52 protein-coding genes and 1 pseudogene (2 of these 53 running past the window's edge) are annotated in these 57,671 nt (G+C 48.7%); 3 read left to right on the top strand and 50 right to left on the bottom strand.

The genetic code is table 11. The features are described 5' to 3' along the window. The 33 genes from AVZ68_RS00805 to rpsU all read right to left on the bottom strand — a co-directional run. Positions 1-837 carry the 5' portion of an ABC transporter permease gene (locus tag AVZ68_RS00805; RefSeq protein ID WP_059102638.1) on the bottom strand. 93 nt of this gene lie to the left of the window's left edge, so the window shows 837 of its 930 coding nt (coding positions 1-837); its start codon is at positions 835-837; its stop codon lies off the left edge, out of view. Positions 838-945: 108 nt separating this feature from the next. Further along, entirely contained in the window at positions 946-2,463 is a 1,518-nt protein-coding gene (locus tag AVZ68_RS00810; protein ID WP_059102639.1) for a response regulator transcription factor, read from the bottom strand. Then, the gene (locus AVZ68_RS00815; protein ID WP_059102640.1) at positions 2,444-4,222 is read right to left on the bottom strand and encodes a sensor histidine kinase; all 1,779 of its coding nucleotides are present in this window, start codon (positions 4,220-4,222) and stop codon (positions 2,444-2,446) included. Before AVZ68_RS00815 ends, AVZ68_RS00810 begins: the two co-directional genes overlap by 20 nt. 99 nt (positions 4,223-4,321) lie before the next feature. Continuing rightward, the gene (locus AVZ68_RS00820; RefSeq protein WP_059102641.1) at positions 4,322-4,936 is read right to left on the bottom strand and encodes a YesL family protein; all 615 of its coding nucleotides are present in this window, start codon (positions 4,934-4,936) and stop codon (positions 4,322-4,324) included. 6 nt (positions 4,937-4,942) lie between these two features. Beyond that, on the bottom strand, positions 4,943-6,256 hold the full coding sequence (locus AVZ68_RS00825; protein WP_059102642.1) for a glycoside hydrolase family 125 protein: 1,314 nt from the start codon (positions 6,254-6,256) through the stop codon (positions 4,943-4,945). Next, positions 6,253-6,756, bottom strand: coding sequence for a glycosyl hydrolase-related protein (locus tag AVZ68_RS00830; protein WP_180316649.1), 504 nt, complete (start codon positions 6,754-6,756; stop codon positions 6,253-6,255). Before AVZ68_RS00830 ends, AVZ68_RS00825 begins: the two co-directional genes overlap by 4 nt. Next, positions 6,710-6,865, bottom strand: coding sequence for a hypothetical protein (locus tag AVZ68_RS20440; RefSeq protein WP_180316650.1), 156 nt, complete (start codon positions 6,863-6,865; stop codon positions 6,710-6,712). Before AVZ68_RS20440 ends, AVZ68_RS00830 begins: the two co-directional genes overlap by 47 nt. A 274-nt stretch (positions 6,866-7,139) precedes the next feature. After that, a complete protein-coding gene (locus AVZ68_RS00835; protein WP_059102644.1) occupies positions 7,140-10,247 on the bottom strand; it encodes an alpha-mannosidase in 3,108 nt (1,035 codons plus the stop codon). A gap of 262 nt (positions 10,248-10,509) precedes the next feature. Further along, on the bottom strand, positions 10,510-11,631 hold the full coding sequence (locus AVZ68_RS00840; RefSeq protein WP_059102645.1) for a Nif3-like dinuclear metal center hexameric protein: 1,122 nt from the start codon (positions 11,629-11,631) through the stop codon (positions 10,510-10,512). After that, a complete protein-coding gene (locus AVZ68_RS00845) occupies positions 11,628-12,338 on the bottom strand; it encodes a tRNA (adenine(22)-N(1))-methyltransferase (protein WP_059102646.1) in 711 nt (236 codons plus the stop codon). Before AVZ68_RS00845 ends, AVZ68_RS00840 begins: the two co-directional genes overlap by 4 nt. Positions 12,339-12,400: 62 nt before the next feature. Continuing rightward, complete coding sequence (gene cccA / locus AVZ68_RS00850; RefSeq protein ID WP_059102647.1) at positions 12,401-12,775, bottom strand: cytochrome c550; 375 nt, start codon at positions 12,773-12,775, stop codon at positions 12,401-12,403. 280 nt (positions 12,776-13,055) lie between these two features. After that, entirely contained in the window at positions 13,056-14,174 is a 1,119-nt protein-coding gene (rpoD, locus tag AVZ68_RS00855) for an RNA polymerase sigma factor RpoD (protein WP_059102648.1), read from the bottom strand. A 39-nt stretch (positions 14,175-14,213) separates the two neighbouring features. Beyond that, positions 14,214-16,010: a DNA primase gene (dnaG, locus tag AVZ68_RS00860; RefSeq protein WP_059102649.1), complete on the bottom strand. Its 1,797-nt coding sequence runs from the start codon at positions 16,008-16,010 to the stop codon at positions 14,214-14,216. Continuing rightward, complete coding sequence (locus AVZ68_RS00865) at positions 16,007-16,498, bottom strand: YaiI/YqxD family protein (protein WP_059102650.1); 492 nt, start codon at positions 16,496-16,498, stop codon at positions 16,007-16,009. Before AVZ68_RS00865 ends, dnaG begins: the two co-directional genes overlap by 4 nt. A gap of 298 nt (positions 16,499-16,796) precedes the next feature. Then, positions 16,797-17,612, bottom strand: a complete 816-nt coding sequence (locus AVZ68_RS00870; RefSeq protein WP_059102651.1) for a pyruvate, water dikinase regulatory protein — start codon at positions 17,610-17,612, stop codon at positions 16,797-16,799. A 25-nt stretch (positions 17,613-17,637) separates the two neighbouring features. Then, complete coding sequence (gene ccpN / locus AVZ68_RS00875; RefSeq protein ID WP_082676227.1) at positions 17,638-18,285, bottom strand: transcriptional regulator CcpN; 648 nt, start codon at positions 18,283-18,285, stop codon at positions 17,638-17,640. Positions 18,286-18,338: 53 nt separating this feature from the next. Further along, on the bottom strand, positions 18,339-20,420 hold the full coding sequence (glyS, locus tag AVZ68_RS00880; RefSeq protein ID WP_059102652.1) for a glycine--tRNA ligase subunit beta: 2,082 nt from the start codon (positions 20,418-20,420) through the stop codon (positions 18,339-18,341). Next, the gene (gene glyQ / locus AVZ68_RS00885) at positions 20,410-21,300 is read right to left on the bottom strand and encodes a glycine--tRNA ligase subunit alpha (protein ID WP_059102653.1); all 891 of its coding nucleotides are present in this window, start codon (positions 21,298-21,300) and stop codon (positions 20,410-20,412) included. The genes glyS and glyQ overlap by 11 nt, the downstream gene beginning before the upstream one ends. Positions 21,301-21,605: 305 nt before the next feature. Next, the gene (gene recO, locus AVZ68_RS00890) at positions 21,606-22,376 is read right to left on the bottom strand and encodes a DNA repair protein RecO (protein ID WP_059102654.1); all 771 of its coding nucleotides are present in this window, start codon (positions 22,374-22,376) and stop codon (positions 21,606-21,608) included. A 25-nt stretch (positions 22,377-22,401) separates the two neighbouring features. Next, positions 22,402-22,545, bottom strand: a complete 144-nt coding sequence (locus tag AVZ68_RS19540) for a YqzL family protein (RefSeq protein ID WP_082676228.1) — start codon at positions 22,543-22,545, stop codon at positions 22,402-22,404. A 325-nt stretch (positions 22,546-22,870) separates the two neighbouring features. Then, the gene (gene era / locus AVZ68_RS00895) at positions 22,871-23,782 is read right to left on the bottom strand and encodes a GTPase Era (RefSeq protein WP_059102655.1); all 912 of its coding nucleotides are present in this window, start codon (positions 23,780-23,782) and stop codon (positions 22,871-22,873) included. After that, on the bottom strand, positions 23,772-24,173 hold the full coding sequence (locus tag AVZ68_RS00900) for a cytidine deaminase (protein ID WP_059102656.1): 402 nt from the start codon (positions 24,171-24,173) through the stop codon (positions 23,772-23,774). Before AVZ68_RS00900 ends, era begins: the two co-directional genes overlap by 11 nt. A gap of 24 nt (positions 24,174-24,197) precedes the next feature. Further along, positions 24,198-24,584, bottom strand: coding sequence for a diacylglycerol kinase family protein (locus tag AVZ68_RS00905; protein WP_059102657.1), 387 nt, complete (start codon positions 24,582-24,584; stop codon positions 24,198-24,200). Further along, positions 24,559-25,038 (bottom strand): rRNA maturation RNase YbeY, encoded by a 480-nt coding sequence (gene ybeY / locus AVZ68_RS00910; protein ID WP_059102658.1) that lies wholly within the window; start codon positions 25,036-25,038, stop codon positions 24,559-24,561. Before ybeY ends, AVZ68_RS00905 begins: the two co-directional genes overlap by 26 nt. Next, positions 25,038-27,191: an HD family phosphohydrolase gene (locus tag AVZ68_RS00915; RefSeq protein WP_059102659.1), complete on the bottom strand. Its 2,154-nt coding sequence runs from the start codon at positions 27,189-27,191 to the stop codon at positions 25,038-25,040. Before AVZ68_RS00915 ends, ybeY begins: the two co-directional genes overlap by 1 nt. A gap of 300 nt (positions 27,192-27,491) precedes the next feature. Beyond that, on the bottom strand, positions 27,492-28,454 hold the full coding sequence (locus AVZ68_RS00920; protein ID WP_059102660.1) for a PhoH family protein: 963 nt from the start codon (positions 28,452-28,454) through the stop codon (positions 27,492-27,494). Between the two features lie 5 nt (positions 28,455-28,459). Beyond that, entirely contained in the window at positions 28,460-29,647 is a 1,188-nt protein-coding gene (gene yqfD, locus AVZ68_RS00925) for a sporulation protein YqfD (RefSeq protein ID WP_059102661.1), read from the bottom strand. Between the two features lie 16 nt (positions 29,648-29,663). Continuing rightward, positions 29,664-29,960, bottom strand: coding sequence for a sporulation protein YqfC (yqfC, locus tag AVZ68_RS00930; protein ID WP_059102662.1), 297 nt, complete (start codon positions 29,958-29,960; stop codon positions 29,664-29,666). Positions 29,961-30,484: 524 nt separating this feature from the next. After that, the gene (locus tag AVZ68_RS00935) at positions 30,485-31,018 is read right to left on the bottom strand and encodes a YqfB family membrane protein (RefSeq protein ID WP_059102663.1); all 534 of its coding nucleotides are present in this window, start codon (positions 31,016-31,018) and stop codon (positions 30,485-30,487) included. Positions 31,019-31,046: 28 nt separating this feature from the next. Then, complete coding sequence (gene floA, locus AVZ68_RS00940; RefSeq protein WP_059102664.1) at positions 31,047-32,075, bottom strand: flotillin-like protein FloA; 1,029 nt, start codon at positions 32,073-32,075, stop codon at positions 31,047-31,049. Between the two features lie 126 nt (positions 32,076-32,201). Beyond that, a complete protein-coding gene (locus tag AVZ68_RS00945; protein WP_245628031.1) occupies positions 32,202-33,584 on the bottom strand; it encodes an NfeD family protein in 1,383 nt (460 codons plus the stop codon). A gap of 434 nt (positions 33,585-34,018) precedes the next feature. Continuing rightward, the gene (locus AVZ68_RS00950; RefSeq protein WP_059102665.1) at positions 34,019-34,465 is read right to left on the bottom strand and encodes a GatB/YqeY domain-containing protein; all 447 of its coding nucleotides are present in this window, start codon (positions 34,463-34,465) and stop codon (positions 34,019-34,021) included. Positions 34,466-34,486: 21 nt separating this feature from the next. Then, entirely contained in the window at positions 34,487-34,660 is a 174-nt protein-coding gene (gene rpsU, locus AVZ68_RS00955; RefSeq protein WP_059102666.1) for a 30S ribosomal protein S21, read from the bottom strand. A gap of 252 nt (positions 34,661-34,912) precedes the next feature. Between rpsU and AVZ68_RS00960 the strand changes: the two genes are divergently transcribed. Then, entirely contained in the window at positions 34,913-35,842 is a 930-nt protein-coding gene (locus tag AVZ68_RS00960; protein WP_059102667.1) for a Na/Pi symporter, read from the top strand. A gap of 84 nt (positions 35,843-35,926) precedes the next feature. On the opposite strand, the gene deoC is transcribed toward AVZ68_RS00960, so the two are convergent. The 14 genes and pseudogenes from deoC to gpr all read right to left on the bottom strand — a co-directional run bounded on the left by deoC (position 35,927) and on the right by gpr (position 52,316). Then, positions 35,927-36,601 carry a deoxyribose-phosphate aldolase gene (deoC, locus tag AVZ68_RS00965; protein WP_059102668.1) on the bottom strand — a complete coding sequence of 225 codons (675 nt, stop codon included), beginning with the start codon at positions 36,599-36,601 and terminating at the stop codon, positions 35,927-35,929. 77 nt (positions 36,602-36,678) lie between these two features. Beyond that, a pseudogene (locus AVZ68_RS00970) lies at positions 36,679-37,637 on the bottom strand (DMT family transporter). Positions 37,638-37,851: 214 nt separating this feature from the next. Continuing rightward, positions 37,852-39,189: a tRNA (N(6)-L-threonylcarbamoyladenosine(37)-C(2))-methylthiotransferase MtaB gene (gene mtaB / locus AVZ68_RS00975; protein ID WP_059102669.1), complete on the bottom strand. Its 1,338-nt coding sequence runs from the start codon at positions 39,187-39,189 to the stop codon at positions 37,852-37,854. A 15-nt stretch (positions 39,190-39,204) separates the two neighbouring features. Beyond that, complete coding sequence (locus AVZ68_RS00980) at positions 39,205-39,948, bottom strand: 16S rRNA (uracil(1498)-N(3))-methyltransferase (protein WP_059102670.1); 744 nt, start codon at positions 39,946-39,948, stop codon at positions 39,205-39,207. Positions 39,949-39,952: 4 nt separating this feature from the next. Further along, positions 39,953-40,897, bottom strand: coding sequence for a 50S ribosomal protein L11 methyltransferase (gene prmA / locus AVZ68_RS00985; RefSeq protein ID WP_059102910.1), 945 nt, complete (start codon positions 40,895-40,897; stop codon positions 39,953-39,955). Positions 40,898-40,926: 29 nt separating this feature from the next. After that, the gene (gene dnaJ, locus AVZ68_RS00990) at positions 40,927-42,045 is read right to left on the bottom strand and encodes a molecular chaperone DnaJ (RefSeq protein ID WP_059102671.1); all 1,119 of its coding nucleotides are present in this window, start codon (positions 42,043-42,045) and stop codon (positions 40,927-40,929) included. A 162-nt stretch (positions 42,046-42,207) separates the two neighbouring features. Next, positions 42,208-44,040 carry a molecular chaperone DnaK gene (dnaK, locus tag AVZ68_RS00995; protein ID WP_059102672.1) on the bottom strand — a complete coding sequence of 611 codons (1,833 nt, stop codon included), beginning with the start codon at positions 44,038-44,040 and terminating at the stop codon, positions 42,208-42,210. A gap of 29 nt (positions 44,041-44,069) precedes the next feature. Then, positions 44,070-44,642: a nucleotide exchange factor GrpE gene (grpE, locus tag AVZ68_RS01000; RefSeq protein ID WP_059102673.1), complete on the bottom strand. Its 573-nt coding sequence runs from the start codon at positions 44,640-44,642 to the stop codon at positions 44,070-44,072. Positions 44,643-44,816: 174 nt separating this feature from the next. Continuing rightward, positions 44,817-45,848, bottom strand: coding sequence for a heat-inducible transcriptional repressor HrcA (gene hrcA / locus AVZ68_RS01005; protein WP_059102674.1), 1,032 nt, complete (start codon positions 45,846-45,848; stop codon positions 44,817-44,819). A 414-nt stretch (positions 45,849-46,262) separates the two neighbouring features. Beyond that, positions 46,263-47,432, bottom strand: a complete 1,170-nt coding sequence (gene hemW / locus AVZ68_RS01010) for a radical SAM family heme chaperone HemW (protein ID WP_180316651.1) — start codon at positions 47,430-47,432, stop codon at positions 46,263-46,265. 71 nt (positions 47,433-47,503) lie between these two features. Further along, positions 47,504-49,327, bottom strand: a complete 1,824-nt coding sequence (gene lepA / locus AVZ68_RS01015; RefSeq protein WP_059102675.1) for a translation elongation factor 4 — start codon at positions 49,325-49,327, stop codon at positions 47,504-47,506. A gap of 120 nt (positions 49,328-49,447) precedes the next feature. Next, the gene (locus tag AVZ68_RS01020) at positions 49,448-49,807 is read right to left on the bottom strand and encodes a hypothetical protein (protein WP_059102676.1); all 360 of its coding nucleotides are present in this window, start codon (positions 49,805-49,807) and stop codon (positions 49,448-49,450) included. Beyond that, positions 49,808-50,947, bottom strand: a complete 1,140-nt coding sequence (locus tag AVZ68_RS01025) for a stage II sporulation protein P (protein ID WP_059102677.1) — start codon at positions 50,945-50,947, stop codon at positions 49,808-49,810. Between the two features lie 247 nt (positions 50,948-51,194). Continuing rightward, positions 51,195-52,316, bottom strand: a complete 1,122-nt coding sequence (gene gpr / locus AVZ68_RS01030) for a GPR endopeptidase (RefSeq protein WP_059102678.1) — start codon at positions 52,314-52,316, stop codon at positions 51,195-51,197. Between the two features lie 176 nt (positions 52,317-52,492). On the opposite strand from gpr, the gene rpsT reads away from it, so the two are divergent. Beyond that, the gene (gene rpsT / locus AVZ68_RS01035) at positions 52,493-52,765 is read left to right on the top strand and encodes a 30S ribosomal protein S20 (RefSeq protein WP_059102679.1); all 273 of its coding nucleotides are present in this window, start codon (positions 52,493-52,495) and stop codon (positions 52,763-52,765) included. Positions 52,766-53,167: 402 nt separating this feature from the next. Here the strand turns inward: rpsT and holA are convergent, their stop codons facing one another. Further along, the gene (holA, locus tag AVZ68_RS01040; RefSeq protein WP_059102680.1) at positions 53,168-54,193 is read right to left on the bottom strand and encodes a DNA polymerase III subunit delta; all 1,026 of its coding nucleotides are present in this window, start codon (positions 54,191-54,193) and stop codon (positions 53,168-53,170) included. A 781-nt stretch (positions 54,194-54,974) separates the two neighbouring features. Between holA and AVZ68_RS19545 the strand changes: the two genes are divergently transcribed. Next, positions 54,975-55,112: a YqzM family protein gene (locus AVZ68_RS19545; protein ID WP_082676229.1), complete on the top strand. Its 138-nt coding sequence runs from the start codon at positions 54,975-54,977 to the stop codon at positions 55,110-55,112. On the opposite strand, the gene AVZ68_RS01045 is transcribed toward AVZ68_RS19545, so the two are convergent. Then, a complete protein-coding gene (locus tag AVZ68_RS01045) occupies positions 55,109-57,466 on the bottom strand; it encodes a DNA internalization-related competence protein ComEC/Rec2 (RefSeq protein ID WP_059102681.1) in 2,358 nt (785 codons plus the stop codon). The two genes, AVZ68_RS19545 and AVZ68_RS01045, sit on opposite strands and share 4 nt — an antisense overlap. Before the next feature lie 15 nt (positions 57,467-57,481). Continuing rightward, positions 57,482-57,671, bottom strand: the 3' portion of a protein-coding gene (locus AVZ68_RS01050; RefSeq protein WP_059102682.1) for a ComE operon protein 2. The gene runs 389 nt beyond the window's last position; only the last 190 of its 579 coding nucleotides appear in the window; its start codon lies beyond the right edge, outside the window — the gene reads right to left on this strand; its stop codon occupies positions 57,482-57,484.

Genomic DNA, 57,671 nt, shown 5'->3' on the forward strand with positions numbered 1-57,671 from the left:
AGCTGTCGTCATGCTGATATCCCCTAGTTGCATTAACCCTCTGTACACGTACGTATCAATAACGTTGGTTACAGAGTAGAGTGTACCCGAATCCCTGGGAACCTGATAGAACAGTCCAAAATCTGCGTTAAAAATATTCCCGATGTCCAGAATCGTTAGAATCACAATCAACGGCATGAGTGCTGGCAGGGTAACGTGACGAATCTGTTGCCATTTGCTCGCCCCATCAATCATGGCTGCCTCGTAGTAATCACGGTTAATTCCGGCGATCGCCGCTATATAGACGATGCTCGCAAAGCCGACACCTTTCCAGAAATTGGTGAATGTCAAGATGAAGGGCCAGTATTTTGGCTCGTTGTACCAAGAGATCGCCTCGACGCCAAACCAGTCAAGGACATTGTTCGCTAACCCTCTGTCTACACTTAAAAAAGTAAAAACAAAGTAGCTTACGACCACCCATGATAGAAAGTGAGGAAACAGCATACCGGTTTGATAAATCTTTGCAAGTTTTCGATTGACAAGTTGGCTAATCAAGATCGCCAGTGTGACAGCTAGGACTAGTCCACCGACAATGAAAATGAGATTGTAAAGAATCGTGTTACGTGTGATCACCCAGGCATCGTTGGTCGAAAATAGAAAGCGAAAATTTTCGAAACCCACCCAATCACTGTTCACAACACTTGCAATAAATCCACCTGGATCAAAGCGATAATCTTTAAAGGCGAGAATGTTTCCTGCCATCGGCAAGTAGGCAAGCACAAGAAACCATATGGTTCCTGGCAAGACCATGATCAGCCATGTTCGATTCTGATAGAGATTTGATAAAAACGTCTTCATTTAGGATGTAATCCCCCTCCCCTTTCACAACGTTGAAAACCCTTACATAAAGTGTACCAATAAAGGCTGAGGCGATAAACTTGACAATCTTTAGATTCGTTGAACTAACTAATGGTCTTTGGCATTTGACAGTTTCGTAATCGTACGGTATTCATTTGGTGTGATGCCCATCTGCTTTTTAAATTGCTTGTAGAAGTACGTCGCGTCGGAGTACCCAACCTTCTTGCCAATCGCCCCTGCCTTTTCATTGGTCGTAAGAAGAAGGCGCTTTGCTTGATCTAGGCGCAGTCGGTTTACATAATCAGAAAATGACACCCCTACTTCTTTTTGAAACAGCTGCCCTAAGTAAATCGCATTCATATAGAACGTCTGCCCTAGAACTTTGAGCGATAAGTCATTCATATACTCTCGCTCAATATAGGCAAGAACGTCATTAATGAGGGTGTTTTTTACCTCTTGCTTGCTTGAAAGCTGAAGAATCGTATTTTCAATAAGAAGCTCGAGCTCTGTCCATAGATCCTCAACGGTTGGAGCAGCAAGTAAATCATCCATAATGATCGGGTAATGAGGGTCTTGCTCTCTTGATGTCATTTTCGTTAGAGCAATCGCCGCCTCCATCGCCATGCTTTTGAAAGCTGTCTCATCTTTCGCTCTAGTGACGATGGCTCCCTTTAACCAGAGAATAGCTTCCTCCCTCTTCCCCTCATGGACAATCTTTAGAAACGGCTCCAATTTGAGAAGCAGCGACTTTCCACTTTCCCGTTGCTTCTTTTCTGCTTCCTTCTTATCAATCACATGCGTTTCATTGAAAAAAAGATACTGATCTCGGTACGCCGTGGCAACCTTCAAATCGTATTGCAGATCCTCTTTAGAAAGGCAGTCGCTACTGATAAACAATACATAAGACTGCTTGATTCGCTCCGCAATCAATGATTGAATGTTCGAGAGGAACGCCTTCTCTTCTTCCCCCGGCTTGTACAAGAGCAGAAGGTCTTGTTCTGGGGTGATGATGCAGTGAAGCTTCCGCCCCAGCCCCTCCTGCTCAAGCTGCTGCTGCAGCTCGAGCAGAACACCGTTTGGGAGACTGTTCGCATTTACGAATGACAGCAGCGCCAGGCACTCCCTTCCTTCGGGTACTAACGCCTCAGACAGTGCCATTCGGTCGAGAAATTCTGTTTTTTCAATACGATCATGGAGCCAACGCCAGATCGTATTGTCTCTTAAGATGTATTGATTTGCCTGCTGTTGATGAATGGCTTGTACTTTTTCTCTCACTTGCTCGATGCTTTCAATAAGCTCCTGTTCATTCACCGGTTTTAATAAGTAGTTTTCAATCCCGAGTACAAGCCCTTGCCTAACATAGGAGAAGTCCTGATAGCCGGAAAGGACGAGAAATCGCGTCCGCGGCTGTACCTCCTGCCACCCCTCAATCAGTGCAAGCCCTCCTTTCTGGGGCATGCGAATATCCGTAATGATGAGATCGCACGGGTCGTCGCTGTATCGCCTTAAAGCTTCGTCGCCGTTACTGGCCGTCCCGATCAGTTCACACCCAAGCGCCTTCCAATCAATAATTGCTTGCAGCCCTTGCAAAATAATCGGTTCATCGTCAACTAGCAGTACTCGCATTCCCAAACCCTCCCTGTTCTAACGGTATCGTCATATAAACCGTTGTTCCTTCACCCTCTATACTTTCAATCGTCAAGCCATACGCCTCCTGATAATGTAGCTGGAGCCGTTTATGAATATTGGATAGCCCGATGGAATCGTACATGTCTTGCGGAACATCCTTTTGCAGCATGAAATGAATCTCTTTTAAGCGCTCTTTGCTCATTCCGCCTCCGTTGTCGGAAATGGAAATCTGCATATCTTTTTCACTCCTCTGTGCTATACGGATCTGCAAGCGATTGTCCCTCTGATCAGACCTCAATCCATGCATGATGTAATTTTCCGCAAGCGGCTGTAAAATGAAGCGCAGAACCGGCTGTGAGAGCAGCGCTTCATCGACCACGTACTCGACTGTCAGCTTGTCAGCATACCGATATTCCATCAGTGTCATGTACTGCTTCAGATGTTCGAGCTCTTCCCTAAGGTGAGTGACTTCATTTTTCGAAAGCGCGTACCTGAGCAATGTCGCTAAATGGTATGTCATTGCAGCCGACTCTTTTGAGCCTTCGATCAACGCTTTCATCCGAATCGTTTCAAGTGTATTGTAAAGAAAATGAGGATTAATCTGAGATTGTAGCGCCCTCATCTCTGCCTGATGATTCTTTCTTTCAAGATCGTAGGACCTTTCGATGTTCGTTGTTAAGTCTTCCAGCATTTGATTAAAGCTTCTGGCGATTAAGGCAAGCTCATCCTTCTCTTTGCGTACAGCAATTCTCGGACGCAAGTCTCCCTTCTGCACTTGCAGCATGCTTTGCTTGATTTGGCTGATTCGACTCGCGTATCTTCGCATCACCAGGTAGCCAATCACAACCGTCGCACACACAACGAGCAGCAAAAGCCCGCAAAATAATCCATGCATAGAGGAAATGCCGCTGATTTCAGACCTTGCCACGACGCCCCTATAAACGAGGCCCAGCTCCGTATCGGTGTACTGGGTAAGGTAAAACGTTTCCCCATTCTGCCTGATCGTTTGCGGTTCAGCGCTCGTCCCCTCCCTCGGCTCCGGGTAGTCCACTTCCTCTTTTGAGGAGCTAAAAAGCAGTTCCTTCTCCTGTGTATACACTTGAATGCCGCCGACTTGATTTTCTTTCTGCAACCCAAATTCCTGGTTCAATTTTTCAAGATTATAGTAGGCGGTTAACGTGCCAATTTTCGTCGTTGTAATCACATCATTAATTGGCTTTTGCAGCGCGACGCCACCTTTGATTGCCTGCTGCCCCGCTACTCCCTCAGCGATACGGTCGTCCTGAGCCATTTCATTCCAGTTGTAATGATGAAAGATATAGTTGTAAGAGGAACCTGCTTCATGCCCGGTTAGTTCAATAGCATCTAGGGCATTATCGGCAAAATAAAACGTTCGTAAAAACGTATCGACGTTCGTTGGCACAAACGACTGTTGGTTGGCGTATTCCTCCAGCCTAAAGGCCCAGTATTCACCAGGTTCATTGGCCAGGGCATGGGAGATCGAAGCGACAAGCTCAGGGTTGTAATACAGCTCGCGAAGGTTGGACTGCACTATTCGATCTCGTTCTGTAAAATACTCTTCGATTTGACTGACGGTTTCTTCATTGGAAGCAAGGGCCCGTTCCACCACACTCCGAGAGAAGTGTTGGAAAAGCACAACAAGCAGCAGCGAAACAACGATCAAGATCGTCAACGAATACAGCACAAGAATCCGGCTGAATACCTGGTTTCTTATACGTCTAACAAGCTTCAGCACTTTCCTTTCCCCTCCTCACGCAGAAAAACTTGACCCGCACGTATCCTCCAACAATTGGATAACCAGGCTCAAGTTTTCCTTTCTATGACTATGTGTAAACTAAGCAGTGGGCATTTGCATGGCTTCAATTTTGGTAAAGCGTTTTCTACAAACAATACTACTCCAATAAGCAGGAAGAACGCCAGAGAAAAATGGGAGAAGTCCCGGCATTTGCACGATCAGCCAGGCAATCAAGCCAAATCCGAGACTGAGCATAAGAATAGTCCTCGGACTTCCCACTGTAAAAGCAATCGACTGTTTGACATATTGTGTCCACGAATACTTGTAGTGGGCAAAAAGGTTAAAAAACATCACTACACTAAGACACAAAAGGAAAATCACAAATAAGATAAAGTAGTGCGCCATCATCATCAGCGTGCCCGGAATGATGACGGAGAGACGCAGGTTCACAAGGAGCACCACAAGCATGCCTGCAAAAAGGAGTCCGACCAAATTCGCCTGCCTAAAGCTTGCTTTGTATGTCTTTACAAAGGTCTTGTAAATGGAGACTTCCATATTATTACGCGCCCATTCTCTCGTTACCGCATGCATCGCATTGGTTGCAGGCATCAATCCAAAAACCACAAGCCCGGCGAGGATTCCACCTAGCCACAGAATATTTACCCATACCAGACGACAAATCCAGTCCGATACTTTCAAAAAAAGGTTTAGCATCTACACTCACCCCTTCTCCGTCTGCGAAAGGGGACTGCTCGTGATCTGCTCCCCGCATAGACTCAGTACAAATTCGCTGAACAGCGAGTTCGACCACGCAAACCATTCCCGCGTGTACTCACTCGGATCCGAAGCATTAAATCCTTCGTGCAAGTAGTTCTCGCCTCCGTCTGTCGCTTTAATCGTTTCCAAAACCCTTAGCTTCTCCTCTTCAGATGTGGCTGTCAGTCCCTGCATGCTCAGGGCAATATGCCAGATATAATGATCGGGGGTGTGCGGACTGCCAATGCCTCCGGCCACCGACCCTTCATAATAGAATGGGTTTTCTCTTGTAAACAGAAGCTTTCTCGTATTGAGATAGGTCGGATCGTTTGCTTCGCAGAACCCTAGATAAGGAGCTGCCAGTAGACTTGGAACATTGGCGTCATCCATAAAAAGCTGACGGCCAAATCCATCCGTTTCATAGCAGTAGACCTCTCCGTGATAAGGATGGTTCATAGTAGCATGCGCTTGAATGCCTTCTTTCATCTCCTTAGCAAGCTCCAAACTTTCCGCCTCTAACTCAGCATCATGCCAGAGCCATTCACACATCTCTGCCACGTAACGCAGGACGACCACCGCAAACATATTGGCTGGCACATGATACCCGTACAGGCAGGCATCATCGCTTGGCCTGAATCCGCTCCACGTCATCCCTGTATACGTGACTTCTGTTCCCTTGCCATTGCGATTCAATGTGTCCGACTGACGTACATTGTGGCGTTCAAACGTATATGGAGACTGTTCCTCATGGTGCTGTTCCGTGCGCCAGAGGGCAAGGATCTCTTCTACCGCTTCGCGAAACGTTGCGTCTAGGTGATCGGCGCTCCCGGTCTGCTTCCAGAGCAAATACCCGAGCTGAATGGGGTAGCAAAGCGAATCCACCTCATACTTGCGCTCCCAAATCTGCGGCCCCATTTCCGTTGCATCGTCCTGGTGCCCATGTCCGTTCGCTTCTTTGTTAAATGCATTTGCGTAGGGGTCGAGGCGAATAAACTCGATTTGCTTGCGCACTACGCCTGCGATCAGCCTTGCAATCTCTGGGTCATCAGCAGCGAGGAGATACGGACGAATCTGCGCTGCCGAGTCCCTCAACCACATCGCCGGAATGTCTCCGGTGATCACAAACGTTGTCCCGTCTTCATTTGGCTGCAATGTCGTCGTGTACGTATTCAAGAACGTATTTTCAAACAGCCGATGTAACTTACGATCCTCCGGAAACTTGGTTTTCACTTTATCTATCAGCCGCCTTAATGATGCCGGTATTTCTGTCGTGGTCACAGTCGCCCCTCCCTTTCAAAACGATAATTTACAATTTTATATGGAGCCACTTTCTCTGTCTCCGTCACTTCATAGAGTTTCTCAGTTTCCAGCAGTGTCGTTGCGTAGGTACGTATGTCTTTCGGCGCATCAAGCTTGAGCCTTCCCTCTTCTATCCCTGTTTGAAAGAGACGCACAATAACTGCATCTTCTTCCTCGGCAAGTTTAATAGAGCTTGGTTCTAAATTCCTACGCTCTAGCTCCAGAAAACTTTTTTCTGGAGGGAACGGCCCTTGTTGAACCTGGAGTTGTACGGCAAAAACATCTCCCTGTGCTTCGTACGCCAGAGCCAGCCTTCCTGATGAGCGTAGATCTCCCTGATGTGGGATCACTTCCCACTCTGCTTCCTGTATGCCTTGGCACTGCGCCTCGTTCGTTGGAAAATTCATCGCAAGCAGCGGCTCGACGCCTTTCTCAAGAACATACTGCGCCTCTTGGTTCATTTGCTTTAAACAAGTCAAACAAATCATTCATCAATTGAATAAAATCATAGCGATGCTCCTCAAACGACTGATACCATTCCCGGTCCCAGTGAGAGTGTGCAAGCACATGTGCTGTTTTCTTCTCCATTCCCTAACAACCTCCAAGTAAGCGCCTTCATTATTCAGATTAGCAGTTTTGTCTGCTTGGCACAACTTACGGTTTGAAAATGATATGATCCGTTCATTTTTTCTAAGAATTGTTAAGCAAGCGGCGTCGCTTGAACATTCCCATTGGAAGGCCTTCCTAAAATCACTAGCTAGTTTTCAAGTGATGTTCTTCCACCTGTAGGGGATCTTTTCATCTTCACAGCTCTCCAATCAGACTAGAAAAGACTGCTCCCCGCAAGAAGCAGCCTCCTGATTTATTCCGTGAACTCTACATACACCGTCTTGATTTCACATGGAGAAACCTCAAGCTCGATCGTCTCTTTTTCCTGCCTCTCTCCCACGGCATTCTCCATTAAGTCAACTTCAACCCAAGAAGAAATCGCATAGTCCGAGACAACCCTTACTGCTCCGCGGCGACCTTCAAACTCATGAAAGCGCACAATCACACCTTCATGGTTCTCCGCTTTTTTGATCGCATCAATTTGAATATGCTCAGCTTCCGTGGCAATGAGTGATTTAGAGGCCTTTCCTCTTCTTGCTTCAAGTGGATGGTTAAGCGCCCATGCCTCCCGCTGCGTGCGCCCTTCGCGCCAGTCTCCTTCATGAGGGAACAGGGCATAAGTAAACTGATGCTCGCCTTGATCAGCTTCCGTATCTGGGTGAATCGAAGACGTTAAAAGCGAAAGCCGCATGGTATGGTCCTTAATATCATAGCCATACTTACAATCATTCAGCAAACTCACGCCGTACCCTGTCTCTGAGAGGTCAGCCCATTGGTGACCGACTGTCTCAAATTTCGCCATCTCCCAAGACGTATTCCAGTGCGTGGGACGCTTGACATTGCCGTACTGAATATCAAATGTCGCCTCAGTTGAGCGCACATTCACAGGGAACGCCACCTTCATCAATTTCTGCCGCTCATGCCAATCGACATTGGTTTTAAAATCAATTCGCCTCGTATGTGCATAAAAAATCATTTCCTGCGTAATCAAAGAGGCATGATAACGCCACTTGGATTCAAGCACGAACTGCACCTCACCCTGCTCCTTGACACGGAATGATTCTAGCTCTGTCACCGCCTCCATCTTTTCCTGATAAAACAAGTCAATGTCCCAGGCATCATGCGCGAGCGGCTTATCCTCAAACACTTGCAATACGTTCCCCTGCTCTCCCTGTGCAAGCACTTGTCGCTCTGCTTTTTTGTCATAAAGGTTGACCATGTGCCCAAACTCGTTCCATTCAATATCATAATAAGGAGTAGTCAACTTCTTGCTTTCATAGGAGAACGGATTTTCCATTTTACGTTCAACATTTGTATGGAAAATTTCCGTCGCGGCAAAAGGCTTGGTTTGATCAAACAAAACCCACCAGCCATTCTCTTGCTTCTGAGCGGGAAGTCTCCTTTTATGAGCATCTGCAAACCCTCCTGCCTTATTTTCCTTATCAAAAGGAACGAGCACCATTCGCAATCCTGCAAACTGATCGCTTGATAATACGGCGTACGTTTGAGCTTCCGTATCCTCCTCCAGCACGCGCTGCATCTGAGCAATCAGTGTCCACGCCTCCTCATATTCGCTCATGGCGTCCTCATATACCTCGCAGATCGAGGACCCAGGAATGATGTCATGAAACTGATTACGCAAGACGATTTTCCACACCACAAGGAGCTTTTCTGTTGGGTAGGTTTCCCACCCGTTCTCAAGGGCATAGTGAACACAGCGAAACTCCAGCTCTCTTAGTGCGAGTTCCAGCTTGCGGTTGTGCTTCTTCATAAACGCCTGACTCGTATACGTGCCCCGATGGTATTCAAGATAGAGCTCCCCGTCCCATGTATGCACGTATTCGTCCGTCTCCTCCACTGTCTGCTTCAGATTGGCAAAGAAGTCTCCTGCTTTCCCTGGTTTCACATTAGGAATCCCTGGCATCTCATCGAGGTGGCGGCGCAGCTCAAGCATCTCTCGATTGACACCGCCTCCCCCGTCGCCGTAGCCATAAGATAAGAGCAAATCCATGTTAAACGACTTGTTTCGGTAGCCTTTCCATGCCCCGTTGACGGTCTTTGCGGTAACAACTCCATTATACGTATAGAACCAGGAGTCTTCTGCTCGACCCGGCTCTGGTGTCGTGATAAAGTGGGTCAAAATCTCCGAACCGTCGATGCCTCTCCACTTAAACGTATCGTGAGGCATTCGATTGTATTGATTCCAGCTGATTTTCGTTGTCATAAACGTATGGATGCCGGCCTTCGTTAGAATTTGTGGCAGCGCCCAGCTGTAGCCGAAGACATCCGGCAACCAGAGAATTTCACAATCCTGGTCGAACTCATCTTTCAAAAACTGCTTTCCTACGAGCAATTGACGCACAAGCGATTCTCCGCTTGGAATGTTGCAGTCGGCCTCCAGCCACATGCTGCCTTCTGCTTCCCAGCGCCCCTCCTGAATACGAGTCGAAAGCTTCTCATAAAGTTCTGGGTAGTCTGTTTTAATGTATTCATACAGCTGTGGCTGGGTCTGCAAAAAGAGGTAGTCGGGATATTCCTCCATCAAACGCAGCACTGTTGAGAATGACCGTGCCGCTTTCTCCCGTGTACGAACCAGCCGCCAGAGCCAGGCCACATCAATATGCGTGTGGCCTAGACAATGTACCGTTACAGGATGATGCTTTTCCATTCCTTCCACACGAGTGCGGATCAACTTCTGCGCCTCATAGCAAGACGCATAGAAACCTTCGCTTCCCGGCTCCGTCCAGTCGATTTGCTTAAAGGCATCATTCAAGCACTTGAGGAGTTCCTCTCGATACGGATCGGTCGTTGCTAACTCCTCAATCGTCTGAAAGAGTGCCAGTGACGTGAAATACAAATCGTCGACCGTCTCGTCCAACCACGCAATCCGCGCATCCTTTAACTTGTAATGCTGAATTTGCTTCGGTCCGCCCCCTTCAAGACCCGTCCAAAGGCGAAAGGACAGACGCAGCGAATGGCCAACTTTATCATTGGGCAGAAGTACCTCCTCGTGGTTAGAATCCACCCCCTGATACGGCTTACCGTCCACAAACAAGAGAGATTCAAAGCCGGAATTATTTCCCCCGCCTGTTCTTCCAAAATCGAAAAGCCCTACTGGCTTTTTTCCCTCCCAACTTTTCGGGAAAGAAACATCGACTTGCAACCACTTATAGACATCTCGCCCCTCCCAGCGGTCGCCTACGTTCACCACTTCACAGTCATCATCGACTTTTGGGGGATACGCGCCAATTTCTCCTGCATCGTCCTGAAAATAGAGCCTCGTAATAATCCAACCATCTCGGTACCGAAATCCTCGCAGTTCATTGAGTCGATTTTCCAGCTTATGCTCCGTTAAAAACATAGAATCCTCCTCCATTAGGTAACGCTTTCATTTTTCTACCATATACAAAGGCTTAAATTGTCACAAGGGAGGGCATTACATTGCTATGAAAAGTGCATAGTTTCTAAACAAAATCTAAGAGCTTCAACTTGTGCTCTGTATTGTCCCGCCCGTGCAGCTCCTTAAGCAGCCTCCCTCTCTCCATGTAAAAAAGCGAATGAAGACACATCTAGTCTCCCATCCGCTTTTAGTATGCATTTCTGGAATGTCATAGGGCTTTCTGTCACAAAAACTGAAACGGATCAGTGCTTGGCACAGATGGAAAGACCTCCACCTCATAGCCATTCTCTTCAACGACTGCGTTCAATCGATCGCTAACACCCCGCTTCATAATCTGCTCAATATGATGACCGGCATCAATAATGGACAACCCATCCATCTGCGCATCGTGAGCGACGTGATAGTAAACATCTCCGGTCACAAGGACATCGGCACCTTTTCTAAGGGCTTGGTTCATGTATTTGTTCCCATCCCCGCCAAGCACAGCCACCTTACGAACATTCTTCTTTAAATCACCAACGACGCGAACGCCTTCTAAACCGAGCTGCTCCTTTACTTTTTCAGCAAATGTCTCCAAGGTGTGCGAGTCGGCAATGGTCCCAACACGCCCTAAGCCAAATGCTTCCCCCTCATTGTCGAGCGGATATAAATCATACGCGGGCTCCTCGTAAGGGTGGGCTTTTTGGAGCGCAGCAATTACTTTTTTGCTTTCACTGGCGCGAACGATGGTTTCAATTTTCACCTCATTCACAAATTCTTGAACACCAGCCTCTCCAATAAACGGGTTGGCTGCATCAGTCGGTCGAAACGTTCCTGTTCCAGCGCTTTGAAAGGAGCAATGGCTGTATTCACCGATAAAACCCGCCCCTGCTTGTCCAAGTGCCTCACGCACCTGAGCTGCTTCAGTCTCAGGAACAAAGGAGACAAGCTTCTGCACTCCTTCTTCATGTAGCGGTGCCAGCACTTCTGTCTCTTTTAATTCAAGTGCTTCAGCTAGTAGGTCATTCACACCTCCCTTGGTGACATCGAGATTCGTATGAGCCGCATAGATCGTGATATCATGCTTGATTGCCATAGAGATGATCCGTCCATGGGCGGTGTCAAGATTCACTTGTTTCAGCGGCCTGAACAGCAGCGGATGGTGCGCAATGATCAAGTCCACCTTTTTATCCACCGCCTCTTCCATCGTCGCCTCGAGCACATCAAGGGCAATCATCACCCGCTTGACGGACTTATTCAGTGTACCAACCATCAAGCCGTTTTTGTCCCCTTCTACAGCATAGGACTTCGGAGAAAATTGTTCAAACTGCTGAATCAGCGTTTGTGCTTGTACCTCTTTCCTCAAAATAAAACCTCCCTAGCAAGTTTAATCTTCTCAAGCAGTTTCGCTTTCCGTGCCTCTGTTTCACTGCTTGTAGCCGCTCTTTCAAGTTGAGTGAGGACCTTTTCCCAATTTGCTAGCTCATGGCTCCATTTTTTCTGGAAGGCTTCATTGTGTTCCTTAAGCAAAATAGGGCCAAACAGCACTTTTTTTTCCGCCTCTTCCCTGTAAAGGCTATCGGCATCGCCACGCTCAGCGACGAGAATTTCGTAGACCTTGCCGTCTTCCTCGAGAATTTCTTCCGCTACAAGCGCCCAGTCATTGAGGCGGAGCCACGTGCGTATTGCATTTGCCGCGACATTTGGTTGGAGCACCAGGCGCTTGACCGTTGTTAATTTGCTCTTTCCCTCTTCCAGAATGGTTGCGATTAACGGGCCGCCCATGCCAGCTATGGCAACAGCATCGAAGGCTTCTCCCTCGCACACCACTTCAAGCCCATTTCCTCTGCGTACCTCAATCGCTTCCTCAAGTCCTAAGCGCTCGACTTGAGCCTTTGCTGATTCGTACGGACCTTTGTTCAATTCCCCGGCAACCGCTCGCATCTCCTTTTGCTGAAGGCAGAGATAGCAAGGCAGATAGGCATGGTCGGAGCCGATGTCAGCGAGCACACGAGCTTCTGTTAGAAAACGGGCAACGTGAAGCAATCTTTTGGACAGCTGACGTTCATTCATTCCATCCACCTCACTTCATCTAGACGGAAAAAGCGAAGGACACCTCCCTCGCTTTTTCGACGTTATTCAATTCCTTCGAGCAAGTACTGGGCAACAGCGTCCGCCTCTTCCGGCTGAAGATCGATTGCGGGCATGCTCCCTTGGCCGTTTAAAATAATATCAACAATTTCTTCTTGTGATAAGTCGAGAGAGGTGAGATCAGGACCCATTCCGCCAGTCAAATCACCGCCGTGACAACTAATACATGAATTCATGGCCGTTTCTTCGCCATAGGCAATCGGGTCATCAATGACGACTTCTTCCCCCTCATCGCCTTCGCCTGCTTCCTCTGCTTCTCTATCCGCACGTTGGTTAACACCCGCTGCTGAGAGCGCGACCATCAATACAACCCCGATAATAGCAATAATCGCAAAAGGAATTAATGGACGTCCTTTCATATTTGGTTAGCCCCCTTTTTCTTTAGTCTTTTCCATATGTAACAAAGCATGTAGTCAAGCAGTCGTTATTATTTTACTCGAAAAAAAGCTTTCTGAAAAGGGCTTCAGCATTATTTGCGAATTTTGTCATCGGTTTCAAAAAAGGGTGGATAGTTTTAGAAAATTCTGCACCAGCATTTGCATTCCGTTTCAGAAAACAGTAAAATAGAAGCAAGCGTTAAAAGAAAAAAAGCAAACGCTTGGTCCACCCGCTTTGGGTGAACCAAACGATGAAGAGCTCTTAATCTAAAAAGTCTTTAAGGCGCTTGCTTCGGCTAGGGTGACGAAGCTTACGAAGCGCTTTGGCTTCAATTTGGCGAATTCGCTCTCTTGTTACACCAAAGACTTTCCCTACTTCTTCGAGTGTCCGTGTACGACCGTCGTCTAAACCGAAACGAAGACGTAGCACATTCTCCTCACGATCTGTGAGCGTGTCAAGCACATCTTCCAACTGCTCTTTCAGCAGCTCATAAGCTGCGGCATCAGATGGAGCGAGTGCCTCTTGATCTTCAATGAAGTCTCCAAGGTGGGAATCGTCCTCTTCACCGATTGGCGTTTCAAGCGATACCGGCTCCTGAGCAATTTTCAAGATTTCGCGTACCTTGTCAGGCGTTAAATCCATTTCCTGTGCTACCTCTTCCGGCGTTGGCTCACGACCAAAGTCCTGCAGGAGTTGGCGTTGTACACGGATCAACTTGTTGATCGTCTCAACCATATGCACCGGAATGCGAATCGTTCTCGCCTGATCGGCAATGGCACGCGTAATGGCTTGACGAATCCACCAAGTCGCATACGTACTAAACTTAAAGCCTTTGTCGTAATCGAACTTCTCGACGGCTTTAATGAGACCCATATTGCCCTCTTGAATCAAGTCCAGAAAGAGCATGCCACGGCCTACATAGCGCTTAGCAATAGATACAACAAGGCGCAGGTTCGCTTCCGCAAGGCGACGCTTGGCTTCTTCATCGCCCTCTTCAATACGCTTGGCCAGCTCGATTTCTTCTGCTGCGGAAAGAAGATGCACGCGACCAATTTCTTTTAAATACATACGAACAGGGTCATTTATTTTAATGCCAGGAGGCACACTTAAGTCATTTAAGTCAAATTCTTCTTCTTTCTCTGTTTGCTGCATGCTTGGGGTTTCTTCGCCTGTCTCATTAATGAGATCAATGCCTTGCTCACCTAGGTATTCATAAAATTCATCCATTTGGTCAACATCTTGTTCAAACGCAGCCATTTTCTCTGTAATTTCGGCATACGTCAATACCCCGCGCTTTTTCCCAACTTCAACTAACTGTTCTTTTACTTGATCGATGGAGATCTCACCTTCCGTTACCGGACGTAGTGGTTTCTTTGCCATGCGATCCCCTCCTTCCAAAATTAACCTATCCCGTGCTTCTTACATGGAGAGCTCATTCTTACGCTGAAGCAGCTGAGCCATTTTTACGGGGTCTTGTTCTTTGATGGCCTCTCGCTGCTGTTCTTCTATTCGTACCCATTTTGGGTACTGTTCAATCCGTTTTATATAATCAGCAAGCTCTTCTTCTGAGCAGTCTTCCTTTACGTCCTGCATGGAAAGCTCCGCAGCAAGCTTTGCCAGCTGCCTGTCTTCCAGGCGTTCAATAAACTGCTCGGCGCTACCTTCCTCTTCTCTTGAATAGTAAGTTAGCATATACGCATAAAGAGCCTGATGTTCATCCACGTTAAACGCCTCTGTCAACTGCTCGCTCACCCGCCAGACCATCTCTATATCCTGAAGCATGTAGGTAAGCAAAATTCGTTCGGCCTTGATATGGGCAGGCGCGGGCCGATTGGCGCTATAGCCTTTCTTTGCTGTAGCTGCATTCGAGCGGTGCTGCTTGTTTCTGACCTGCCTTCCTCTTTCTTCGCTTCTTAGTCGCGAAAGTTCCTGCTTCAGCGCATCAAGCGAAAGAGAGAACTCTTCAGCGAGCCTGCGCAAATAATGCTCACGCTCCAGGTCACGCGGGCGGCCTGCAATGTGTTTAAGTACCTCTTCGATATAATTGAGCCTTTCTCCTTCATTCTGCAAGTTTTTTCCTTGACGTAATTGTTGCATGGTAAAAGACATCGAAGGCAGTGCGTCGTCATACACTTGCTTGCGAAATTGTTCTGGACCAAACTTGTGAACAAAATCATCGGGATCAAAGCCCTCCGTGAGCAAAGCGACTCGAACCTCGCAGCCAGCTTGCTCAAGAATCGGAATCGCCTTGCGTGCAGCTTCATTACCGGCCTTATCTCCGTCATAACAGAGAATCACCTCTTCTGCATTTCGGCGTAGCACTTTCGCGTGCGTCTCGCTAAGAGCTGTGCCAAGCGTAGCCACAGCGTTTTTGATTTCTGCGCCCCAAGCACTCATCGCATCCACGGCGCCTTCGAAAAGAACCGCTTGGTTTCGCTTACGAATGCTAGGACGAGCTAAATGCAGGTTAAACAAGGTTTTATTTTTTTGGAAGATCGGCGTCTCAGGCGTGTTCAAGTACTTAGGCTGACCTTCGCCGATCAGGCGGCCACTAAAGGCTATCACATTTCCCTTTCCATCACAGATCGGAAACATCAACCTGCTGCGAAAGAGATCGTAGTAACCGCCTGCGTTCTTACGGTTTACGATCAGCCCTGCTTCTTCCATTACCGAAAGATCAAGACGGTTCTTCTCTAGAATCGTGGCAAGTGCTTCCCACTTGTCTGGAGCAAAGCCGATCTGGAAGACCTCAATCAATTCCTCCGAAAACTGACGCTCCTCGGCATAGACACGCCCCGCTGCCCCTTCCTGTGTAAACTGCATGATGTCGCGGTACATCGAAGCCGCAAGCTCATGACCTTGCTTCATTTGCCTGTTTAATTCATTCTTCTCGTTAGTTTGCTGATTTCCAGAAGGGACCTCCGGCAGCTCAATTTGTGCCCGACTTGCGAGCGTTTGAACGGTTTCCACGAACGACCAGCCCTCAAGGTCCTGCAAAAACGTAAACACATTCCCTCCTGCCCCGCACCCAAAGCAATGGTAGAGCTGCTTCTTAGGGGATACGGAAAAAGACGGCGTGTTCTCTCCGTGAAACGGGCACAGTCCCCCGTACCCTCCTCCTTGTTTCTTCAGCTGTACATAATCACTGATGACATCAACAATGTCCGTTGCTTGTCGAACCTCTGCAAGTGTATCTTCTGGTATCCGATACGTCATTCGCGTTCACCCTCGTATTGACCTAATCCAGCTTGCTTTCCTTCCAAGATTCGTGCTAAGGCAAGCGAAAATGCCTCGCGATCGCTCTTTGTGTAACGCTTCGGCCCTGCTGTTTTGCGTCCGGCCCGCCTAGCTTTTTGTGAGAGGTAGCGAGATTCCAGCATCGCCATCATCTCCTGGTCCTTATACACCAAGCCTTTGGGTGAAAGGGTGTCGATTTGTTTCGCTACGAGCACTGAAGCGAGCGCATGATCCTGGGTAATGCAGACATCCCCGGCTTTAATCGACCTCAGGATGTGAAGGTCAACGGCTTCCTTATCAGAATCCACAATGGCCATACGCACGTCTTTCGGCAACTCCATCATATGAGCATAAGAAAAGACAAATACCATTCGTTGCTCATACTCTCGTCCCAGAGCAATAATTTCCTCTTTAACGGGACATGAGTCGGCGTCGACATAAATGAAAGACTGATTTCTTTTCGTCATAACCTACGATTCAACAACTCCTTGTTAAATTCCTGCTTCCATTGCCGAAAAAAAACAAACCTTGTCGAACAAGTGAACAAACGATCCTCCATCCCTATCATTGCCAAAAAAATAGAAATGAGTCTTGACTTTTAAAATTTATTTGTTCTCACACTAAAATATACGTAAAATCATTTTTTCCATAAGCAAAAAACAATCACAACCACTTATTATACGTAAAAATGACCCATTTGAACAGCGATAAGTCTTAAAGCACCTTACGTTTGTTTAAGGTGCTTTTTGAATGGCTTGTTTTTCGTCAAGCCCGACGGAACATGCTTGATATCAAATTCGCCGTTTCTTCAACCGCCTTGCTGGAGACATCAATGACTGGGCACCCAATTCTCTCCATAATCTCTTCTGCATACATCAGTTCTTCTTTAATCCGATCGATATTGGCATAATTGGCTTCTGATTTTAGACCTAGCGCTTTCAGGCGCTCTGCACGAATGCCGTTCAGCTTTTCGGGGCTTATCTTTAACCCGATGCACTTCTTCGGCGAGATTTTAAATAACTCTTCTGGCGGTTCCACTTCTGGCACAAGAGGGACGTTTGCTACCTTCAAACGTTTGTGCGCTAAATACTGAGATAGCGGCGTCTTTGAGGTGCGCGAAACGCCGATAAGCACAACATCCGCAAGAATAATCCCTCTTGGGTCGCGCCCATCATCATACTTTACGGCAAATTCAATCGCCTCGACCTTTCGGAAGTAATCTTCGTCCAACCTGTAAATGAGACCTGGTTCGTAGCGCGGTTTTTCTTGGGTAATATCGTTGATTTTCTCAAGCATCGGACCAATAATATCAACGGTTTCCACCTTTGCTTGGCTTGCGCATGCAAGCAGATATTCCTTCATTTCCGGTACAACAAGCGTGAAAGCAATGAGCGCCTTTGCTTTTTGTGCGAGCATGACCACTTCATGAATCGTACCCTTGTCCTCAACGTAAGGAATCCGTCTAATCTCTAACCCTGATCCGTTGAACTGGCTTACGGCGGCCTTTACCACAAGTTCCGCCGTTTCCCCGACAGAGTCTGAAACGATGTACACGACGAATTGATCTGCATTCTCTCCCATAAGCATACTCCTTTAGATCTTTGAATTAATCGACCGTATCATCACTTGCGAGATCTACTAAAAGCGATGTAATGTTTGTTTTTGTTACACGTCCAACAACCTCAAGTCCAGAACCACTCTCTACCTCACGCACAATCGGCAGTCCGTCAATTTGCCGTTGAATGAGCTTTTGCGCGACTTCGATAATGGAATCTCCCCGCTTACACACGGTGATGTTAGGCATCCGTGTCATGATCACGCTGACCGGTACGGCTTCAAGCGATTGGCCGCCAAGACTCGCTCGGAGCAAGTCTTTACGAGAAACAACGCCTGCAAGAGTTGCTTCATCATCCACGACAAAAAGCGTTCCACAGTCCTCTAGGAACATCGTGCAGATGGCCTCATAGACGGAAGATGACTGCTCGACAACGACCGGCCTCGATTGATAATGATGGACAGCAACATTTTTTACTTTTTCCGATAAAAGCTGTGAATCTTTTTTTCCTGTGTAGTAATAGCCTACGCGCGGCTTCGCGTCCAGGTATCCAGCCATGGAGAGGATGGCTAGATCTGGACGTAGCGTTGCTCGCGTTAAGGAAAGTTTTTCTGCAATTTGTTCACCAGTAATCGGTCCATTTTCCTTTACAATGTCTACAATTTGCTGCTGTCTCTTAGATAGTTCGATCAGTCTCACCGCCCTTTTTATGAAAGGAACTACAGAGCGCCGTAGATGCGACACCCTATCCTCTAAGCAAAAACGAGTTGCCGAAAGTCAGCAAAGGAGCGAATGGAAACGGCAAGACGCTCGAGAAGCGCGAGGCGATTTTTCCTTACGGCTTCATCTTCAGCCATCACCATCGTCGTATCAAAGAACGCATGAATCACCTCTTCGCATTCTGCTAGCACACGAAAGGCGGCATAGGCATCGCCAACGGACCAAGCCTGCTGAAGAGCGGACTCGACCTGCACCGCCGCTGCTAACAGATCACTCTCTTGCTGATTTTCAAAATACGTCTCGGAAACGGCTGCGGTTCCACCGCTCTTCTCCGCCAAGTTTGTGACGCGACTTAGCGCCTCAACGCTTCTTTTAAAAGATCCCTCTCCAGCCTTGTTTGTTAAAAGCTCACTCTTTGAAAACAGTGTATACACATCGACATGCGGTGAAGCAAGGACCGCATCGACCGCGTCATAGCGGTGGCCCTTTTCCATAAACACATGCTTCAATCGAGAAGCAAAAAATTCGCCTAGTGCTTTCTTGGTATCTTCGACGCTTGCCTTCATAAATCCTTTCCGCTCGATTGAACGCAAGGCTTCATCGACCAATGTCTCTATTTTGATTGGCAGTTTCCAAGCAAGCAAGATTTGTACAATCCCTGTTGCTTGACGGCGCAGCGCGTATGGATCTTGCGAGCCCGTCGGAATAAGCTCAATGGCAAAACATGAAGCAATCGTATCGATTTTATCAGCGATGGAGAGCACGGCCCCGGCGGGTGCTTTCGGTGTCTCATCTCCCGCAAAGCGCGGCAGATAATGCTCGAAGATCGCGTTAGCCACAGCCGGATCTTCTCCTGCCTTTAAGGCGTATTCTTCACCCATTCGTCCTTGTAGTTCCGGGAACTCTCCCACCATATGTGTGGTAAGGTCAAACTTCGCAATTTCAGCCGCGCGCGTTGCTGTGGCAGCCGTCGTACGATCTACCTTCAGGTGTTGGGCGATCTTCGTCACCAACTCCTTTGTGCGCTGAACCTTTTCTCCTGTAGTGCCGATGTCCTCATGAAAAACGATGGCATCGAGCTTTGCTACCGCGTCTTCAATCGTTCGCTTCTGATCTTCCGCGTAAAAGAAAGCGGCGTCGGCCAAGCGAGCGCGAAGCACCTTTTCATTCCCTTTTGCCACGTTTTCAAGGGCGTGGGCATTGCCGTTTCGTACCGTAATGAACTGTGGCAAGAGCGTACCGTTTTTTTCCTCTACGGGAAAATAACGCTGGTGTTCACGCATCGTGGTAATCAACACTTCTTTGGGCAAATCCAAAAAGGTGGTGTCAAAAGACCCCGCTAGAGCCGTTGGGTACTCCACAAGGTTCGTGATTTCCTCAAGCAGGTCTTCGTCAATAGGAACGACCCAGTCATGTTTGTTTTCGAGCACACGAACCTGGTCACGGATCATTTGCTTTCTCTTTTTGGCATCAGCGACCACATAGTCGTCGGCTAGGCGATTGACGTAATCTTCTGGATGCGTAATCTCGAGGCGCGAGCCAAGAAAACGATGGCCGTATGTTTGGTTGCTTGTCTCGATATCGGTAATAGAAAACGGAACGACCTCCGAGCCGTATAAGGCGACAAGCCAACGAATCGGACGAGCAAAACGCAGCTCATACGTATTCCAGCGCATGTTTTTTCCAAACGTTAGACTCGTAATGACTTCTTTTAGCTCCGGCAACAGTGTCGTCGTATACGAGCCAGCTGCGAATGTCTTGGCAAAAACGTAGTCGACCCCTTTGACCTCTTTAAAGGTAAGGTCGTCCGTACTCACCCCTTGGCCGCGAGCGAAGCCTTGGGCGGCTTTCGTCCAGTTTCCGCCTTCATCAAGGGCAATCTTTTTCGCCGGCCCTTTGGACTCCCCCTTCTGGTCCGGTTGCTTCTCAGCAAGGCCAGTGACCACGACGGCAAGACGACGGGGCGTTGCATAGGACATGATTGATTCATAGTTCAAGTCTTTTCCATTCAGCCATTTCTCAATTCGCTCCTCAAGTTGCAAGCGAGAAGTGGCGACAAACCGTGCCGGCAGTTCCTCCAGTCCAATTTCCAAAAGCAGTGGCTTAGTTGTCATCAGAGATTCCCTCCTTTTTCAGCATCGGAAACCCGAGTCGCTCACGTTCTTCCAAATAAAGACGAGCCGCTTTTCTGGCAAGCGTTCGTACACGCCCAATGTACCCCGTGCGTTCCGTTACAGAAATCGCTCCCCTAGCGTCGAGCAGATTAAAGCTATGTGAACATTTCAAGATGTAATCATAGGCCGGGAAGACTAGTTGCTCATCGAGGGCACGGCTCGCTTCCTGTTCATAAGTGGCGAAGAGGGAGAAAAGCATCGTTGTATCCGAAATTTCAAACGTGTACTTGGAGTGCTCGTATTCCGGCTGAAGAAAGATGTCGCCGTATGAGAAGCCTTCTACCCATTCCAGTTCAAAGACGTTCTCCTTGTCCTGAATGTAAGAAGCAAGTCGCTCAATGCCGTACGTAATTTCGGCTGAAACCGGGTTCGCCTCCAGACCACCCACTTGTTGAAAATACGTAAACTGGGTAATCTCCATCCCGTCAAGCCACACTTCCCAGCCAAGGCCCGCACAGCCGAGGGTTGGGTTCTCCCAGTTGTCTTCCACAAAGCGAATGTCATGTTCCAGCGGGTCAATCCCAAGCGCTTTAAGGCTATCCAGATAAAGCTCCTGGATATTAATGGGAGAGGGTTTCATCACGACCTGAAACTGATGGTGCTGATAAAGACGATTCGGGTTCTCTCCGTATCGACCGTCAGACGGCCGTCTAGAAGGCTCCACATAAGCAACATTCCACGGTTCCGGGCCGATGGTGCGTAACAACGTGAACGGACTCATCGTGCCCGCTCCTTTTTCTGTATCATAGGCATTCATAATCATGCAATTTTGCTTCGCCCAGTAGGACTGAAGCGTCAAAATCATTTGCTGGACATTCATCGTTCTTCCTCCCGATCACGTAATGAGCCCGAATGAGGCGTTTGCCTTGAGCTAGACAAAAAGCTCTCGTCCCTACGCCTTATTCGGCGTAGGGACGAGAGCGATTAGCCCCGCGGTTCCACCCTACTTACCTGTGCAGTGTACACAGATCACTTTTTTCCGTTTTGTGCTTAGGAAATGCCTTTCGCACACGCGACGATTCTCTAGCTTTCACCATCCTAGAGTCGCTTTAAACCGCTACCGCTCGGCTTTCTTTTCCCTCAGACGCACCTATGTTAGTTGTTTTTACTTTACCGTTATTACGCTTATTTGTCAAGGCGAAACGCGTTCGCATCAAGCTTTTCTATCTGCTCGAGAAAACGTCTCGTTTTTAGTTGGACACCAACATAGTCATCGTAATAGTGATGAATGATCGTCTTTACTTTGTTTTTCGTTTCTGGCTTTACGGAAATACGTCCAAGCCGCTGGATCTCTACATAGTAAAACAAACGAAGCAACTTTGCCAGCTGCAAGGAAACGGGATAGGCCCGCTCATCTTCCGCACGGCACCGCGTGCACAGAAAGCCAGCAAACGAGATCGAGAACGCCACGGGGTCACGCTCCGTCGACTTGCAAGAAGCGCAGCAATCAAGCTCTGGTTTCGCTCCAGCAATTGTAAGCATTTTCATATCCATGATGCGAGCGAGCACTTCTGGATCGATGCCATCGTTTAGCTGGCGTAAGGACAGCACGAGCCAGTCGAAAAGGAACATATACACCTTTTTCTCTTCCGTTAACTTTTCAACCAACTCTACAATATAGGAAGCATAAGCCGAAACCAGAACGTCCGACTGCAATAGTTTAAATGAGGCGATTGCCTCTCCTTGACTTAGCGAACCCAACCCTTGCCCTTGGTAATACAGGAACGTTCCATAAACAAAGGGCTGTGTAATCGCTGAGAAGCGACTGCTTGGCTTCTTCGCCCCTTTTGCGATAACGGCTACTTTGCCAGCTTCCTTCGTATAAAGTGTAATCACTTTATTGGTTTCTCCATAATCAATCGTTTTGAGTACAACAGCTTCTACTTTTTTTAGCACGATATCCCCTTGTCTTGCGCATGTGTCAAAATGTTGCCGGGTCCGCAGTCTCCCGTTCATCACCATCAAGTTCTTCGCTTTCGATTGAATCACGTTCAATTTGCTTAATAATCAAGTACGTATCAAGATTGCCTGTCTTCGAAAAGACCTTCCAAGATAAATCAAGCATGGAAAACGCCACCCTTCGTTTGTAAAGCTAATTTCATTTGTATTTTGAGCCTAGACTGCGCCGGTCATGCCATGGAAAAATTGTTAATTGGCCGCGCTTGACTTTATAGAGTTTGTTATATTTTCCAACTATAGTTCTATCATAATCCAGCGCCGTAAAAAAAACAATGGGCAAACGCCTAGTTGGGAAAGGAGCTCACGCTAAAAGGCAAATGATCTCAGAAAGTGCGTCCTCTCACATGAACAGCACCGTGTACAAGAAAGGGCCCCACCGATATCAAAGAAGCCCTTAAGATCTCTTAGATCCTAGGAGCTTCTTTTCTTAATTAGTATTCATCTTCGCGAAAGCCGAAGTCTCGGAGCTGTGTCGGCTTGTTGCGCCAGTCTTTTTGCACCTTCACCCAGAGTTCCAGAAACACATCGGAACCGAGCAGGGCTTCGATATCGCTGCGAGCCAGTTGACCGATTTCCTTCAACATCGCCCCCCGTTTGCCAATAATAATCCCTTTTTGCGAGGAGCGCTCAACGATGACGGTGGCCCCGATATAGAGCTTTCCATTCTCCCGATGTTTCATTTGTTCAATAACGACCGCTAAAGAGTGAGGGATTTCTTCACGTGTTAAGTGGAGCGCCTTCTCACGAATCAACTCGGCAACAACAAAGCGTTCTGGGTGATCCGTGATTTGATCGCTTGGGTAGTACTGCGGTCCTTCCTCCATGTAGCTAACCACTTGCTCCATCAACGTAGGAACATTGTGTCCTTCAAGGGCGGAAACGGGGACAACTTCAGCAAAATCATGGCGATCCCTGTAGGCAGAAATCACTTCAAGAAGCTTGTCCGGATGAACCTTATCAATCTTATTGACGATCAGAAAGACAGGTGTGTCCGTTTCTTTCAGGCGATCGATAATGAACTGTTCGCCGGGACCAAATTTGGCATCCGCCTCAATCACATATAAAATTAAGTCCACTTCTTTGAGCGTGTTCCCGGCAATTTTCATCATGAAGTCGCCAAGCTTGTGCTTAGGCTTATGAATTCCAGGCGTATCAATAAAAACCACCTGGGCCTCGTTTGACGTGAACACCCCTTGAATTTTATTTCGCGTCGTCTGGGGTTTATCCGACATAATCGCAACCTTTTGACCGATTACACGGTTTAAAAGCGTCGACTTTCCTACATTCGGGCGTCCAATAATGGAGACAAACCCTGATTTAAACGGTTCGCTTTCAGTTGTCATACATATCCTCCGCTTTAAAATAACCTGGTAATAGGGCTTGAACGCTTGTCTTCGTCCATTTGCCCTCTAAATTGCTTAAGTACACGGGCATTGCCGGCTCACAGAGCTCGACCATCACTTGCCTGCATGCTCCGCACGGCGCAATTGGCTCTGGTGTATCGCCCACCACAGCAATCGCCCGAATCCTCCTATTCCCTTCGGAGTAGGCTTTAAATAGCACCGTCCGCTCAGCGCAGTTTGCTAAACCATAGGAAGCATTTTCAATGTTCGCGCCACGGATCATCGTCCCGTCTTCAAGTAAAAGAGCTGCGCCAACAGCAAACTTTGAATAAGGCACGTAGGCATACGTTCTTGCTTTCACCGCTTCTTTCATTAGAGCGTCCATTTCCATTCGCCCTCCTTCTTCCCGCCCCTTTCAAAAAAGAGCAACCATGGGTGGAATAAATATGAGTAATCCGATACCGATCGCGAACAAGCAGAAGACAAACACAGCAGCCGCCGCCACATCTTTTGCTCGCTTAGCAAGCGGGTGATAGTCCTCGGAGACAAGATCGACCGTTCGCTCGATCGCCGTGTTCATGATTTCTAGCGTCAGCATCCCACCTACAACGAGTAACAGGATGAGCCAATGGGCAAGAGGAATGTTCAGAAGAAATCCTAGAGTGAGAACCACCACACCCGCAACAAGATGGATTTGCATATTTTGCTCATTCTTGACCACATGAAGGAGCCCTTCAAACGCGAAGCGAAACGAGCGGAGCAGCCGTCTACCTCCTCTACGATTTCGATCTTCCAAGCCCATAAGACTGCAAAATCTCCTCTTGTTTAGTGAACATGATCACCTCATCCTCTGCGTTCCTATGGTCATACCCAAGCAAATGAAGAAACCCGTGCACGGTTAAAAACGCAAGCTCCCGCTCGTAGGAATGCCCATACTCTTCCGCCTGCAAGGCAATTCTTGGCACGGAAATAATAATATCCCCAAGAAGGTTAGGCATTCCCTCTGACCAATCAAAAGAGACCTCCTCCTCGCCCGCTTCATTTAACGCGAATGAGAGAACATCCGTCCCACGATCGATGCCGCGATGCTCCTTGTTTAGCTGATGGATCGCCTCATCATCGACAAACGAGACAGAGATTTCACTCTCGTTTTGCACCACTTCTGTTTTCGCGGCATGGATCAGTACCTCCTGCACAAGCGCGAGCTGTGCTTCTTCAAGCGTATTGGTTTCATCGAGGACCTCTACATCCAGCATTAATTTTCCTCCTTTCCTTTTTCATCTGGGTACTCAATTCGTTGATGAAAGGTTCCTTTTAGCGTTTCGCACATGGACACTTTGATGTCATTGAGTTCTTTTAGCGTTAAATCCGACTCATCAAACTGACCATCTTCGAGTTTATCTTTAATGATTTTATCCACAAGCATCTCCATTTTATCCGGCGTTGGCTTTTGCATAGAACGAACAGCTGCCTCGACGCTGTCAGCAATAGAGATAACAGATGTCACCTTTGTCTGCGGCTTTGGCCCCGGGTAGCGAAACTGTGATTCAGGCTGAGGCTGCTCAGAGTCTTGATTGGCTTTATGGTAAAAGAACTTCAGCAAGCTCGTGCCGTGATGCTGCTCAGCAATATCGACAATCTCTTGCGGCATCTTGTGCTCTCGGAGGAGCCTCGCCCCGTCATACGGATGCGAGATAATGATCGTCTTTGAGAGCTGCGGCGAAATTTTATCGTGCGGATTCTCTCCCTTGAACTGGTTCTCAATAAAGAAATGGGGTCGTCTCGTCTTACCGAGATCATGGTAATAGGCCCCTACACGAGCCAGAAGCCCATTCTCGCCGAGCTTTTCACAAGCGGCTTCCGCCAAATTGCCAACGACGACGCTATGATGATACGTCCCCGGCGCCTCCGTTAATATTTTTCGCAAAAGAGGATGGTTTGGATTTGAAAGCTCAATCAAACGAGAAACGGAAAGAATGCCAAATCCTGTTTCAAAGAACGGCAGAAGGCCAATCGTAAGCACAGAGGCGACGATGCCTGAGAGAAGACCAGCACCTAATTGCATCCCTACCTCTACCCATCCTCCTTGTGTACTTTTAACAAATAGCAAACATAGCACTGTTAGCACATTCGTACCCGCAACCAAAAGACCCGCCGTTAAAATCCGCGTCGGTTTATTTGATGTGTTCAAAAAGAAGGTAGCGGTTAAAGAGCTCGCCAAGATGTACAGTCCGTACGTAAAGGCAAACGTGCTTGCGGAATCATGGTTGTAAAACACGCTTCCAACAATCGCAAAAATCACACTCGTTAAAATCGCCAGTCGCGTGTGAATTAGAAGCGTTAATAACATCGCCCCTGCCGCAACCGGAACGACAAAGCCTAACCCAGTAACGCCAAACATGGTTTCCATGAAACTAAAAAGCTTCAAAATGAGAAGCATTAACGAGAAGACAATCGCATACATCAGCAAATGCGAGCGGTTCGCCGTCACCGTCGTCCGTGATTCGCGCATGAAATAAACGAGCATGCCCATAATGATGAGCACGAGCAGGCCCAAACCGATGTATGGGTAGACGACAAATGATTCATCGAGCAAGCCGACAAGGCGCAGCTGCTCATAGACATCGCGGTTAATCACATCCCCCTCCGCGACAATGAGTTCGCCCTCGCGAATCAGCACAGGTTCTACGGCTTCTGCTGCCTCCTGCTGCTGTTCTTGTGTGGCCTCAGCATCATAGATATAGTTCGGAATAATCGACGTCTGCACGACCTCATTGACCGCTGCTCGAAGATTTGCATTAAGGGAGGGTAGAGAAGAAATTTGCGCTTCAGCCTCTTCCTGCACTTCTTGCAAATCGCTGACGCCAATTTGACCGCTCATTGCTTCATGCAGCGCATTGGTCGCCGCTTCTTCAGCGAAATCGAGTTGGGCCTCAGAGGCCGTTAAAAACGCTTCAAGCGTGCTTTCTGAAAGGTCCGCGTTCGCTTGGTTGGAGAGAACCTCTCGAACCGAATCTAGCTGGTCTTCAAGAGGCGGCGGGGACTCCACATCCCCTTCACTTTCTTCTTCTGCGTCTTCTTGGACTTGACCGATGTATGCAAAAAGATCTTTGACTTGAGTAACTTGGCGTTGTTCATATTCTCGTTTTTGTTCATACGACGAACCCACCGCGGACACGGCCTCATTCCGCCTCTGCTCCGTTTTTTCCGTATTCTCTACCGTTAAGGGGGAACGAATATCCTCCGTCGCTTGTTCAGATAAATGAACATCCAAACGCTCCGGGATCACATTGTCTAACATCAGCACATACATTAAAATGGCGAGCATGGAAAGAATGACCGCTCTTATGGACCGTTGATGCTTCTTTTTTTTCCACCAGCCCCCATGAGGCTTTTCTTTCTTATCCATTCCATCACCCCCTTCCCTTGTTTAAACGTGCAATCCGAAAAGCGCAGGCGGGTCGCTTAGAAGCGCAAATTTTGGAGGGCCTGCACGAGAAATCCCGATCTTGGATTTCGGTGCAGGACTGAAAAATCTTGACGCTTCTACCCGCCGGAGCTAGACAATCCGAAAAGCGCAGGCGGGTCGCTCAGAAGCGCAAATTTTGGAAGGCCTGCACGAGAAATCCCGACCTTGGATTTCCGGGCAGGACTGAAAAATCTTGACGCTTCTACCCGTCGGAGCTAGAAAAAAGAGAGACCCACACGACTACTGTGCCGGGTCTTGCTCATAGGCTTGCAGAATGCGTTGGACCAATATGTGTCTAACTACGTCAGCCGCTTGCAGATGGACAACTCCAATGCCGCGAACATTCTCCAGTCGCGTTAAAGCGCCCCTCAGGCCAGACTGCTTGCCTCTTGGTAAATCCACTTGCGTAAGATCGCCGTTTATCACCATCTTCGAGCCAAACCCTAGACGCGTGATGAACATTTTCATCTGTTCCTGTGTTGTATTCTGCGCTTCATCCAAAATCACGAAGGCGTCGTCCAGTGTCCGACCACGCATATAGGCAAGCGGAGCCACTTCAATTGTACCGCGCTCCATTAAGCGAGCGGTATGTTCGACGCCGAGCACCTCGTGTAGGGCATCATAAATCGGACGCAAATAAGGGTCGACTTTTTCCTTCAAGTCTCCCGGCAAAAACCCTAGGCTTTCCCCAGCTTCAATGGCTGGTCGCGTCAGAACAATCCGCTGCACTTGTCCTTCTTTTAAAGCAGAGACAGCCAACACGACGGCAAGATAGGTCTTTCCTGTACCTGCAGGCCCTACACCAAAGACCATGTCATGCTTTTTGATCTGCGTGACATAGTAGCGCTGGCCAAGTGTCTTCGCTTGAATGTCTTTGCCTTTCACCGTGGTTGTAATTTTTTCAGTATATAGGTCTTGAAGCTCCGCGAGTTTTCCTTCCGCTTCAAGCTGTATGGCATAATTCACATCCCGTTCGGTCAGCGGGACCTGATCTTGAATTAAATCCGTTAGTGCGTGGACCACTCGAGTCGCTCTCTGAATATTCTCACGCTCACCCTTGGCAAGAATTTCTCCGCCGCGTGTCACAAGCGTGACATTCAGCTCTTCTTCCAACCGTTTTAAGTGAGCATCCTTTGGACCAAACAAGCTTTGCGTTGCTCGTGCATCCTTCATTTCTAGGTAAATCGTAGATGTTTCAGACAATCGCCTCAGTCTCCTTGAATGATTGGTTTTTCTTCCGTTATCTCTTCTAAAACTTGGTAGTGGATCCTCACTTGAACTTTATCATGTTCAACAGCCTCTTGCAAAATATGCTCTGATTTAATTTCGGCATCATCCGGTAATTTCCCTTTTAATTCCTCGCGCGCTCGTTCCTTCGCCACATTGATCGCTTCCTCTTCTGTATACGTCCGCGTGAAGCTCAACGTTTCCCGCTCCTCTGCTTTTTTAAGCTGAAGAGGGAGACGATAGCCAAACAAGTGAGCATCTGTTTCACTTTCAAAGGTCTCTGATTCCTCATAGCCCGGGTCTCGGAAGCCCCAGAACGGAAGGTCAAATCCACCGACGGACAACATCCGCTTTGTTTTCTGTTCTCCTGTCATGGACGTGAACGTGTTTTCAAACGGAACGCTTACAGTTGAAGTGTACCACACTTCGCCAATCACCGTCGCCTTTGCGGCCACTGTTTGTTCGTGTCCTTCTCGTCCAATATGGCCAGACACGAGCACGTCCCCTTTTTCAACAAAATCGTTTTGGTTTTTCACGGCATGACCGTCCTCAACAAACATTTGCTGAATCACGGCTTTTTTCGAGGCGACCAAATCTCTCGGGCTTAACAGTTCTTCTCTTTCTTGACGGACCTGTTCTACGACCTCAAACTCAAAGGTCGTCCCTTTTTTACGCACACCGATCCACGTCGCTTCATCTATTTCTTCTGTAATAAGTCGCTGTACCTCGTCTGGTGCTGGCAAGGAAAACCGGAAGGCACCAGGTTTGATCCCCATCTCATCTACATGCTTGCGTAGCTCCTCCTCCACACTCGGGGAAGCCCCTTTCACTTGAATGCCCCATACCATATTAGCCGCCATAAGCATCAAACCAAGAAAGAGGAGCAGCCCCACCGCAAACCCTGACCTCGTCCCCATTTTTCTTAAAAAGAAGGGAACGCCTCTCCTTTCTTTGAATCTCACTTTGCACTCTGTTTGCTTTAGGATCGGTTTGAGTTCTTTCACCGCCTTCAATTGGACATAGAACCTCAGCTTGTTCGCCTCTACATGGCTCACATTCCAAATATGAATGTTTTGCTTCATGCAAGCGTTCAGGACCTGTTCCGGGTACCGCCCTTCTATTTCCACACGTACATAGCCTTGCATTCCGACAAGATAATCATTCCGCACACCGCACTCCCCCTTGCTATGTATTGGCAGGATCCTTCTCGATAAATTGGACGTGCTCAATGGTCCCTTCCAGCAACAGTTCCTCGGGCAAGATCGTCTTTAGCACAAACCCATTCCCTTTAATTAAGAGCTGCCCTTCTTTAAGCAGCAAACGGAGCTCCTCGTTTGAAAACCGCAGCACCCCACGATGATTTTCGATATATATGTGAAGCTGTCCAATCATGGTTATTCTCGGCAAATCCATCATCACATCTGCGGGAAGCTGCATGTGATGAGTAACCCAGCGCTTCATTTGACTCGCAACCTTTTTCACGCAGCATACCCCCTCATACACTGAGTCTATGTGGGCGTAGTCACAATTAGCACTGTAAGAATGAAAGAGAAGGGGTCGTCAGTCCCTAGCTTACGAATGAAGGTCCAAAAAGCGCAGGCGCCCTGCTCACGAGCGACAAGTTCTGGAAGAACGGCTATATCAAGCCCGTTTTTTGGCTTGATCTGGCGGTCTGAAGAAACCTCGAGCGAGTGGGCGCCAGAGCTAGACAATACCGAAATGCGCAGGCGGGTCGCTCAGAAGCGCAAATTTTGGAGGGCCTGCACGAGAAATCCCGACCTTGGATTTCCGGGCAGGACTGAAAAATCTTGACGCTTCTACCCGCCGGAGCTAGACAACCCGAAAAGCGCAGGCGGGTTGCTTAGAAGTGCGAATTTTGGAGACCCGATAAAAGAAATCCCGACCTTGGATTTCGTTATCGGGGTGAAAAATCCGACGCTTCTACCCGCCGGAGCTAGACAAAAAAACCGGCACGCATCCAATTGGATGCGTGCCGGTGTGACGATTTATACGTTTCGATGTCTTGGTCTGGCGTGAGGATGCTGTCGCGATTTTGGCGGTCCTAAAACTTCAGCCCAGACCACACCTTTCATCACTTCGCTGTTAGAAAGTTGATTCAAACGCAAATCAAGACGATTGGTTGAACTGGATGGATTACGCTCAAGCTGAACCTCCTCGCCAATCGCTCCAACGACAGTTTCGGTAAGCTCTTTGTTCCTGGAACGCACGTGCTCTAAACGCTCGTACATGTCCCGTTGAGAAGCCACGCTGTCTGACTCGTTTTCTTCTGCTGGGCGACCAAGCGGCCCTGAAGGCGAGGGGCCAGCAGGAGAATTAGGTTTCGAGGAGGATTCTTCCTTGGGCTCAGATGCACTTGGAAAAAAATCCTCCCATCTAATCTCTCGCTCCTGTCGTTGCTCTGCCTCCTGCGGCTGTGACTGGCTCTCGGACTGACTGTTTTGGTTCATTCTTGCGAAGAAACTGATCAACCCACCAACAATCAGGATGATCAAAAACAAATTCGACATGATAAAATCCATGGAAAGCAACCTCCCTTACTTCGGTTGGTTAATTGTTCCGATTTCTAGGGTCTCCTTCTGGATAATTGTTATCTTTTCCTTCCCCAGAAGCTTTGCTAATCGAATCTCTCATGTCCGTATCAGCGACCACGTTTTGATAGTTCATATAATCCATAACGCCCATATGACCTTGACGAAGCGCTTCAGAGAGAGCCATCGGAACTTCCGCTTCCGATTCAACCACTTTCGCGCGCATCTCTTCGACACGTGCTCTCATCTCTTGTTCTTGAGCTACGGCCATGGCCCGACGCTCTTCGGCTTTCGCCTGAGCAATCTTCTTATCTGCCTCAGCTTGGTCGGTTTGTAGTTCGGCCCCAATGTTTTTACCGATGTCAATATCAGCAATATCAATCGAAAGAATTTCAAAGGCCGTTCCTGAATCAAGCCCTTTAGAAAGAACGGTTTGCGAAATCAAATCAGGGTTCTCAAGTACTTTCTTATGATCATCTGACGACCCAATGGTTGATACAATTCCTTCCCCGACACGGGCGATAATCGTATCTTCACCGGCACCACCGACTAAGCGGTCAATGTTCGCACGAACCGTGATTCGAGCTTTCGCCTTTACTTCAATCCCGTCCATGGCCACCCCGGCAATAAACGGCGTTTCAATCACTTTCGGATTAACGCTCATTTGTACGGCTTCCAATACATCACGACCGGCAAGGTCAATCGCTGCCGCCCGTTCAAAGGAAAGTTCAATATTGGCGCGCTGGGCCGCAATAAGCGCATTAACAACGCGATCCACGTTCCCGCCTGCAAGGTAATGACCTTCCAAGCGTGCTGTATTCAAATCAAGACCCGCCTTTACCGCCTTAATCAGCGGAGTCACAACACGACGTGGAATCACTCGGCGTAGCCTCATTCCAACAAGTTCAAAGATGCCGACTTTAACCTTTGCGGAAACCGCCGAAATCCACAAACCCACTGGTACAAAGGCAAACAGAACAACGAGTAAAACAATTGCCGCTGCTATGACAAGCAGCGTAATAATCGTTGTCGAATCAATAGTATCCATCTTCCTACTCCTCCTTCTTTCATCCTAAAAAATACCCTCAAGGCAAACGAAATATGCACATCAACGGAGCGTTCTTTAAACTCCGGCTGCGGCTTACTACCCCGACTGCCAAGCAACACAATCGCGTTACTCTCCCGAACCTCCTCCTTCGTTAGTTGATTCAGCCAGCTCAAGCGCCCGAACAACCACGCGTGAACCTGATGTATAGACAATCTTAAGCAAACTGCCTTGTTCAATATAGCCTCCTTCAGAGACAACGTCAAGCCGCTCATCCCCAAAGATGGCTGTTCCAGCTGGGCGGAGCTTCGTGAGTGCCCGCCCCTCTTTTCCAACTAACTCTCTCTTCGTTTCACTACTCACATACCCCTTTTCGCTACTGAATTCCTCATTCAGAACGAGCTTCTTCCAAGGTCCTCGATCTCCAAAATAAACGAAGAGAACCACCGCAGCAGCAATCGTGACAACAACGGCGATCGCAACAGAGAAAATCATAACCGTCGTGGAGAACGAGGCCATCAAAAGGCCCCCGACCACTAGGCCAGCGCCTAGAATGCCGAATATCCCAAAGCCGGGGGCAAAGGCTTCTACGCCGAGCAAGATGCCGCCCACTACGAGTAAAATAAGCGACTCCCAACCGGCAAAGCCAGCAACCATATGACCGAAGAAGAACAGGAGAAGCGCGGAGATCCCCATAATTCCCGGAATTCCAAAGCCAGGAGAGTATAGTTCCAAAATAAGCCCTAAGCTCCCAACCGATAAAAGAATCGGAATCACGATCGGGTTCGTGACAAAGCGAGCGATGTGCTCAGCAATGCTGACTTCCGTATCGACTTCCGTAACAGAAGTATAGTCATGTTCTTCCTGGAAGTATTCAAGTAATCCGCCACGGTTCTCGACAATTTCTTCAGCATATCCATTCTCAAGGGCCTGGGAAGCGTTCAACGTAAGAAATTGATCACCTTCCGAAAGCCCTTCAACAGGAAAGGTTGAATCTGCCATCGCCTGAGCAATATCTGGATCACGTCCACCGTCCGGCCCATTTTCCTCAGCAGCCGTTCTCATCTGACTCACCCAGTACGACTGCGCTTTTTCGTCAGCTGCGTTGCCAGCACCGTCGATCACACCCGCTGATCCCATTTGCCCGTTCGGCGCCATCACAATCTCGTCGGCGTTAAGTGCAATAAACGCGCCGGCAGAAATGGCGTCAGTGTTGATGAATGCTGTTACCGGAACATCCGACTGATTGATAATTCGAGCAATATTGCCAGCAGCATCCACAGCTCCACCTGGCGTGTTAATCTCAAGTACGATTCGATCTGCTCCTGCCTCAGTGGCTTCATTAAAGGAGCGATCCAAAAACGCTTCCAACCCACGCTCCACTGTTTGCTCTACGGGAATGAAATAGACAGTTGTATCTGACGTCTCATTTTCCTGTCCGACCACATGTAACGGCAACAGTGCCATGACGAACACCCAACACGTAAGCGAGAGCTTTAACCATTTACTCACGAGGTAATGAGTCCCTCCCTTCTCTGCTTCTATATTCTCGATCTATTAGGTTTACGAGACGAACGTCCCTTACGTTTCAAAAATCGCTATTCTTCTTAAAGTTTATCACGGACAAAACGAAAAAACCAACAAGAAGGCAAGAAAAGCGGAGGCGCCCTGCTCACGAGCGACAAGTTCTGGAAGAACGGTAGTATCAAGCCTGCCTTTGGCTTGATCTAGCGGTCTGAAGAAACCTCGAGCGAGTGGGCGCCGCAGCTAGACATTCCGAAAAGCGGAGGCGGGTTGCCCAGAAGCGAGAATTTTGGAAGGCCTGACAAAGAAATCCCGACCTTGGATTTCGTGTCAGGACTGAAAAATCTCGGCGCTTCTACCCGCCGCAGCTAGACATAACTAAAACCCCCTGCTTCTCGAAACAGAGGGTTTACCATTATTTATTATGTTGACAAGTGCTTTCTAACAAGCTGATTAACAAGGCCACCATCGGCCTTTCCTTTCACCTTAGGCATCATCGCACTCATCACTTTACCTATATCAGCCTTAGACGTTGCGTTCACCTCAGCAATCGTCTCTACCACAACTGCTTCAATTTCTTCTTCAGACAGCTGCTTTGGCATATATTCTTCAAGCAACGTCAACTCCGAACGCTGCTTCGAAGCCAAATCTTCACGGTTTGCTTGTTCAAATTCATGGAGGGATTCTTTGCGCTGTTTTACTTCACGATTCAAGACCGTTAAACTTTCATCGTCTGTAAGTTCGCGCCCAAGATTAATTTGCTCGGTTTGCAATGAGGACTTCACCATCCGGATGACAGAAAGTTTTTCCTTTTCCTTTTGCTTCATCGCTGTCTTCATATCCTGGTTTAACCGATCAAGAAGAGTCACGTGAACTCACCCTCTCAAAAATTAAAACTTACGCTTCCTTGCCGCTTCCGATTTTTTCTTACGTTTCACACTTGGCTTTTCATAGTGCTTACGCTTTTTAACCTCAGCCATCGTTCCTTCTTTAGAGATCGACTTCTTAAAGCGACGAAGTGCAGCATCAATCGATTCGTTTTTGCGAACACGAGTCTCTGCCATTCTTTTTCCCCTCCCTCCAAAAACAACCAAACTCTGATACGTGTACGTGGCACGTCTGTATCAGTATAATACAGCAGAACTTTTCGGTCAACCGGATTGTTAGAAGTTCAGCAAAAGTCGATGTTCATCGCTGCTCTCCTTGAGAAGGCATCACTCCCCTATGCGAACCTCAGTCTTCTACTACAAATCAGCGTTTATCTTTTTGTCATGTCCAGGAAACCCCGTCCATATAAATAGGACGAGGTGGTCGATGTGGTTCAAGAACTTTTTACATTGCTTGCTGTTTTTGTAGCTTTATTTTTGTTCGGTATGTTCATCATGCGTGCCGGCTTGTACAATCTTGGCAAGGAGCGCTTTCATGACGTTCTTGTTAAGCTCACCGACTCGGCCTGGAAAGGATTAATTGTCGGCACGGTGATTACGGCTGTTTTTCAAAGCAGTTCAGCGGTCATGGTCATGGCCGTTGGTCTAGTTGCCACCGGTTATTTAACCTTTCGACAGACCATCGGCGTCATTTTAGGAACAAATATCGGTTCGTGCTTAACTTTAGAAATCATTGCCTTTGACTTAAGCTCCTATATTCTTCCCCTTCTGATCGGGGGAGTCATTTTGCTTCTTTTTCCCAGACAGCTGACTTATTGTCTCGGCTGTGTTTCTTTCGGTATCGCCTGTATTTTTATCGCTATGAATGGCCTTGAATCACTTGCTGAACCGGTCGCTTCCTTCCCATTCACCCATTCTTTTTTTACGTGGACAAACGATCACTATCTCGGGGGAATTGCGCTCGGAGGGCTTATGACGGCCATCATTCAATCAAGCACAGGCACCATTGCGATTGCGATGGGCTTTATTCAAGACCAAGTGCTAAGCTTAAACTCCGGTGTGGCCATTATGCTAGGCGCCAATATTGGTACATGTCTAACCGCTTATATGGCAAGCATCGGTGCCGGAAAATCGGCTCGAATGGTCGCCCACGCCCATATTTGGTTAAACATTTTCGGAGTGCTTCTTTTCTTCCCACTGATTGACTTTCTCGCTCATGTTTCTTCGCTGCTCGCGGCATCTTCGAGCTTGCAGCTCGCTCATGCAAGCACCATTTTTAATATTATTTGCTCGCTTCTTGTCCTGCCGTTTGTTCGCTATTTTGCAGCGTTTGTCGAGAGATTTCATCGTAAGAATTGATGGGCGTTTTATTTCACAAAAATGTGCTGTTTCAAATGATTGAAACAGCACATACCAGCCATTAGCCTCGTTTTCTTTGCTTTATCAATAATCGGATTGCCCTTGCTCACCTTGAACAATCGCTACTCCAGCGCTCGCTCCGATACGCGTCGCTCCTGCTTCAACCATGGATCGAACGTCCTCCAAGCTGCGCACGCCTCCAGATGCCTTCACGCCAATGTGATCCCCTACTATCCTACGCATACGTTCGATGTCGGCAAGAGTAGCCCCTCCGGTCGAGAAGCCCGTTGACGTCTTCACAAAATCAGCCCCTGCTTTGACTGCCAACTCACACGCCTGCTCTTTCTCTTGATCCGTAAGCAAACAGGTCTCAAGGATGACTTTCGTTAGCGCTTTGCCGCTCGCCGCCTCGACGACCGCACGAATATCTTGCTCTACAAACTCGTTGTCTCCGCCTTTTAAAGCAGCAATGTTTAAGACCATGTCTACTTCCGTAGCTCCGTTTTTAATCGCATTTTCCGTCTCAAAAGCTTTGACTGCCGTTGTTGACTGACCAAGTGGAAAACCAATCACCGTGCATACGTTTACCTCTTTGGCCTCTTTCAACTCCTCCGCAGCAAGCTTCACCCACGCTGGTTGAATGCAAACCGAAGCAAATTGATAGTCTTTTGCCTCCGCGCATAGGGCGAGAATTTCTTCTTTTGTTGCATCTGCCCTTAGCAATGTATGATCAATCAAGTTCGCAACTGATGAGCTCACGATGATCACCCTTTCCGTCGTTGTTCGTACCTCTGCATCATATCATGAAATCAAAGGGAAGACGAGTCCCCCCACCGCTAACCCACTCTCCTCTGCCGCCTCTGCGTTTTAACCGTAGATCTCGTCAAAAAACTATGCAAAATCATGCCACCTATAATTAGCCCAAGCCCAACAAGAGCAGTACCTGGTGGGACCGCCCCTCCTAGCAGCAGAACTTCAATGGTGACAGAGAAAAATACAGCACCCGACTGAGTCGCTTCGACGGCTGCCAGCTGATTAGGGTTACGCCGTGTTATGTCGGTCGCATAGAAAAACAGCAGCGTTGCAATGATCCCTGCACAAATAGAAACAAGGGCGGTCTGCCCAACTTGAGAGATGGACGGCAGACCTTCTTGCCACACACCATAAAAGAAGAGCGCCAGCCAGAATGGAGTCGTAAAAAGCGTCATGCCAAGCACTCTTGAGAACGTATCCAGCTGACCGTCTGTGACCTCCATCATTTTGCGGTTGCCGAGCGGATAGGCAAAGGCCGCTGCAGCAACTGGTAGTGCTGTCGCAAGAGCGTATCCAAAGTGAAGCTCTGTGGCATGCTGCCATTGTATCAGAAGGACGCCGCTGAAAATGACAACCGAGGAACCGAGAGAGGCAACCGGGATGCGCTGCCGCCGTCTTTTCCCATCCACGGTTGTAAAAAAAGCGGCGAGAGCAGGAGACCAGCGATAATCGTTAGCTGGAAAGTTCCAGCTATGAGCCAACCAGGTCCGTAAGCAGCGGCAAAAGTGAGCGGCGCATAAAAAATCACAAAACCGACGAAGCTCCAGCCAAACCATTGGCGCAACTTCCCGCGCGTCGCTCCTCTTAGAGGGGCAAAGCCCGTGCGCCAACCAACCAGGAGCAAGAGAAACGGGATCATAAACAGAAACCGGAGGGAGGCGCTAAAATACCAGCTGCCTCCGTCTACTTCCATCATGCGATTCAAAATGAAGGTGGTAGAGAAAAAGAGTGAAGCAAGAATTCCAATAAGCATTCCTTTCATGTGGCAAAGCCCCTTTGACAAAAAAATCCACAATCCAGTCTCATTATACGCCTCGCTGCCTGTCACTGGCTAGAAGAAAAGCGGAGGCGGGTCGCTCAGAAACGAGAAGTTTGGGGGCTCGCACGAGAAATCCTAGGCAAGACTAAAAATCTCGACGCTTCTACCCGCCGGAGCTAAAAGAAGACCGATCGGACGTTACCGATCGGTCTTCTCATTAGGCGAGCTGCTCGCTCTCTTCCATTACACGGACAAACTCACCTCTATTATAAGGGTAGCCCACTTCCTTGATTTTCACTTTGACAATTTCACCAACCATTGTTTCCTCTGCAGGGAGCTTGACCTTTAAATAATTATCCGTATAGCCAACAAAGAGACCGGATTCCGGATTCTCTTTGTCGCGCTCCTCTGGAATCACTTCGAGCACTTCGTTTTCAAACTTTGAAGCGTATTCTTTGGCTAGCTGGTTTGACAGCTCGATCAAACGGTGAACGCGATCGTTTTTAATCGCCTCATCGACTTGGTCCGTCATCCGCGCGGCTGGCGTTCCTGTACGCTTGGAATAAGGAAAAACATGCAGTTCACTAAAGTTATGAGCGCGAATGAAGTCATACGTTTCTTGGAATTCATCCGCTGTTTCTCCTGGAAAACCAACGATGACATCAGACGTAATCGCTAGATCGGGAAGAACCGTCTTCAGCTTCCCTATTCTCTCGGCAAAAGCGGCCATCGTATATTTACGACGCATTCGTTTTAAAACGGTATCGGAACCGGACTGAAGCGGGATGTGCATATGACGAACGACTTTGTTCGAGCGACCAATGACGCCGATCACTTCATCAGTAAGCTGACTCGCTTCAATCGAAGAAATTCGAACCCGCTTCAAGCCGCGGACATGCTCCAAGTCTTCAAGCAGGCGCGCCAGGCTGTAATCTTTTAAATCTTCGCCGTATCCGCCGGTATGGATGCCGGTAAGGACGATCTCTTTATAGCCAGCCTCAACAAGCTGCTGCGCTTGTTTGACGACTTCTTCTGGATCGCGGGAGCGCATAAGGCCACGTGCCCACGGGATGATACAAAAGGTACAGAAATTATTACAGCCTTCCTGGATTTTCAAGGAAGCTCTCGTCCGATCTGTGAACGACGGCACGTCCAACTCTTCGTAGACGCGTGATTTCATGATGTTGCCAACGCCGTTGATTGGCTTTCGCTCTTTTTTATATTGCTCAATGTAATCAAGCATCTTTGTTCGATCCTGCGTACCCACAACAATGTCAACGCCAGGAATCGCCATAATTTCCGCCGGGGAGGTTTGTGCGTAGCAGCCCGTGACACATATCACGGCGTCCGGGTTCTTGCGAATGGCACGGCGAATCACTTGACGGCTTTTTTTATCTCCCGTATTGGTAACGGTACATGTATTAATGACGTAGACGTCTGACGTTTGTTCATACTCGACTTTTTCATAGCCTTCCTGCTTAAACAACTGCCAGATCGCTTCTGTTTCATAGTGATTCACTTTGCATCCTAATGTGTGAAAGGCCACTGTATCCATATTGCTTCACCTCGATCATTCAAAATGGTAGGACAGCGCCGCAAGCAGATAGAGGGGCGCGGTTTCTGTCCGTAAGATCCGCGGGCCAAGAGCACAGGAATGCGCACCGACCGCGTGTAAGGCGCTGGCTTCCTCTCTTGTTAGCCCCCCTTCAGGACCGATAACAACAAGCAGTGTATTGTCGGGGTGGAGCCTCGCGAACGTCGACGCTAGCTGCTTGCTCTCGCCAGCTTTCGCTTCTTCTTCATCGCATACAAGGATAGCGTCGTAGCTTGTTGACAGCTCAAGAAGCGCTGAAAATGACGTGAGCGACTCGACCGTTGGCACGAACTGACGATGGGACTGCTCGGCTGCCTCTTTGGCGATTTTCTGAAGCCTCTCCCGTTTCTTGCTTGCTTTCTTGGCATCCCATTTCACAACAGAACGACTTGCAATAAAAGGGAGGAAGCAGCTCGCCCCAAGTTCGGTGCTTTTTTGAATGACCTGCTCTAGCTTGTCCCCTTTGGGTAGGCCTTGAGCAATGGTGACAGAAATGGGCAATTCGACTGCCATTTCTATCTCCCTAATAATCTCTGCACGCACCATCTCTGTGCTGACGTCTGCCAGCTTGGCAATCACAGCCCGACCTTGCTCGTTAAGACAGGTGATTGCATCCCCTGTTTGCATGCGCATTACGCGCGCGATGTGAGCCGCATCGTCGCCATGAACCTTCACGCATCCCTCTGTCATTTGCTCATCAGAGACAAAATAGCGCTGCATAAACTCACCCCTGTGGCTTCCTGGCAATGATCGCAACCCAGTCGTCCATTTCCTTGGCCTCGACCACCTCAAAGCCTGATGTCCTAATCGCTTCACTTACCTCATCTTTCTTTCTAGAAATAACACCAGAGGTAATAAAGTGGCCCCCAGGTCTGATGACGCCATACGCATCATCGGTAAACGTAACGATCACTTCTGCTAAAATATTCGCCACCACTACATCAGCGGTCTCCGCTGGCACGCCCTCAAGCAAATGGTTCTGCCGGGCATCAATGAGCGCCTCAGCCCCGTTCAAAGCAAAGTTGGACTGTGCACTCGCCACAGCGACATCGTCCAAGTCAAGCGCAGTAATCGATGTCGCCCCAAGCCGATAGGCCGCGATCGCTAGGACGCCTGAGCCTGTACCAACGTCAATCACTGCGTCTTTCGCTTTAACTACTTGTTCAAGCGCTTGGATCGAAAGCATCGTCGTTGCATGCGTCCCTGTTCCAAAGGCCATGCCCGGGTCAAGCTCAATGATGAGCTCGCCCTCCGTCGGTTCGTACTCTTCCCATGTAGGCAACACCGTGATCCTGTCTGTAATTTTCACCGGATGATAGTATTTTTTCCAGGCTGTGGCCCAGTCCTCTTCATCGACCTGCACGTAGTCCATTTCGGCTTTTCCAAGGTCAATATCGAATTCCCGAAGCGCTAATACACGCTTCCTCACCGTGGCAATCGTTTCCTCAAACCTCTCGTTCATTGGGAAGTACGCTTTGATCATCACGCCTTCGGTTGGATAGTCTCCCGGGGAGAGTTCATAGAGTTCCCCGTATTTAAAGCCCCACTGCATCACAAGGTCGTAAGGGTCTTCAATAGAGACACCAGCTGCTCCCGCTTCATGCAGCAGGTTGGAGATCGGTTCTACCGCTTCTTGCGTTGCGTGAACACGAAACTCTGCCCATTTCATTTTGCTTCGCTCCATTCCATCGTTTGCCTTTAATCCCCTTTAAAGGCACGGCGCAGTTTATCAAAAAAGCCGTCTTGCTGCTCCTCTGGTTTTCCGCCGCTCATGCCGGCAAACTCACGCATCATTTCTTTTTCGTTTTCAGACAGCTGCTTCGGCGTGACGACACGCACTTGCACATGCTGATCGCCCTGACCCCGTCCATGAACATTGGGGGCACCTTTCCCTCTAAGACGAAAGTTCGTGCCTGTTTGTGTTCCTGCTGGAACTTTCAGTTTCACTTTCCCCGTAAGCGTCGGGACTTCAATCTCATCACCAAGCGCCACTTGTGGGAAGGTGAGGGGAACCTCACAGTAGATGTCTTCGCCGTCACGCTCAAAGAATTCATGGTCGCTGACGTTAAAGACCACATACAGGTCTCCCGGTGGTCCACCGTTCGCGCCTGCCTCCCCTTGACCGGAAACGCGAAGCTGCTGTCCGTGGTCAATTCCTGCTGGAACTTTGATATTGATCGTCTTACGCTTACGGATTTTTCCTTTGCCCGCGCATGTCGTACATTTGTCCTTGATCATTTTCCCTGTTCCCTCGCAATGGTTACAGACGCGACGATTGACAACACGACCAAACGGCGTGTTCTGCTCAACATTTAGCTGACCGGAACCGCCGCAATGGGAACAGGTTTCAGGTGAAGTACCAGGCTTTGCCCCTGATCCATCGCATGTCTCACACGTTTCTTCTCGAGGAATTTCAATATCTGTATCTTTGCCGAAAATGGCTTCTTTAAACTCAAGGTTCATTGTATATTGAAGATCAGCGCCTTGGCGAGGAGCGTTGGGATTCCGACGTCCACCGCCGCCACCGAAGAACATATCAAAGATGTCGCCAAACCCGCCAAAATCACCTGCGCCTCCAGCGCCGCCAAAGCCTTGGTTTGGATCAGTGTGCCCAAACTGATCGTAATGGGTTTTTTTCTGCGGGTCGCTTAGCGTGTCGTATGCTTCTTTAACCTCTTTAAACTTAGCTTCCGCGCCCTCTTCTTTATTGACATCTGGGTGGTATTTTCGCGCTAGCTTACGGTATGCTTTTTTCACTTCATCCACCGATGCATTGTTATCGACGCCAAGGACGTCGTAAAAGTCTCTTTTTGCCACGTTTCTTCCTCCCGACTGAAGGCATACCAATCGCCTTCACGTTTTCTCACATAACGTACATCTTATCATTTACTGAACTCTTGGCGCAATAGGACATGCGCCCAATCAGAGAAAAAAGCCAAAGCCATAACGCTGACTTTGACTTCTCTCATCTTTAAGCCCTTATTTCTTTTCCTCGTCGTCTTTTACTTCTTCGTAATCCCCGTCGACGACATTATCTTCTTGCTCCGTGGAACCTTCCGCTTCTTGCTGAGCCTGAGCCGCTTGCGCTGCTTGCTCGTACATTTTCGTAGAGAGGCCCATCACGATTTCTTGAAGCTCATCTTTCGCTGTCTTAATCGCTTCAAGGTCTTCGCCTTCAAGTGCGGTTTTAAGTTTTTCTTTAGCCGCTTCCGCTTTGTCTTTTTCTTCTTGCTCTACATTTTCGCCAAGATCTGTGATCGTTTTGTCTGTAGAGAAGACAAGCTGATCGGCTTCGTTGCGAAGCTCCACTTCTTCACGACGCTTTTTGTCTTCTTCCGCATTCTCTTCTGCGTCCTGAACCATTTGTTCAATCTCTTCGTCCGAAAGTCCAGAAGAAGACGTGATCGTAATCGACTGCTCTTTGTTTGTGCCAAGATCTTTCGCTTTAACATTGACGATCCCGTTCGCATCGATGTCAAACGTCACTTCAATTTGCGGCACGCCACGCGGTGCTGGTGGAATGTCCGTTAGTTGGAAACGACCCAGCGTTTTGTTGCCTGCGGCCATTTCGCGCTCCCCTTGAAGGACGTGAATATCAACCGACGGCTGGTTATCGGCTGCGGTCGAGAACGTCTGAGATTTAGACGTTGGGATCGTTGTGTTTCGCTCGATCAACTTCGTGAACACTCCGCCCATCGTTTCAATCCCGAGAGATAGAGGTGTTACGTCAAGAAGAACGACATCCTTCACGTCCCCAGTTAAGACACCCGCTTGAACGGCTGCACCAAGGGCCACGACTTCGTCCGGGTTGACGCCTTTGTGCGCGTCTTTCCCTGTTAATTTCTTAATTTCATTTTGAACAGCAGGAATCCGAGTCGAACCACCAACGAGCACCACTTTGTCGATGTCGCTTGCGGAAAGTCCAGAATCCGAGAGTGCACGACGTGTTGGTGCAAGCGTTCGCTCTACAAGACCGGAAGAGAGTTCTTCAAATTTCGCACGAGAGAGTGTTAGCTCAAGATGCTTGGGTCCTGTAGAATCCGCTGTGATAAACGGAAGGGAAATTTGTGTTTGCGCGACCCCAGAAAGGTCTTTTTTCGCTTTTTCTGCAGCATCTTTCAAACGTTGCATGGCCATGTTATCTTGAGAAAGATCCACGCCGTTTTCTTTTTTGAACTCTGCAACGAGGTGCTTAATGATCACTTCATCAAAGTCATCCCCGCCGAGCTTGTTATCCCCAGACGTTGCTTTTACTTCAAAGAAACCATCGCCAAGTTCAAGGATGGAGACGTCAAACGTACCGCCACCAAGGTCATAGACAAGGATCGTTTGGTCTTCTTCTTTTTCAAGTCCGTAAGCAAGCGCTGCTGCGGTTGGCTCGTTAACAATACGCTCGACTTCAAGGCCAGCAATCTTCCCAGCATCTTTTGTTGCTTGGCGCTGAGAGTCATTAAAGTAAGCAGGCACGGTAATCACCGCTTTGCTTACAGTTTCGCCAAGGTAGGCTTCCGCATCGGATTTTAGCTTTTGCAGGATGATCGCCGACACTTCTTGTGGCGTGTACTCTTTGCCTTCAATGTCTTCTTTGTGATTGGTTCCCATATGACGCTTGATGGAGCTAATCGTGTTTGGGTTCGTGATCGCTTGACGTTTAGCCACTTCTCCTACAAGACGCTCCCCATCTTTGAATGCGACAACGGATGGCGTCGTCCGGTTGCCTTCCGGATTCGGAATAACAGTAGCTTCGCCGCCTTCCATAACGGCAACACAAGAGTTTGTTGTTCCGAGGTCAATACCAATTACTTTACTCATTTCAAATTTCCTCCCAATGCTAATATCTTTTACACATTTACTTTGACCATGGAATGTCTAAGCACACGGTCTTTTAACTGATAGCCCTTCTGCAATTCTTCCACGATTTGATTTGGTTCAAACCCTTCTTCCTCGACTTGCATCACTGCCTGGTGACGATGAGGATCAAAGGTTTCCCCTTCTGTCGCAATCGCTTCAACGCCTTCTTTCGTTAGCGCCTCCTGCAATTGACGGTAGACCATCTTCATCCCTTCGAGGAGCTGCTTCGCCTCCTCGCTTTCCGGTTCGACGGCAAGGGCGCGCTCAAAGTTGTCAAGGGCCGGCAAGAGTTCCTCAATAAAGCCTTGGGCACGGTACTTCGCTTGCGCCTCTTTCTCCTCACGCGAGCGACGACGGAAATTATCGTAATCCGCTTGCACACGTGCCAAGCGGTTTTTTACATCGGCAAGCTCAAGTGGATTGATTTCTATTTCCTCCGCAGCTTGTGCATTCGCATCAGTAGCTTCGTCTGTGTCTTCAGCTTGCAAAGACTCTGGCTCTTCAACTTGCTGTTCCTTTTCATCTGCAACCACTTCTTGTTCATCTCTTCTTTCTTCAGTCACGAGTTGTTCACCTCCTGCAATCGTTCAATCCATCACCCACCTTAGGGTCTTACGTGAACATAAAAAGACCCCTTCAGCGAGAAGTATAAGCACAACTACCCGTATCTTGAGTTTGGGGAAGCCTCACTTTTATGTAGAGTAGCAAGCAAGTCCTTCACTTGCCACACATACGTTTTAATCATTTTGATAGAGATCTGTCAATAGCTTAGACAAATCCTTCGAAAGTGAATCAACCACTTTGATCATGCGCCTGTATTCCATACGAGTCGGGCCGATGACTCCAAGTGTTCCCACATGGCGACCATCAATCGCATACGTTGCTGTGACAAGCGAGCAGGACTCAAATGCTTCAATCTCATTCTCGGCTCCGATGCTGACATGCAAGCCGTTATTTTGACTACGAAGCCATTGGTGCATCAGCGATTCTTCTTCCAACATGTTAAAAAGGGATCTTATTTTATTCATATCCTGAAATTCAGGCTGAATCATCAAATTCGTTTTGCCACTATAAAATACTTTGTCGGCTTTTGTAACGTTGAATGAATCGTTTAACGCTTTGAGTACCTGCTTGTAATTTGCGACATGCTGCTTAAACAACTTCACGAGTTCTGCGGAAATTCGTCCTTGCAAATGCACAAGCGGAGTCCCCACGAGACGTTCGTTCAACAGATTGACAGTGCGCTCCAAATCACTGAGCGTCACGGCTTCATCAATATGGACAAGATGATTTTCCACATGCCCTGTCTCACTGACAATAATGACAATGGCTTTATGATCATTCATCGGCACAATTTGAATGTTTCTTAGCTTGGCTTCCAGCCATTCCGGCCCGAGCACAATCGAAACATAGCTTGTCATTTCAGATAGGATCCGAGCCGATTCCTGAATGACCTCTTCCATCGCTTGTAGGCGCGCCGAAGCAAGGCTTGAAATGCCCGCTCGTTCTGCCCCTGTTAAGCGATGCGGTGAGAGCAAATGATCTACGTAATAGCGATACCCTTGCTGAGAAGGCGCCCGACCGGCAGAACTATGAGGCTTCTCCAAAAAGCCGAGTTCCTCTAGATCTGACATATCATTACGTATCGTTGCAGGGCTAAATGGAATGTCGTCACGTTTCGATATGCTTCTGGAACCAACAGGCTCCGCAGTCCGAACGTAGTCGTCAACAATTGCGTGCAGGATCAAAAGCTGCCTTTCAGTTAGCATATCTGCACCCCCTGTTAGCACTCAAGCTCCACGAGTGCTAATACTATTGATACACTATCAAATAGGTCAGGATTTGTCAATAATGAAAACCGCGCGGGGGAGACAAAACTAGTCTAACGACAAGAAAACGTTTAAGCGTCAAAGTGGGGGGACTGGCAAAAACCTATTTATGGAAATTCGATGGCAGTTGACCAGCGGCCACGGCCGTTGACCCTCTTATCCTCGACTTCGTGCAGACATATGCGGCTTTCTCACACGCATTCGCGCCTTTTTCACGCACATCCGCAGCTTTCTCACGCACATTCGGCCTTTCTCACGCACATTCGGCCTTTCTCACGCACATCCGCGCCCTTCTCACGCACATCCACGGCTTTCTCACGCACATTCAGCCTTTTTCACGCACATCCTCTGACCTTAAACCTTCACCTTCGCCAGATCTTCATCGTCTAACACCGCTAAGAACAATTCAAACGCTTCATTTCCAAGAAGCAATCCGTCTTCGGTTAACCTGAGACGCGCCTCGCTCTCCTCAAGCAGTCCGCGACGCTTGCCTTCCTCGATTTCCTCGCCAAATAATGTTTCCAGCTCAACTCCATACTGACGAGCAAAGGCCACTTTCTCTACGCCCTCACGTTTTCGGAGACCGAGAAAGACCGATTCCTCCACTTTTTCGATTAAAGGCACTTTATGCTCACGCAGACGCGGCATCTTCCCACTCGTCACAGCATCAATATATTTCTGCACGGGATTAATGTTTTGATAGCGAATGCCCTGGTCGTAGCCGGAAGCGCCTGCCCCGAAACCGTCATACTCTTCATTGTTCCAATAAACGAGATTGTGCCTCGACTCATAACCAGGCTTGCCGAAATTGCTAATCTCATACTGAGAGAGGCCTGCTTCCTTCGTTTTTACTTTTAAGAGGTCATACATGGCGACATCCGTTTCTTCAGGCGGCAGGGAGAGCTGTCCTTTACGGTGACGGTTAAAGAAGACCGTCTTTTGCTCAATCTTTAAGGCGTAAGCGGAAATATGCTGGACGCCAAGGGCAAGAGCTTGGTCAACGGCCTCTGAAAAGTCTTCGACGCGCTGCTTCGGCAGACCGAGCATCAAGTCAACGGAAATATTGTCAAAGCCATAGGCACGCGCTGTTTCAATCGCTTGTGTAACACTTGTTGGCGAGTGGGTGCGGCCGATTTCCGAGAGCAGTTCTGGGGTGAACGTCTGCACACCAATGCTCAGGCGCGTGACGCCAAACGCCTTCAAAACCGCAAGCTTGTCCCCATCCGCGCTGTCTGGATTGACTTCCACGGTCCACTCTTCCACTTCTTCCAAATGGAAGATTGCATGCATGGCTTCCAGCAAAGTGCGGAGCTGCAAAGCCGTAAGAGCGGTCGGCGTGCCACCGCCAATATAGATGGTGCGAACGGGAACATCGCCTTGCACACGCCGCGCTTCCTTCATTTCCTGAATCAGCGCCTCAATATAGGCATTGACAGGCTGATTTTCCAGGAACACTTTATTGAAATCACAGTAGTGACAGATGTGCTCGCAGAACGGGATGTGGATATACATTGATCTGCCCAAAACGTCGTCCTCCTTGTCACATGAAAAAGCCCGCCTCAACCACAAACGACGGCGAGGCGGCAGTTTTATGTTTAGTTGTCGTCCATACGGAGGACCGCCATGAATGCTTCCTGCGGAACTTCCACATTCCCGACGGCTTTCATCCGCTTCTTTCCTTCTTTTTGCTTCTCGAGAAGCTTTCGTTTCCGGGAAATATCCCCGCCGTAGCATTTGGAGAGGACATTTTTACGGATGGCTTTGATCGTTGAGCGGGCAATCACCTTCGTTCCGATGCTTGCCTGTACAGGCACTTCGAACTGCTGGCGGGGGATCAGTTCTTTGAGCTTATCGACGATAATTTTCCCACGCTCATACGCAGAGTCCCGGTGAACAATCACCGAAAGGGCGTCTACTTTTTCCCCGTTTAGCAGAATGTCCATCTTTACGAGCTTCGACTGCCTGTAACCGATCAGCTCATAGTCAAACGAGGCATAGCCCTTCGTGTTTGATTTCAGCTGATCGAAAAAGTCATAGACAATCTCTGAGAGCGGAATCGCATAGACAATTTGTACGCGATTCTCGTCCAGGTATTGCATGTCTTCAAAATCCCCGCGCTTTTTCTGACAAAGCTCCATCACGGCCCCAACGAAATCATTTGGCACCATGACGGTGGCTTTTACATAGGGTTCTTCAACATACTCCACTTTTTGCGCGTCGGGCATATTGGACGGATTGTCAATACGAACAAGCTCTTCATCGGTCATCATCACATTGTAAATAACGCTCGGCGCCGTTGTGATAAGTGAAATGCCGAACTCTCGCTCGATTCGCTCCTGAATAATTTCCATATGCAATAGACCAAGAAATCCGCAGCGAAAGCCAAAGCCAAGCGCCTGAGAGGTCTCCGGTTCGTATTGAAGGGATGCATCATTAAGCTCCAAACGTTCAAGCGCCTCGCGCAAGTCATTGTACTCACTCGTATCAATCGGATAAAGTCCGCAGAAGACCATCGGGTTCTTTCTTCGATAGCCAGGCAGCGGAGCTTCCGCAGGAGTCACAGCGCTCGTAATCGTATCCCCGACACGGCTGTCTCCGACATTTTTAATGGCTGCTGTTAGGAAGCCAACGTCGCCAACGGTCAGCTCGTCCACCTTGGTCGCTTTCGGTGTGAAAACGCCAATCTCAGAGACCTCAAATTCCTTTTCCGTCTGCATCATGCGAATCTTCTCACCGGCACGAACGGTGCCCTGGACGATTCGAATATAAGCGATAACGCCGCGGTACGGATCATACAAGGAATCAAAAATAAGAGCCTTCAGTGGGGCTTTTGGGTCACCTGCAGGGGCAGGCACTTTCTCTACGACCTGCTCAAGAATTTCTTCGATGCCAATCCCGTTCTTTGCCGAAGCAAGCACGGCTTCGGACGCATCAAGACCAATCACATCCTCGACTTCTTGCTTGACGCGGTCGGGTTCGGCGCTTGGCAAATCAATTTTATTAATCACGGGAAGGATTTCAAGATCATTATCAAGCGCCAGGTAGACGTTGGCGAGCGTCTGCGCTTCAATTCCCTGGGCGCTGTCTACGATAAGAAGCGCACCCTCGCAAGCAGCAAGACTTCGGGAAACTTCGTATGTAAAATCGACGTGCCCCGGCGTATCGATCAAATGAAAGATATAGTCTTCTCCGTCCTTCGCGGTGTATTTAAGCTGAACAGCATTCAGCTTAATGGTGATGCCCCGCTCCCGCTCAAGATCCATTGCATCGAGCGTTTGATCTTTCATTTCACGATCTGTGAGCGCTCCTGTTTTCTCTAAAATTCGGTCAGCAAGCGTTGATTTTCCGTGGTCAATATGCGCGATGATCGAAAAGTTCCGGATTCTGGACTGACGGCTAAGGCGCTGTTCATTGTTCATTGTTAAAGTCACCCCTCATAAGTGCGCACTCAAAAAAGAGGGAAGCCTCGCCGCCTCCCTTCATGAGCTGTCGCAACGTACATACACTGTTTCCCATTATAGCAAGGGTTCGACCTCGCTTCAATCAAAGCTTTCCCTTGACTTGTCTTCCTCAGGGTAATTTTTGTTTATAACATTGTGTACAAACCCAGCGAGAGCGTCCAAACCACCAAGGGTTACCGCCTGGAACGTGTTCGCAAACGAGCTACCAAGATCCGAAAAAAAGTTTGTGGGCCCAGTCGCTCTCTTCAGCTGGTCCGCCTCCTTTTTTTTCTCTACGCTAAGGGGATCAGGCTTTTCGGCAGCTTCTCTTTCTTCTGGTGTACTGAGTTTGGCCGGCTCGGAAAACCCATACTGTTCACTCATCATTTGCACCCCGAGAAGCGTCCCCAGAAGAAAAAGGATGCCAATGATTCCTGTGGTTACGAAAAAGCGTTTCATTTATTCTCCCCCTCCATTCGTTTCGTAGTACTCGGCAAACACATCGGCAATGGCTTCTGTCGTGGCGTAGGTTTCTTCCAATGTGTTATCCACGCCGCCGATTTCAATCAACGCTGAATTTGGTGAGAGGTCTTGGTTGAATTTTCCGTTCGTCCCTGCGCCTCCTTTTGTAATAACCGCTCGATTCAGACCTGGATATTGTTCTTCCATAATCGTGTGTAAATCTTCGGCGAGCTTGAGATTTTTTTCGTATTCAGGATGATCGGTTCCTACAACAAACATCGTTCGCGCATAAGAGACCCCGTTAATGTCCACCGTCGTCTCCTCTCTCGGTAGCGAATCTCGGTGAAGGTCAAAGAAGAAGGTAAGGTCTTCATTTTCCTTCATTGCACTTTGAACAAACTCCCTTGCAACATCATAGGACGCTCCGTACCCTAACCCTCTTTCCTGCAGCACCGCTTGGGCATCCCTTTGCTCCATATGGGCTCCAAAGCCACGCTGATCGAGCTCTTGCTTTAACTTCTCCCCTGTCATCGTAATATTGACCTCTGGATGCATCGCTTCGTCTGGGTCGGTTGCCTCAAGTTCTGGCAAAAACGACTCATACGTATGCGCAGTGCCAATGTAGACGATTTTTTCATCCGGCACATCCGTCGCCTCTTCCGCTGCCCGGTCCAGCTCTTCTCTTTTCGCTAAGCTCTCTTGCTTGGCCTCACGTTCGGCCATCATCACATCCTTCGGGGGAGGGGATTCAATGGAAAGGTTTGTGTAATCCGTGCCCTCCCCTGCAATATGAATGGTCGAATCAAAAACCGAAAAACCCGGAAGTTCCCTTCCAAGCAAACTCCTTGGATCATCTAAACTTATACTGGTGGCACTCTCAAAGACCAAAGCGCTCAAAGAAAAAGGTTTGGCCTCAGCAGGGAGCGCTTGCTCAAACAAACGATTTTCCATGCTCATCAGCCTGAGGAAGTGCTCCCCCTCAATATCCATCGTCCAGTTGTGAATCGTACCTGAGGTTAGCCCTCTGCCTGGACCTCCTACGACAAGAACACTCGTACACAAGAACAGGGTCATCATGGCAATCACAAGTGTGGAAGCGATGCGTAACAGGCTTGTCTTTTGTTTGGATGGTGGCATTCTGACTCCGTCTCCCTTCGCAGCTTGTCCTGACCGAATCAGTTATACCTATGCCTGGGCGCGTGAGAACATGACTACGAGCAAGACAAAAAGCACAGGCGGGTCGCCTAGAAGCGCGAATTTTGGAGGGCCTGGACTAGAAATCCCGGGTTTGGATTTCGGTCCAGGCCTGAAAAATCTCGGTGCTTCTACCCGCCGGAGCTAGACATAAAAAAGACCCCATGCACAGTGGCATCAGGTCTCTCCATTACTTCGTGTAGGCACCAATATTCTCTTGATTGACTTTTTGATGCAATGCTGCGTTCAATCCCCCAGCGACGACATGCGCCATGTCCTCTATGAAGACGTCAATTTCTTTTGGGGTCACCATAAGATTATGGCCTAGTGGAGAAAGGACTTCAGAAATCAGCTGCCGCTTCTCATAATCTTCAAGCGTGCCGACCATACCAAGAATTGTGTTGCGGCTGTGCTCTTCAGGTAAGTCCTCCTCAGAGAGTGTCTTTCTTTCACCGAACGTCATTCCTGCTGGGGCGAGCCTACCCGAAGGCACATCCCCTTCCTGCATTTCACGGCCCAGATGCTTTAACACGTAGTCGATGGTGTCACTTGTAATCGTCACCGCATCCACAACCGTTGGAATTCCGATCGCAATGACAGGGATGCCGAGTGTGTCCTTGCTCATTTCTTTACGCTTATTGCCAACGCCGCTCCCTGGATGAATCCCCGTATCGGCAATTTGAATGGTTGTATTGACGCGGTCAATGGAACGAGAAGCGAGAGCATCCACAACAATGACGAAATCCGGATTGGTTTTTTCAATGACCCCAAAGATCACATCACTCGTCTCAATCCCGGTTAGCCCCATAACACCTGGCGTAACAGCACTAACGGACCGGTACCCACCTTCCACCTCTTCTGGCGCGAGTGTAAACAAATGCCTTGTAACAAGGATCTCTTCAACCGCAAGCGGCCCCAGCGCATCAGGGGTCACGTTCCAGTTTCCAAGTCCAACGACTAAACAGGAATCATTAAGCCCAACCCCCGAGTCTTTCAAAAACTGGGCAAACTGCGCGGCAAAAATTTCTTCCATTCGATCTTGCAGCTCCGTATCTTTTTGACGAATACCCTGTGCTTCAAATGTCAAATAGTTGCCCGCTTTTTTTTGTAGACGCTCGGCCCCTTCTTCACCAATCGTCACGCGCGTAATTTTAACGTCGTCCTGTGTCTCTTCGGTAATCTCGACATCAGAGACCATCTTGGCTTTTTGATCAGGGTTCTGCCTTTGCTCCTCTTCCAATACGATTTCGTGCGCTTCCACTGCTAAATCGGTTCGTATTTGAAAGGGTTCCATGTTTAAATCGTGGCCCATTGTCATTCCTCCCTTGAAGTTAGCTACTGTTAGCATTCCTCGCAGGGAAGAAAACATTCGGTCATTCACAGATTCTATTGCATTTGTTAACCAGTTTTGATAGAATGCAGATTGTTGACAAGCAAGCTCAAGACGACTTTTGTATAGAGTTCTGCTGTGATCAGGAGGTGAAACAAATGGCAAACATTAAATCTGCGGTTAAACGTGTGAAAACAAGCGAGGCTCGTCGCGCTCAAAACACGTCTCAAAAATCTGCGCTCCGTTCTGCGGTTCGTAATTTTGAAGTCGTGGCTAACACAGACAGTGCAAGTACTGAAGCAAAGCAAGGAGCGTTCGTTCAAGCGGTAAAAAAGCTTGACAAAGCGGCAGGCAAAGGCCTTATTCATAAAAACGCTGCATCTCGTCAAAAATCTCGCCTAGCGAAAAAATTGAACGGTGCAAACGTGTAAATAAGGAAAGAGTTAGCTGATCATGGGTGGCGCACCCGTGATCTTTTTTGTGTAGAAAGGTGAAGGCGGGTCGATCAGAAGCGAGGATTTTGGAGACCCGATAAAAGAAATCCCGGTCTTGGATTTTGTTGTCGGGGCGAAAAATCCCGAGCTTCTACCCGCCGCAGCTAGATCAAGAAAGGTGGAGGCGGGTTGGTCTGGAGCGAGAATTTTGGAAGGCCTGCACGAGAAATCCCGACCTTGGATTTCCGGGCAGGACTGAAAAATCTCGAGCTCCTACCCGCCGCAACTAGATCAAGAAAGGTGAAGGCGCCCTGCCTACGAGCGACAAGTTCTGGAGCGACGGCAGATCAAGTCCGAACTTGACTTGAATGGGCCTAACCATCCTCCCCACCCGAGTGCCTACTTCCCCATCTGTCCAAGTTTCATCAGCATCAGCTCCACAGCAAGGACTTTTTCCCATTTCCCTGTTTTGATCCCGTAATCGGTGTCCGCCGCAAGCACAAGGGCGCCTTGAAGCATTTCATTTGAAAAACGCCCGACTTGCTGGCTGGCGAGCTTGACGACATACGGATGCAGTTTAAGCTGTGTAGCAATTTCTTTTTGCGTGTAGCCTCTCCCAAGACGGTTCTTGACTTGAAAATAAATGCGAAACTGTCGTGTGAGCAGCGCTAAAATGGCCAGAGGCTCTTCTTTTTGTTTGAGCAGCTGGTGGTACATGGCAACCGCTTGGCCGACTCGGCCTTTGGCGGCATGATCGATCACATCAAACACCGTTTGTTCCACTGTTTCAGCCACAAGCTCCTTTACCACTCCAATTGTTATGGCTTCCCCTTCCCCGACGTAAAGCGCACATTTTTTGATTTCATGGCTAAGCATGAAAAGGTGCACCCCCGCGCGATACAAGAGGGCTTGTTTCGCCTCAGGTTCGATCGACACCCCACACGTCCCTGCTTGTTCATCAATCCAGACGGAAGCCTGTCTTTCATCAAAGGGGGCTAGGCTGACAAACGTCGCCTCTTTCAGCTGCTTGGAGAGCTTTTTACGCTCGTCCAATTTTTCATACGGAGCGATGAGAACGAGCACCGTTTCCTGAGCGGGGGCTTTGAGATACTGCTCCAAGACGCTTGGGTCGTGTTCCACCTTGGTCTGCACTTTTTGCGAGGTCACTAAGTAAAAGTCATGGACGACAACAATCCTTTTTCCTGCAAAGAAGGGGAAGGTCTCGGCGTCTTCAACAATTTGTGAAAGAGGCGTGTCCACCAGTCGGTAATGAGTGTGATTCATCTCTGCTTCGTCCGCTGTCAAAAGCTGTGCCTCCAGCTCCTTCACAAACTGCTCCATTAAAAACGTCTCGGTTCCTTGTAAAAAATAGACGGGCTCAATTTGCTTTTTCTTGATGTTTTTTATGCTTGTCATCATATCCATTTTGATCCATCACCTGTCTTAACACTTCTATGTCCATCAATTTTAAGTGGTAAAAGGAAATTTAACAAGCAAAGCTTTCGCCTACAAACGCCAGCGATCACCGTTTTATTCAAATCGGCCCAACCCTCACGCCCAAAGGTACCCGAGCCGCCAAAGACGAAAAGTGCAGGCGGGTTGCTTAGAAGCGCGAATTTTGGAAGGCCTGGACTAGAAATCCCGATCTTGGATTTCGGGCCAGGACTGAAAAATCTCGGCGCTTCTACCCGCCGCAACTAGACAAAGCCGAAAAGCGCAGGCGGGTTGGTCAGGAGCGTGAATTTTGGAAGGCCTGGACTAGAAATCCCGATCTTGGATTTCGGGCCAGGACTGAAAAATCTCGGCGCTTCTACCCGCCGCAACTAGACAAAAAAACAGAAGCGCTCTCTCCGCGCTTCTGCTTCATGGCATTCATCTATGGTAAACGTTCCTGACCGAGACCCTAGGCACACCCAGTCAACAACGGGCGATGAGTAAGCCTTACTTCTAGAATATCCTATGTTCGCTCGCTCTATAGGTGACAACTCTTAGCAGAAAGGAAGACCCAATTCAAAGCAAGACAATCCGAAAAGTGCAGGCGGGTCGCTTAGAAGCGCGAATTTTGGAAGGCCTGGACTAGAAATCCCGGGTTTGGATTTCGGTCTAGGACTGAAAAATCTCGGCGCTTCTACCCGCCGCAACTAGACAAGTTCTTTTATTTTTGGGCGGAATCGCGTATACTAAAAACGGATGAAGGAGGTGCCACATGAACAAATTTGAACAAGATGTTCAAGACAAAGCAAACGACGTTATCCCTTCAGGCATAGGTTTTATTGCTTCTTTTGGTTTTTTCGCGCTAATTTTCATTATCGCAAACATCGTAGACGTGGCAAGCTACTACTAAAAAGAAGCCTCTAAGAGCGGAAAGGAGAACAGACCTTTCTGCTTTTTGCTGTTTAAGGCCCAACGTACATCCATGTTTCCGTTCTTAATTGTCATCCGTACATCCCCGTGTTCCCCTGTCTGAAACACCGTCGCATTCGCTTCACTCAAGCGTTCCATCACTTCCGGATGAGGATGATTAAAGCGATTGTTTCGCCCAGCGGAGATAAGCGCTATCTGCGGCCCGAGCATGGCCATTAATTCCTCCGTCGTCGAAGTCTTACTGCCGTGGTGACCCACTTTTAACACATCTACCCCAAAGGCTGGAAATCGCCTGAGCATCGCCCTCTCTCCCTCTTCTTCAAGATCGCCTGTAAACAGCCAAGAAACTCCGCCCATCTCTGCGTAGACCACCAGCGAGCGGTCATTGGTCGTTGCTTCCGTGCCGAGTGGAGCGAGTATCCCAAATTGCTGTTTTCCCTGACTCCAAGTATCACCACTCTTCTTGAAGGATATTTTCGCTCCCTGATCATAAGCAAACTGTAGCGTTTCTTCTTCAAACGGCTTTTCCAACCCTCCCGCGCCGTACAGTACCTCCTGCACGCGCACTTGTTCCATTAAGCCAATCGCCCCACCTATGTGATCATAATCACCGTGGGTCAGAATCAATTTATCAACCTTCGAAATTCCGCGTGCCTTCAAATAGGGAGCGACAATATCCGCGCCGGTGTCGAAAGTCCGGCTGCGCTCGCGCCATTCCTCGTCATGAAAAGAGATGACGCCACCCGTGTCAATTACGTACACCCCTTGTCTGTAAGGCAGTTCAATCACAAAGCCATCCCCTTGCCCAACATCAAGCATCGTCACCACTGCCTCGCTCTTGAAATAAGGGGCGGCAACCTGTATACCCATGATGACTACAAGCGACAGCGCCGGGCGCCACCACCACCCTGGGCGTCCTTGACCCCAGTTAACGAACATGTACACAATGGCAGCAAAAAAAGCGAGCATCAGCACTAGTGAAGGGCGACCGACAACAAGTGTAGGTGCTCGCCATCCATCAAGTGTTAACAGCCAATCGTGAACCACTGGCACAATAAGGGCCAACACCTGCAGGGGGAAGTTCAATGACAGAGGGAGTATAAAATCAAGGATCACCGCCAAGAAGCTCGCAGGTAGGACAAGAAGACTTACAAAAGGAATGTAGACCAGATTCAAAGGGAGGCTAAGGAGAGACCATTCAAAGAAGTGATACAAAATCAACGGCAGGCCGATGAGCTGAGCCGTTCCTGTTAGGCAAAGGAGGCGAGAGATATACGAGCGATACCGGCGGTGAATCGTTGGAGCAGAGAGCAAAAGCGAAAAGGAGACGAGGAAGGAAAGTTGAAAACCGAGTTGGAAAAGAGCATAGGGCTGGATGAGCAGAAAGAGAAAGAAGATACAGCTAAATCCCGTGAACGGGTGAATACGAAGTTTCAAGCGCAAGCAAAGCAACACAACAAAGGCCATACTTGCAGCACGCACAACCGGCGGCGCAACGCCTGTCAACATGACAAAGATCGGGAGAAACACCATCACCCCCTCCATCGCCTTCTCGCGCGTGAGACCAAGCCGGATTGCACTGTAAAAAAGCGCCGCAGTCACAAGGCCGACATGCAGACCGGAAATAGCAAGCAGATGCACAATGCCAAGACGCTCATAAGCCCCCAGTACAGGTGCGTCAACAAAGGCTCGCTCGCCAAACGTCAGTGCGACAACCACCCCTCCCACCTCAGACGGAAAGGTTTGAGCAATACGCTCGATTTGAGCGGCACGAAAGCGCGGAAGAAGGAAGCGCCACCCGGCGGTCTCTCTCTGACAGTCCATCGAAGACGACTGCCCTTCTAGCTGCCAGTGGATGCCACGCTCATATAAATACCGTTTGTAATCAAACGCGTAGAAATTACTTGGGGGTGCGGGCGGCTTTAAGGTTCCGCTAACGCGGCAACGATCCCCCGGGAGCAGGGACCCGAGCGCCTGCTGTTCCTCGGTTTCCAAGTACAAGCGGAGGCTCAGTCGCTCCCCCTCTTCACTGAGCACTTCCGTTCGTAAGAGGTCACCGTCTAGGTGCACCCGCTCATGGATATGAACGACCATTGCCGTTTCTCCTTCTAGAAGCATCGTTTCATTCGTGCTCTCGGTATACAGCGATACACCCGCATAACATAAAAAGACCGCGACTGCTGCGCCTCCACACCTCAAGCGCTGCTCCTTATCCAGACGGAAAGTGAGCCAAAGAGCAACAATCAAAAAGACGCTACTAATCAACAGTTCTCCGCGAAGTACGGCCGTAACTGAGGCCATGGCAGCGAGCATCATCACAACAAGAAAGGCCATCCCCGCTCCTCCTGATTAGTCGTCTACATTCATATCAAAAAAGATTTGCTTTGTTTTTTTCGCGTAGGATTCAAGTTCCACGTCACTCGCGCCTAACCGTTCTAGCTCGTTAAGCAGCGATGTGGTCAGCGTTAATTTCTCCTGGTAGCGCTGATCCATAATGCCTTGATCGAGCTCGACTTCAACGCATTCGATTCCTAAGGAC

It is taken from the genome of Shouchella shacheensis, from assembly GCF_001484965.1.
GTDB lineage: Bacteria > Bacillota > Bacilli > Bacillales > Bacillaceae_D > Shouchella > Shouchella shacheensis.

Bases quoted from the DNA above. Each gene is read 5' to 3' on its own strand.
- glyS (WP_059102652.1), bottom strand. From the start codon at position 20,420: ATGACAACTAAGCCACTGCTTTTGGAAATTGGACTGGAGGAACTGCCG.
- hrcA (WP_059102674.1), bottom strand. From the start codon at position 45,848: ATGCTAACTGAAAGGCAGCTTTTGATCCTGCACGCAATTGTTGACGAC.
- AVZ68_RS19545 (WP_082676229.1), top strand. From the start codon at position 54,975: ATGAACAAATTTGAACAAGATGTTCAAGACAAAGCAAACGACGTTATC.
- dnaG (WP_059102649.1), bottom strand. From the start codon at position 16,010: ATGACGTATCGGATACCAGAAGATACACTTGCAGAGGTTCGACAAGCA.
- holA (WP_059102680.1), bottom strand. From the start codon at position 54,193: ATGGATATGATGACAAGCATAAAAAACATCAAGAAAAAGCAAATTGAG.
- ybeY (WP_059102658.1), bottom strand. From the start codon at position 25,038: ATGCTGGATGTAGAGGTCCTCGATGAAACCAATACGCTTGAAGAAGCA.
- AVZ68_RS00810 (WP_059102639.1), bottom strand. From the start codon at position 2,463: ATGCGAGTACTGCTAGTTGACGATGAACCGATTATTTTGCAAGGGCTG.
- AVZ68_RS01025 (WP_059102677.1), bottom strand. From the start codon at position 50,947: ATGCCACCATCCAAACAAAAGACAAGCCTGTTACGCATCGCTTCCACA.
- floA (WP_059102664.1), bottom strand. From the start codon at position 32,075: ATGGATACTATTGATTCGACAACGATTATTACGCTGCTTGTCATAGCA.
- AVZ68_RS00835 (WP_059102644.1), bottom strand. From the start codon at position 10,247: ATGTTTTTAACGGAGCATAAGCTGGAAAATCGACTCAATGAACTGCGA.
- AVZ68_RS00905 (WP_059102657.1), bottom strand. From the start codon at position 24,584: ATGGGCTTGGAAGATCGAAATCGTAGAGGAGGTAGACGGCTGCTCCGC.
- AVZ68_RS00935 (WP_059102663.1), bottom strand. From the start codon at position 31,018: ATGGATTTTATCATGTCGAATTTGTTTTTGATCATCCTGATTGTTGGT.
- mtaB (WP_059102669.1), bottom strand. From the start codon at position 39,189: ATGGATACAGTGGCCTTTCACACATTAGGATGCAAAGTGAATCACTAT.
- rpsU (WP_059102666.1), bottom strand. From the start codon at position 34,660: ATGGCAGAGACTCGTGTTCGCAAAAACGAATCGATTGATGCTGCACTT.
- AVZ68_RS00900 (WP_059102656.1), bottom strand. From the start codon at position 24,173: ATGGAAATGGACGCTCTAATGAAAGAAGCGGTGAAAGCAAGAACGTAT.
- prmA (WP_059102910.1), bottom strand. From the start codon at position 40,897: ATGAAATGGGCAGAGTTTCGTGTTCACGCAACGCAAGAAGCGGTAGAA.
- AVZ68_RS01045 (WP_059102681.1), bottom strand. From the start codon at position 57,466: ATGGCCTTTCTTGTTGTGATGATGCTCGCTGCCATGGCCTCAGTTACG.
- AVZ68_RS20440 (WP_180316650.1), bottom strand. From the start codon at position 6,865: ATGGAGAAGAAAACAGCACATGTGCTTGCACACTCTCACTGGGACCGG.
- rpoD (WP_059102648.1), bottom strand. From the start codon at position 14,174: ATGGCAAAGAAACCACTACGTCCGGTAACGGAAGGTGAGATCTCCATC.
- glyQ (WP_059102653.1), bottom strand. From the start codon at position 21,300: ATGAATGTCCAGCAAATGATTTTGACGCTTCAGTCCTACTGGGCGAAG.
- lepA (WP_059102675.1), bottom strand. From the start codon at position 49,327: ATGAACAATGAACAGCGCCTTAGCCGTCAGTCCAGAATCCGGAACTTT.
- AVZ68_RS00870 (WP_059102651.1), bottom strand. From the start codon at position 17,612: ATGGGAGAGAATGCAGATCAATTCGTCGTGTACATCGTTTCAGACTCT.
- AVZ68_RS00820 (WP_059102641.1), bottom strand. From the start codon at position 4,936: ATGCTAAACCTTTTTTTGAAAGTATCGGACTGGATTTGTCGTCTGGTA.
- AVZ68_RS01020 (WP_059102676.1), bottom strand. From the start codon at position 49,807: ATGAAACGCTTTTTCGTAACCACAGGAATCATTGGCATCCTTTTTCTT.
- AVZ68_RS00980 (WP_059102670.1), bottom strand. From the start codon at position 39,948: ATGCAGCGCTATTTTGTCTCTGATGAGCAAATGACAGAGGGATGCGTG.
- cccA (WP_059102647.1), bottom strand. From the start codon at position 12,775: ATGAAAGGACGTCCATTAATTCCTTTTGCGATTATTGCTATTATCGGG.
- AVZ68_RS00845 (WP_059102646.1), bottom strand. From the start codon at position 12,338: ATGAATGAACGTCAGCTGTCCAAAAGATTGCTTCACGTTGCCCGTTTT.
- rpsT (WP_059102679.1), top strand. From the start codon at position 52,493: ATGGCAAACATTAAATCTGCGGTTAAACGTGTGAAAACAAGCGAGGCT.
- era (WP_059102655.1), bottom strand. From the start codon at position 23,782: ATGACAACTGAAAGCGAACCGTTTAAATCAGGGTTTGTCTCCATTATT.
- AVZ68_RS19540 (WP_082676228.1), bottom strand. From the start codon at position 22,545: ATGCTTGATTTATCTTGGAAGGTCTTTTCGAAGACAGGCAATCTTGAT.
- AVZ68_RS00865 (WP_059102650.1), bottom strand. From the start codon at position 16,498: ATGACGAAAAGAAATCAGTCTTTCATTTATGTCGACGCCGACTCATGT.
- dnaK (WP_059102672.1), bottom strand. From the start codon at position 44,040: ATGAGTAAAGTAATTGGTATTGACCTCGGAACAACAAACTCTTGTGTT.
- AVZ68_RS00915 (WP_059102659.1), bottom strand. From the start codon at position 27,191: ATGGATAAGAAAGAAAAGCCTCATGGGGGCTGGTGGAAAAAAAAGAAG.
- gpr (WP_059102678.1), bottom strand. From the start codon at position 52,316: ATGGGCCACGATTTAAACATGGAACCCTTTCAAATACGAACCGATTTA.